Here is a 52,169-nt window from a genome sequence, read left to right as displayed (position 1 = left end):
CTCGACACCGACGCGCCGGGCGCGCACGGCCGCCAACTCGGCAATGCCCTGGGCTTTACCCGTTTCCGAGCCGCACAGGATGATGAGTTCCGGCAGCGGCTCTGTGGTGGTCGCTTCGGCCTATCCGGCATTCGCGGCGCCGCCGCCGGCGGCGGCGAGCCCGGCGAGGTAGCCGCTGATCCAGGTCAGCTGCTCGCTGTGTAGCGTCGACAGCAACTGATTGAGCTGCGCGGCCTGCTCGGCGTTCAGCGGGCTATTCGTATCCAACAGGGGCCCGGCCATGGTGCGCTCCTCTCCGCATCCCGATTCTGCGAGTGTCCGAGGATAGCGCTGCTTGACTATACACAACAATCATAAATAAGCATTTGAATATTCTTTATCGTAGTAAGTGCGCGGAGAGGGATGACAAGGCTGTGCAACTTGGCGTCGTGGCCGCTTCCCCCGTGGTTGCGTTATCAACCTCCGCTCCTCAACCATCCGCCGTCCGCAAGCATCCATGTCCGCGCCGGAGTAGCGGTAAGCTTGCCCACTGACTGGACTCGCGCATTCCTCTCAGGGCGCTTTATCCGCGCGGATGCGCAAGGCGTTGTTGCTGACTGATGCTCGCTTGCGCGGTTCGGTGTACCCTACTTTGGTAACGTGTTTGCTCACAGCCGAGTTATGAGGAATTCTTCGCAATGTATCCTTTAGCGTGCGCGTGGTTGCGCGGGCACTCCTTATATAAGGTACCTCATTGGAGCTTGCTCCTTCATCGGAGCTTGCTCCGGTGCGACACCGCGCGTCCACGGTTACGACGCGAGGCGGCTCAAGGTCGCTCCGGTGATCGCTTGCCCTTCTGGTCACAGGTCCTGGCGTCGCGGCGAGCCGTTAAACGGATCCGATCGAGCCGTGGCGCTGCCGTGGTGGGCGGCCACGGCTGAAGGACGAGTAAGAGGCGGGCTACCGGTTCCCGGTAGGCGATCTGGCATGCGCTGGTCGAAGCCAAGGCCCCATCCCATCGACATGGTTCGGCTGCGCGACGATCGGCCCAGCGGCGAAATCCCGTTCGTCAATCTCATTCTGATTGCACTGTGTTTCGGCATATTCAGCTGGCAGGTGACGCTGGATCCCCTGGCACAAGTGCATGCCGTGTACGGCTTGGGCACGATTCCGGCAACATTGATCGGCAGCGCGCATTTATCGGCCGATGTCACTCTCATTCCGCCGGTATTCACGCCGCTGACGTCAATGTTCCTGCATAAAAGCTGGATGCATTTGCTGAGCAACCTCTTTTATCTGTGGCTATTTGGCGAGAACGTTGAAGACCGTATGGGCCATCGGCGCTACTTGTTTTTCTATGTGGTGGCAGGTGTCATCGCGGCGATTGCTCAGGCGTACCCGGAGCCGTATTCGACCGAGCCAATGATAGGGGCGAGCGGCGCCATATCGGGCGTACTGGGCGCTTACGCGATGCTCTTCCCCCGCGCCAATGTACTGGCGCTGATACCCTTGGGGCGGGTGACACAGCTAATACGGTTGCCGGCCGTGCTGGTGCTCGGTCTCTGGTTCATTCTGCAACTGCTGCTCTCGGCACTGGGTGCCGACCCGGGCACCGGGTTTCGCGCCCATATCGGCGGTTTCATGGCGGGCGTCATTCTTTCGCCGTTCTTCCGCCGCAAGGGGGTGCCGCTGTGGCAGTAGAAGCCAACCGCCGGTCAGCATCGGCGCCCACCGCCATTGCGCCGGGCCGGCCAATTTCTTTTGCGTAGATGATATTCCACTTCGCGTCTGAGGTTATCTTCAAACGCGCGGGCCTCGAGTTCCCCGTCGACTTGCGCAAGTAGCGCCTCGAGTTCTTCCCGGCTCATGGACGCAAGATCGAAATCTCTCGTGATGCGATTGGGTTGCGTTATCTTCTCCATTCCTCAATCCGGATGATTCAACAAGATCTGCACTTAGGCCGGCAACGAACCCGTGCCGACATTGTTGCATTATGTTTTGTTGGCGTATTAACGGCGACTTCGCCGATTTGATAGATCATACACAATGTCGCAGTGCGCAAATTCAGCTAGATCACAAAACGCCGAATTACTTTGCGAGTCGGTATGCATTTTCTGTGATTGCCGTTTGCGTAAAAGAGTGACGAAAACGTGGGCGCATCGCAGTTTATGGAGTCTTGGCCCGGATGCATCTGGCGCATACGGCGCCGCGACCGCCTCGGAGCGAATTCGGTGGAGGTCAGTGAGATTGCCCCAATGCGGCTTGAGAGGGTGAGGGCGTTGGGTCGTTTGATTCCCCTATGCACGTCCGGCGGTTTTTTTATCCTAGCGCAATTGTTTAATCGAGCATACCGCAGAAGATCCCCGCCGGTGATTATGCCCTTGTCGTGGACGCGGCGGACGAATAGTATTGAAGGCGCATGTTCTGATAGGGTTTCGGCCGGCGCGATCAAGGTGAGGGCGTGAAACAGGACCATCGAATCGAAAAGGGGAAGCTGCTTCGGCTATTGGATGAGGTGCCGTTCGGCCATGTGACGAGCAGCGTTCATGTCATCGATACTGCGACCGCAAAGCGGCACGAGCTCGCGGGCGTTTCCCTATATTCCAATTCCCAAGGCTGGACGGCTCAGGTCAATTGGTGGGCGGTCGTGGAGACCGATGAGATTACGTTGCGCGTGGGGGACACCGCGAGCGGGGAGCGTGCTTACGAGTTGCGCGATGAATACCGGGATCCCGTTCACGTGGTCGACGAGGAGCAGGGCTCGCCCATGACGGACGATGAGGTATCCGCCATCGTGGCGCAGTCCAAGCTGGCCAAGTCCTGGGAGCAGGATGTGGTGACGGTGCTGAAGGACACCCGCGTACGGCGTGCCACCCTGCATTGATGCATGACTCGGGCTCGCGCTCTCGACTCGAGCAGAAGGCCGCCGGGGCTCGAGGCAGAGCGCGGCATAGGGTGCGCTTTTGCAACACTGGCAGCCGGCCCCGCTCGTGAGAATCGCCTTGGCCGTCCGTGCGGGATTGCCACAAGGCATCAGAGATAATTGAACAAACTGAGCCCCTGAATCTTGGCGAAGCTCTGCTGGGCCGCCTGCAAGCCAATGAGATGCTGCTGGAGCTTGCTTACTGCACTGGCATAATCGAGATCATCGATGGCGCTCTTGGCGGCTTGGAGGTTGAGCGTGGCTGCATCGTTAGCCTCCCGTCCGCTTTCCAAGGCGTTCAACCGGCCACCTACCTCGGCGCGAATCGTGAGTAGCTGATTGAGCGCCTGGTCGAGATTCTGCAGCGTCTGATTGCCGACGTTTTGAAACGCGGCGCTGCCGCGCTCCCCATCCTCGGCGCTTTCCAGCGCCGTGGCGAACCGCTCGACCGTATCGAACAGCGATTGGAAGCCGCTCGGCGTAACGCTGAATTGATCGCCTTTTGCCGGCGTTCCGTCGAACGACACGCTCAGGCCGTCGAAGCGAATCGGCTGACTGGAGTCGTACGGCTGCGTCGTCGTCGGTGTGCCATCCTGGGATAGGGTATAGGTCAAATCGCCGGAGAGGTCGGTGTCGAAGGTCAACGTGTAGGATGAGCCCGTCAGGGCGCCCGGATCGGTGATGCTGATCGGAGCGATGACGCCGCTTCCTGTATTGGCACTTGCTGCTTCACCGACGAATCGCCCGTCGCCAGTGCGCATCTGCATGAACACTTCATAGCCTGTGTGAGTGCTCGCCAATTGGCGATCGGGGGCGATCCGCGTCGTCCGCTGACCCTGATCGCCTTGATAGGTGACCTCGTTGCCGACCTGTAGAAACGGTCGCGTTTGGCTCTGCAGCCCGGAGAACAAATACTCCCCGTTGCCGTCGGTGCTGTTGGCCAACTGCACGAGTTGCTCGAAGCTTTGACGCGCTTCGGCGCCGATCTGTTTACGGTCGGCGGCCGTCTGGGTGGCGTTATTGGCCTGCACCGCGAGTTCGCGCAGGCGCTGGACAACGTTCTGCGCCTCATTCAGGACCGATTCTTCGAGCCGCATCCGCGGCTCGATCTGATCGGCGCTACGGTTGTACGCCTCAATGGAGCCGAGAGACTCGGCAAGCTCCAGCGAGAGGGCGGCGCCGGCCGGATCGTCGGCCGGAGTGAGTATGCGCTGCCCGCTCGCGATTTGCTGCTGCACTTTGGACAGTCGGCTCTGCTGATTGAGCAGGGCGTTCAGACTGAGCTGTTGGTACTGATTAGTCGAGATTCGCATCAAGGCTACCCTCTCACGGCCGCCAACAGGGAGTCGAACAGCGTATTGGCGATGGAGATCGCTTGCGCCGATGCCTGATAGGCCTGTTGATATTGGAGTAGGTTGGCGGCTTCTTCGTCTAGGTTCACGCCGGAGACCGCCTCCCGCGCGGCCTTGGCGTGATTCAGCACGCTCTCCTGGGCATCGCGATTGGTGGTGGCGCGCAAGGTCGCCGTGCCCACCTCGCTGACGAGACCGCTGTAGGTTTCCTGAAAAGTCGCGTTGCCGCCATCCAGAATGCCGGTGCTCGCCAGCTTGCCGAGTTCGAGGATATTGCTGTTATCGCCCACGGCGTTGCTGTTGTTCTCGATCGTAAATTGATCTCCATCGCTGGGCTGCCCGGAGAGCGTGAACTGCACGCCGCCGAGGCCGGGGAGGGATCGCGAGACGCCGTTGCTGTCCATGCTGGGGTTATAAGCGATGGTGGTGCTCGGGTCGCCGTTGACCAGGAAGCGATTGTTGCCGGCATCGAAGGTCAAGGTGTAGGGGGCGCTGAGCGGCAGCGAGGCAGCGCTTGATACGCGTACGTCGGCGATTTTACCACTGCCTTGGTTTTGCGGTGTCCCCGAGGCGGTTGTCGCCTCGGCCACTCGCACGGGGGCGGCCGCGGCAATCTCGCTGGCCCGGGTGATGGCCATGTCGATACCGCCAGCGCCCCCGCGGGTCGGACGAACCAGAAAGGAATCCCCGGCCACCGCGCCCGAGACCTTGGAGACGTCGATGAGCATTCCGTCGACACTCTGGGGTACGCTGCTGATCGCGGTGGCGGTATCGGTGCTCAGATTGGACAACGTCCAACCGCTGCCAGTGTAGCTCAGCCGGTAGTTTGCGCCGGTCAATGCCCCCACCGCGCTCGGATCGAGCCGAGCAAGGCCGGCATCGGGCGTTCCAACCGTGCCCTGATCGCTGAGGACCTGCGGTTGCGCGACTCGAAAAATATCACTGCCGAGCTGCCCGCTCGGCGTGTCGGCGAATTGCAACCCGAGCCGATTCTGACTGTTGACCGCCTCGGCGATGCTGGTCGCGATCAAGCCAAGGCGGTCACTGGTGGGCTCGAGGACTTCGCGTCGGAAATCCAGCAGTCCTCCGAGCGAGCCACCCTGGATGTTGGACGTTATATTGACGGGCGTGCCGTCGCTGCCGGTGATGGCGATCTCCGAAAGCGCTCGGTCGCTGCGTCCCGGCAGGCTTTGTAGACGATTGGCGCTGAACTGGCCCACCAGCGTCTGACCGTTACCCACGAAGACGTCGATGCTTCCGTTATCCGCGGCAACGGTCTTGGTCGATACCAGCGAGGAGAGCTTCGTTACCAGGGTATCGCGCTGATCGAGCAGATCATTGGCTGGCTGCCCACCCGCGCTCGCCTGTGCGCCGACGATCGACTCATTGAGCTGGGCGATCTGCTCGGCAAGGTGATTGATTTGCTCCACCTGGCCTTGCAGCTGCTGCTCGACTTCCGCACCCAACTGGCCGAGCTGGCCGTCGAGAGAGTGCAGCCGGGAGACCAGGTTCCGGCCCGCGGAAAACAGCGTCTGCCGGGCGGGCACGGACGAGGGATCGGTCGCGACGTCCTGAACTTTGTCGAAGAATGCCTGCAACGTCGGCGAAAGCCCGGCCGTCTGGTCGGCAAGCAAGTTGTCGATGCGCCCGGCGTAATCGGCGAGCGTCGCAAGACGTTGATGCTCCGAGGAGCTCGTCTGTACCGCGGTCTGCCGGCTCTGGTCGAACGCCCGGATCGTGCTTGTGACCTGCACGCCGGCACCCACGAAGCCATTGCCATAGGCATCCGGCGCACGCGCGGCGAGCTCGGCACGCTGGCGGCTATAGCCTTCCGTGTTGACGTTGGCGATATTGTGCGCGGTCGTGTTGATCGCGCGCTGAAAGGCGAGCAAGCCGGAGATGCCGCTGCTGAACACATCACCCATGGGATGAGCTCTCCCCTCGTAGCCGCCTATAGGCCGGCACAGTCCTCATTAGATATTCGTCCTGTCAGCCGTTTTCTTGAATTCCGCCTGGCCGATCTGCAGCCGCTCGCTTTCCATGATGCGCCGGATTTTCTCGGCGTAGGCGGGATCCGTCGCGTAGCCCGCGCGCTGCAAGCCGTGGAGGAAATGCAACGCGTCGCCACCGCTGTCGAGCGCATCGGCATAACGCGGCTGGCGGCGCAGGAAGTCGGCGTAGTCGGCGAAGGCCTCCTCAAGCGAGCCGTAGGCTCGAAAATCGGCGCCCTCGCGCCTTGCCACGCCATCGCGATATTCCAGCGTCGCCACCCGCACCGTATCGCCACGCCAGCCGCCATGGGCCTTGATGTTGAATAGGTTGAAGCTGGAGCGACCGTCCGGCCGCCGCAGCACGTGCTCTCCCCAGCCGGTTTCGAGCGCGGCCTGAGCGATCAGGGTCTCGGGCGGCACACCAAGGGACTCGGCGGTGCGCTGGGCCACCGGGTAGATCGAGCGCACAAAAGACTGGGGCGACTCCCACGGGGTCGCCTGGCCGCTCGCGGCGGGCGCTGCCGCCGCCTCAGCGGGGGCCGGCGCGGCGATCGCGTGGCGCCGGTAGGCCGCCAGCGGGTGCTCGCTCGGCGCTGCCGGGGCCGCTGTGCTTGAAGCGCTCCGCCCAAGGAGTTGGCGCTCCACCATCGCGGCGAGCCCCACGCCGCGCCCCTCTGAGATGTTGCTTGCGATCTGCTGGTCGAGCAGTGACTGGTATTGCTTGACCCCTTGCCCGCCAAAAAGCGAATCCCCCGGCGTGGCGGCCCGCATGCTCTTCAGCAAGGTCTGCACGAACAGCGACTCGAACTGCTTGGCCACGGCGCGCATCGACTCGGGCGTCGGATTGCGCAGTTCACGGCGCAGCTCATGCAAGCCGCGGCCGTCGAGCGCATTGCCGTATGAAGTGGAGTTCGGGACGGTCATGGCTGAGCGATACTCCTGCTCTCGCGGCGGCGATCAGATAACGATGAGCTCGGCGCGTAGCGCGCCGGCTTGCTTCAATGCTTGCAAGATTGCTACCAAGTCGCTCGGCGAGGCGCCGACGCGGTTTACCGCCTCGACGATCGCGGAGAGCTCGGTGTCGGGCGCGAACAGGAACATCGGCCTCTTGTCCTCGGTGATCTGCACGTCGGATTGCGGATTGACCACCGTCTGGCCCCGTTGTGCGAACGCCGAGGGCTGGCTCACCCGGGTGTTTTCGCTGATCGTCACCGTGAGGCTGCCGTGGGTGATGGCCGCAGGCCGCACCTGCACATGACTGCCGATAACGATGGTTCCGGTGCGGGCATTGACGATCACCCGGGCAGGGGCCGCGCCCGGGGCGACCTCCAGATTCTCCAGGTAGGAGATGAAGCTCACGCGCTGATTGGCATCGCGGGGCGCCGTTACTTTGACGGAAACCGCGTCCAAGGCTTCTGCGCTTTCCGGCCCGAGCGTGTCATTGACTCGCTTGGCGACCCGTTGCGCGGTGGTGAAATCCGGCGTGTGGAGGTTGAGAACGATCGACTCGCCCAGGGCAAAGGGTGAAGCGACGGCGCGCTCAACGGTCGCTCCGTGCGGAATACGCCCGGTGCTGAGCACATTGACGACGATCTTAGAACCGTCCCGGCCCGATGCGCCGAAGCCGCTGACGAGCAAATTTCCTTGCGCCATCGCATAGACGCTGCCGTCGACGCCCTTGAGCGGGGTCATCAGCAGATTGCCACCACGCAGGCTTTTGGCGTTGCCGAGGGAGGAGACGGTCACGTCGATCTGTTGCCCCGGCTTGGCGAAAGCCGGCAGCTCTGCAGTCACCATGACGGCGGCCACGTTCTTGAGCTGCATCCGTTGGAGCTGGGCGGCCGGCAGCTGAATGCCCTGCGATGCCAGCATGGCGCGGATGCTTTGCACGGTAAACGGTGTCTGGCTGGTTTGATCCCCGGTGCCGTCCAAGCCCGCCACCAACCCATAGCCCACGAGCTGATTGGGCCGCACCCCCGCCACCGAGGCGAGATCCTTGATGCGCTCGGCCTGGACCACGGTGGCGATCAGGAGCAACCCGAAGGCCAGCAAACGGTTGATGCGCTGTGTCATTCCCTCGACTCTCCGATCAGTTGAGTAGCGATCCTAAAAGGGCCATATAACGCTCATGAACAGGCGCGAGAGCCAGCCTACGCGGCTGCTATCGGCCAAGGCGCCGTCGCCCGTGTAGCTGATGCGGGCATTCGCGACCCGGGTCGAGGGCACGGTGTTGCCGGGGCCGATGTCGTAGGGACGCACCTCTCCGGTGAGGGTGACGTACTCGTCCCCTCGGTTGAGCGTGAGCTTTTTCTGCCCCTGTAGCACCAGATTGCCGTTGGGCTTGACGCGCACGACGGTCGCGGTGATGACCCCGGAGAGCGCGTTGCTCTGGCTCGCGCTTCCGCCGCCCTTGAAGTCCTGATCGCTGTTGACGTCAAACGAAACCGGGGTGCCGTTGTAAACGAGCGGTTTGCCCATAAGCGTCGGGGTGGGCAGAGCGTAGCTGTACTGGCGCCCGAGTTGTGTGTTCGCGTCTTTGCTGGCGTTTGTCTCTTCAGCGAGCGTGATCGTGACGATATCCCCGACGCGGCGGGCCGTGCGGTCCTCGTAGAGGCGAACGTCATAGCCGGCCTGGTAGATGGAGCCGTTGACCGCCTTGGGGGGCTGCTCCAGCGTGGGCTCGGGCAGCGCCCGCGGCGGCTGTGACGGGGTGGTGGCGCAGCCGCAGAGCACCAGCCCTGCTAGGATGACAATGACGATTCGCATGGTTTCCCTCCGCCGAATAGCCCGCAACGTCAGAGATTGTTGGTAATGAACTGCAGCATTTGATCCGCGGTCTGAATCGCGCGCGTGTTGGTCTCGAAGCCGCGCTGAGTCTCGATCATGTTCACGGGCTCCTCGGCGATGTTGACGTTGGAACTCTCCAGGGCGCCCGCCTGCACCGAGCCGAGGCCATTGAGACCCGGTGTTCCGGGCTGGGCCGAGCCGCTCGCGCCGGTCTCGACGAACAAATTGCGGCCGATGGGTTTCAGTCCGGCGGGATTGATGAAGTCGGTGAGCTGGAGGTTGCCCACCTGTGTCGGGGTCGCCGAGCCCGGAATTTGCACGCTCACCGTGCCGTCCGCCCCCACGGTTACGCTCTGGGCGTTGGCGGGAATGTTGATGGTCGGCTGCAGCGGGAGTCCGTCGTCGGTGACGACTTGTCCTTGATTGTCAATCTGAAAGGACCCGTCGCGACTGTAGGCCACGCTGCCGTCGGGCTGCAGGATCTGGAAAAAGCCCCGGCCGTTGATCGCCAGATCCAGGGCATTCCCGGTTTGCACGATATTGCCCTGCGTGAATGCCTTCTCCGTGGCGGCCACCCGCACGCCGGTGCCCAGCATCAGGCCGCTGGGAAGCCGGGTGCTCTGTGAGGACTGCCCGCCGGCTTGACGGACGGTCTGATAGACCAAATCCTCGAATTTGGCACGGTCCTTCTTGAAGCCCGTGGTGTTTACATTCGCCAGATTATTGGCGACCGTCGACATGCGCGTCTGCTGCGCGTCGAGTCCTGTTTTGGCAACCCAAAGAGCGGGATTCATGAGTGCATCCTCCTTGAAAGTGCTTGCGTTACATCTGTTAATTGCAAATTATGTGCCCTCGGCGTCACGAGGCACGCAGCAACCGCTGAGCGGCCTCGTCGTTGGATTTGGCCGTTTCCATGAGTTTGACGTATGTCTCGAAATGGCGAGCGTTGTCGATCATATTCACCAGCGCGTCCACGGTATTCACATTGCTCGCCTCTAACGCGCCGGAGGCAATGCTGACCCCGGCATCCACCTCGGCCGGCTCGCCACCGTTGAGGCGAAACAGGCCATCGTCTCCCTTGCGCAGCGCCGTAGACGGCGGGTTCACTAGGCGCAGACGATCGAGGACAACCGGCGCATTGTCCGACTGTCCGACCGGGATGATCGTAATCGTGCCGTCCTGACCGACGGTGATCTGTTTGGCCGGCGGAATCGCCACCGGTCCCGCGTTGCCCAATACCAAGTGGCCATCACCCGTTTGCAGAAGCCCACCATTGGCAATCTGCAGGTCGCCGCGGCGCGTATAGGCCTCGGTGCCGTCCCTGGCCTGCACCGCAAACCACCCCTCGCCATTGACCGCGACATCGAGCGAACGGCCGGTGCTTGTCAGATGTCCCGGCGTCATCGAGCTCCCTAATGCGGTCTCCACGGAATACACCCGGCTTGCGTATCCCGGCCCCGTCACCGATTGGCTCAACAGACCGTCCAGATCGGCGCGGAATCCCGGCGTATTGGCGTTGGCCAGGTTATGGTTGTTGACCTGCTGGGCCTTCAGCGCGTGCTTGGCCCCGGTCATAGCGATGTAGAGAAACCTGTCCATAAACTGTACTGCTCCCGGTGCGGAGCGCGGTCACCGGCTGACGACCGCGCCGTTGACTTAGCGAATATTCAGGACACTCTGGGTGATCTGATCCTGGGTGCTGATCATCTGGGAGTTCGCCTGGAAGTTGCGCTGAGCCGTGATCATGTGCACCAACTGCTCGGTCAGGTTGACGTTCGACTTCTCCAACGCCCCGCCCTGAATCGAGCCCACGCCCGAGGAGCCTGGCGCGGCGGTGACCGGCGCTCCGGACTCGAAGCTCTCCACCCAATGGGTGTCACCGACTTGGCGGAGATTTCCCGGGCTGGCGAAGCGGCTCAGGGCGATCTGGCCGAGTGCCTGGGATTGACCGTTGGTGAAACGGGCGAGGATACGGCCGTCGTCCTCTACCGCGAGGCCTGCGAATTGCCCGGCCGAATAGCCATCCTGCGACAGCGATTTGACGTCGAACACGGAGCCATACTGGGTCAGCGACGAATAATCGACGCTGATATTCGACGTGCCGGCGCCGGCGTAATTGAACGGGAAAGTCGTGGCTCCGCTTGTGGAGACGAACTGACCGGCGCTGTCGAACGTCACGGTAGTGGGGCCCTTCGTCCCAGTACCGTCGTCGCCGTCGACGTAGACGTCCCAGACGTTATCGCTTTGCTTTTGGAAATAGAGCGTCGCGAAATGGTCCTTACCCTGGGCGTCATAGACCGTCGTCGACGTGGAGAAGTTGTAAGTCGCAGGGTCCGCAGGATCGAAGGCGGTCCCGATGGCCGCGGCCCCGGAGTCGAGGTTCGCGCTCAGGCCAATGTTGGCGCTCGCCTTGGGGGCGACGTTGCCGACGTTGACCTGGAGGTCCCCCTGGGCTCCACCGATACTGCCGTTTGGCCCGGCGAGATAACCGGTCAGACGATGGCCGTGCCCATCGACGATGTAGCCATCGCGATCGAGCTCGAATGCCCCGTTGCGTGAATAGGTCGTGGCACCGTTATCGTTCAATGCGAAGAATCCGGTGCCATTTACGGCGAGATCCAGGGTGTTGCCCGTGAAATCGAACTGACCCTGGGTGAACTGCTGGGACACCGAGGCGAGCCGAGTACCCTGGCCGATGGACGTGCGCGCCATCCCAAGATTGCTCGTCGCGTAGAGATCGGCGAATTCGGCGCGCGAGAATTTGAACCCCGTCGTCGCGCTGTTCGCCACATTATTGCCGGTTACGTCCAGGTCCGCAGACGCCGCGTTGAGACCGGTCAAGGCTGTTTCAAATGACATGCGCCATTTCCTCCGTGCTTATTTGACTTGAGTAACTGCATCAAGGCTGACTGCGCCCAGGCCATCGAGATTGAGCTCGAGGCTCTGGCCCGCTCCAAGCGTCACGCTATCGACTCGCGCCGGTGCTCGCATCGGCAGCGACACACTCTGCCCATCGATCTGCGATTGCGCTTGCAGCTGATAGGCGCCGGACGGCATAGCCTTGCCTTCAGCGTTTCTACCGTCCCAATGAAGTGCCGCCTCTCCGGCGGGCTGTGGACCGAGTTCGATGCGGTGCACGACCTGCCCCGCATCGTCCAGCACGGCAACCGTCAGATTGCTGACGGCCGTGGGCAGCTGCACGCTGGCCTCCATTGTTCCGTCGGCCGGCAGATAGCCGCGATCGGAGTCGACAACGACTTGACGCCCGACCAGCGAGGCAGCTTGCAGGGCCAGATTGCCTTGCATGTTGGTCTGGAATGCCTGAAAGGAGCCGTGCAACTGGTCGATTCCCGAGGCCGAGGTGAACTGGGCGATTTGCGTCAGAAACTCGCCGTTGGACATCGGCTTCAGCGGATTCTGGTTCTGCAGCTGCGCGACCATCATCTTGAGGAAATCGTCCTGGCTCACTTGTTTGGAGGCGGGCTGGGAGGCATCCGCAGCACCGCCGACACCGTTTCCGGTCAACGCCGATAAGTCGAGCATTACTGGCCTCCGGCCCTTAGCTTCCGAGCTTCAAGGTCTGCAACAGGAGGTCGCGCGAGGTGCTCACCACCTCGACGTTGTTTTGATAGGAACGTGACGCCGAGATCATGTTCACCATCGCCTCCACCGTGTTCACATTCGATTGGTAGACATAGCCATTGCCATCGGCCAACGGATTGTTCGGCTGGTATAAGGGCTCGGCGGCGGCGGAGCTGGTGACAATGCCGCGCAGCTGCACCGGTACCGCCGGGGAATCGCCGTTGGCCGCATCCAGGGCCGCGGCAAACACCGGTTGGCGGGCCTTGTAGGCCTGCTCGGCTGTGCTCGCGACCGTCCCTGCATTTGCCAAATTACTGGCGGTGATATTCAGCCGCAGTGCCTGTGCGCTCATTGCCGAACCGGCGACGTCGAAAATATCGAAGAGGGCCATGATCAATTTCCTTTGATGGCGCCGAGTAGGTTTTGGATGCGGCCACCGAGAAACTGCAGGGCCGCCTGATACTCGAGCGTGTTCTGGGAGAAGCGCGCCTGCTCACGGTCGAGCTCGACGGTATTGCCGTCGAGTGAGGGATTGGCCGGCACGCGGTACTTGACCGTTGATTTTCCGACGCCGGGCTGTTGTGACCCGATATGGCGGGCGTCGGTCGTGCGCAACGTGCCGTTGCCGGTGTTCGCCTGTCGCATCGATTCATTGAAGTCGAGATCACGCGCCTTGTAGTTGGGAGTGTCCGCGTTGGCGATGTTGCTCGCCAGGAACTGGGTGCGCTCGGCACGCAGCTTGAGCGCCGACGCGGGCAAACCGAAGGCTTTGTCCAAAGTACCGCTCATGTCGTTTTACCTCGTTGCAAATGAGTTGGCGGTGATATAGCAATATGCGTGCCATACGTTGTGCAGTCGTTTTCCGTGATAGGCCCCGCTGGGTAGAGGTTGGCAGGAGAAATGCATATATATGCTGAGTTCATTTGCATAAGGTGTACCTCATGACCCGGCAACTGCGGATTTTGGGAGTACGACTTGCCTTCGGGCTCGTTCTCGCTCTTCTCCTGCTGGCGACCGGCCAGGGGGTCGGCGCCACGGAAGGGCGCTATCAGTCGCTCGCGGCGATCCACGAGGCCGTTTTTCAATTCGTGAAGGAGAAATTCCAAGGCCCCGGCGTGGTCGATGAAGTGATCATCGAGCATCTCGATCCGCGTCTTCGTCTCGCGGCGTGCGGTGGCGAGCTTCAACCATTCGTGCCGGAGGGGCAGCTGAACGCCAGTCGTTTGACGGTCGGCGTGCGCTGTTCCGCTCCGAAACCGTGGCGGCTGTACGTTCCCGTTAGGGTCACACGACATATCGAGGTGTTGGTCGCCTCGCGCCCGCTACCCCGGGGTGTGGCCTTGACCGAGGATGCGATCCGCTACGCGCCACGCGATCCGGCCGATTTGTCCGGCGCGTGGTATACGCAACCGAAGCAGTTGCTCGGTTTGGAGACTCGTCGGGCGATCCGTGCCGGCGAGGTGCTCTCGCCGCAACTCGTGACGTCGGCGCGCCTCATCCGTCGCGGCCAGGAGCTGATACTGTTCGCGACCACGGGCGCGATGACCGTGACGATGAAGGGAAAAGCGCTGGAGGATGGCGTCGAGGGTGATATCGTGCGGGTGCGTAACCTTTCCTCCAACCGTATCGTGGAAGGTCGGGTGATTGACGCCGACAAGGTGCAGGTCAGCCTATAGGTGGTGTGCTATCCTCCGTTGGATTAAAGTTTTCGTCGTTGCGGTCGATTGCTAAGCCAAGGGGTATCAAAGCCCCCGGGTTTCACTGCCGTAACGGCCCAGGCCAACGGAATTGAGGGAGTTTGCGCGATGACTAGCCCCATCGAGAACAGACCGCATGTCGTGCGGTCCCAGGTTGCGGGCCAGAACCGGGCCCACGACGCCAGGGCCGAATCGCTAGGCTCGTCGGCGGAGGCGCATTCTGCCAAGCGTTTGGACGCCAGCCTGCAATCCGATCGGCTACAGGCCGTGAGCGATGCGCTGGAGCGCACACCCGAGATCGATTCGAAACGAGTGGCGGACATTCGTGAGCGGATTGCCCGCGGCGAGTATCCGCTGAATGTCGAGCGAATTGCGGAACGATTCACAGCATTAGAGAAATTGCTAGATGGCTGACGGGATCAACATGGCGGCGACGGCGCGGATTCGCCATTCCATTGAGGATGCGATGGCAGCGCTTGAACAGCTCGCGCAGCTGCTGGCGGATGAATGCCGCCTGCTGGGGCACCGAGCCCCACCCGAGCAAATGGAGCGTTTGGCGAGGGACAAGCGCGACGTCGTGGCAGCGCTCGAGCAAATCGACGTCGCTCGCCAGCACACCTTGCGTGAGGCGGGGTGTGACTCGCCCATGCAGGGGATGAAGCAATTCTTGCAGCTGGCTCAGGCCCCGGAGCTGGCGGCTTTGTGGCAGGGTTTTCTGGCAAAGCTTCGCGAGGTGCGTGCGCTCAACGAAGCCAACGGGCTGGCGATCCGACGGAGCCAAGCGCTCGTGGGTGCCGAGCTCAAGGTGCTGCGGGGAGAGTCTCCGGAGGCGGGCGGGGCGCTGTACGATGCTGCCGGAGGGTGCGGCTACGCCGCTCGCGGCCGAATCATTTCGAGCGCATAGGCAACGCCATTTTACTGGCCGGCTCTTGGTGAAAGGCGCCTCGACGCGGGCGAATTTCGGCCTGATTATTACGGCTGCCGTTTACCGACGCGCGGCTTCGTCCAGCGGCAGCATGGCTTCGGCGGTAGGGGATGGTGGAGCCAGGCGGGATCGAACCGCCGACCTCTTGCATGCCATGCAAGCGCTCTCCCAGCTGAGCTATGGCCCCAAAATATAAAGCAAAAGTTTAGGGTTGCGTCGATTGTGTGTCAAGCACTGGGCCCGCGCCACCCAGGTTTCCTCGGATCCAGGCCTCGGCCGTCTCGATGCGATGCAGGGTGTTTTCACGGCCGAGCAGCGCCAAGGTTACGTCAATCGGCGGCGAGACCGGACCACCACAGACCGCTATTCGTAGCGGCTGTGCTACCGCGCCGAGCTTGAGGCCGGCGGCTTGCGCGACGGCTGTAACCGCGTCGTGCAAACGCTCTGCTGTCCAATCTTGTAGGGCGGCGAGCTCTGCACGCACCCGCGCGAACAGCCCCGGCGTCTCGGCAGTGAACACCTTGCGCACCGCCTTGGGGTCGTAGTCGGGCGGATCGCGATAGAAGAAAAGACTTTGGTCGGCCATCTCCACCAGCGTCTTGCTGCGCTGCGCCTGGCAGCTCACGATTTCCTCGATGGGTGGCCCCTCGGCTGGATCAACGCCACGCACGCCCAGATGCCAGCTCAGATGGCGTCCTACATAGGCCGGATCGGAGTTCATCAGGTAGTGTTGGTTCAGCCAGAGAAGCTTCGGCCGGTTGAGGCTGGCCGACGATTGGTTGATATCTTCGATGTCGAAGCGCTCCACCATCTCGTCGATCGTGAAGATCTCCTGATCGCCATGAGACCAGCCGAGGCGGGCCAGGTAGTTCAGCACGGCCTCTGGCAGAAACCCCTCATCGCGGTACTCCATGACGCTGGTAGCGCCGGTGCGCTTGGAGAGTTTTTTGCCGCTCTCATCGAGAATCATCGGCACGTGGGCATACACCGGTGGTGAGACGCCGAGCGCCTTGAGTATGTTGACCTGCCGGGCTGCGTTGTTGAGGTGGTCGTCGCCGCGGATGACATGGGTGATGGCCATATCCATATCATCGATCACCACGACGAAGTTGTATGTGGGAGTGCCGTCGGCGCGGGCGATGATCAGATCATCGAGCTCGCGATTGCGGAATACGACCCGTCCACGGATACGGTCATCGACGATCGTGTCCCCCTCCTCTGGGGTCTTGAAACGGACGACCGGGGGTTCGCTGGCCTTGGCCGGGGGGGCGTCAAGCATCCGACAGCGTCTGTCGTAGCGCGGTTTTTCTTTGCGTGCCAACTGCTCGGCACGTAATAGTTCGAGGCGCTCGCGCGAGCAGTAGCAGCGATAGGCGCTGTCCTGCTCAAGCAAGGTCTCGACCATCTCGCGATACCGCTCGAAGCGCTCGGTCTGATAAAACGGCCCCTCGTCGTAGTCCAGTCCCAGCCACGCCATGCCTTCGAGAATGGTGTTGATCGCCTCGCGTGTTGATCGTTCCCGATCGGTGTCCTCGATACGGAGAACGAAACGTCCGCCGTGGCGGCGAGCGTATAGCCAGCTAAATAACGCTGTGCGCGCACCGCCGATATGCAGGTACCCGGTGGGGCTCGGGGCAAAGCGGGTCTTCACGATCATTTCGGGTCCTTCGAGGACAGGGTTTGCCAAGCGCGGCCAGGGAGACCGTGAGTATTTCAAAACATATTAGTTTATCAGTTCGCCCGAACAGTGCGGAAGCAACTGGGCGCGGCGCGTTTGACAAGTGTCGCGAGGCCGCCATAGACTGCGATTGCTCATGGGCGGCTAGCTCAGCGGGAGAGCACTGCCTTCACACGGCAGGGGTCGCTGGTTCAATCCCAGCGCCGCCCACCAGAAAAACAAGGGGTTAGGCCAAAAGCCTAGCCCTTTTTTATTGTCGGGTAGCGCCATGTCCGGCGCAGGAGCTCCAGCATGACCGGCAGATCTCGGTTTGAGCGGGGCATTGCCGTTGCCCCTCGCAATAGTCATGGGTGCCGACGCGCATTTGCTGCGGATCTGATGAGGTCTAGGAGTTGGTAGGCGTTACCATTATGGCAACGCCGCCTGGAGCGGGGTAAGCTATCTGCCGTGCATGCGCCGAGCCATAGGGTTTGCCGCTTTGCCCGCTAGCACGACCCTTGTCGCGTGTTTCAGACCCAAGCTCAACTCAGCTCGCGCCGCGCGTACAATCGCTGGCGAACGGCGCGGCGGCCATCGGGCAGTGACACCTCGCCGTGCTCATAGGCATAGACGGTCAATACGCCACATACGGTTTCGAGGAGTTCGCCCGGTTCGAGCAGAAAGGCCGGATTGGTCGGCTTGCCGAGGCGTTCCTGCCCACGCGCGAAAGTGTCATAGAGCAGCACGCCGCCGGCCTCGAGGGAGGTGAGGATGTGAGGCAGGATGGGGCGCCAGAGATAGTTGGTCACCACGACACCGCTGAAGCGCCGGTCGGCTAACGGCCACGGATCATGTTCGAGATCGGCTTCGAGCGCTTCGAGTCGCGAATGCTCATGCAGATCGGCAATGCCGCTGAGATCGATATCGATCGCCGTGACAGGATGACCCCGCTCGAGAAAGAGGCGAGTATGCCGACCGCCGCCACAAGCGAGATCGAGCACGCGCCCCTGTGGCGGTATTTGTGAAGCGAAGCGCGCTATCCACGGCTCCGGTGTGGCGGTATGGCCAATTGGCTTGTGCACAGGCACCTCTTGGTCGACATTCGGAATGTTACGGCCGCTATGTCATCGCAAAACCGGCGAGGACTCAACTTTACTGCCGCGCGCCTTTGGCTGTCAGCCTCGACGCATGCGTCGGTCTCGAGAATATGGGTATCGACCGGTCACGCTCTCGGCTCAGACAATCATGGTTAGTGTCAGCGGCGGACTCGACAATCCTACCGTCTCAGAGATCCCCTTCGAAGATTGGGTACGAGGTCTTCCGCGCGAGTTCGATCAGCGGGAAATAAACCGACTTCGCCTTGCCTGGGATTGCCTTCGAACAGCCTGTACGGCGCAGCCCGAGGACTCGGCGCAGGTTTGTTTTCAGCAGGCCGTGGCGAGCGCCTCGGTACTCGTCGGGCTGGATCTCGATACTGACACGGTCATCGCCGGGCTACTCAATGATCTGCCCCGGCTCGGCGCGGAGTGCGCAGCCCTGGTGTCCGAGTTTGGTGAAACGGTTCCGAGCCTGATCGACGGCGCTGCGCAGGTCGGCGGTATCACTGACCTGCACCGGCCGGCCGAGAAGAAAAGCGCTGGCCAGATCGAGGCGTTGCGCCAGATGATTCTGGCCATGGCCCGAGACATGCGCGTGGTGTTCATCGCGCTTGCGCGACGCTTGGTCGCCCTCCGCACGCTGCAACAATGGCCGCTGAGTGTCCAAAAACAGGTGGCACGGCAGACGCTCGCGCTGCATGCCCCGCTGGCCAATCGCCTCGGTATCCTGCAGCTCAAGTGGGAGTTGGAGGATTTGAGCTTACGGGTGCTGGAGCCCGATAGCTACCAGCGTATTGCGCGCCTGCTCGTCGACAGACGTGAGGATCGCGAGCGCGCCCTCGGCGCGCTACAACGAGGCGTTTCCGAGGCACTGCAGCGGGGCGGCATCGATGCGCAGGTGACCGGCCGGGCAAAGCATATCTACAGCATCTACCAGAAGATGCGCCGAAAAGGCCTCGATTTTCACGAGTTGCTCGATATCCGCGCCATTCGCGTGCTGGTTGATACGGTTCCGGAGTGTTATGCGGCGCTCGCCGTGATTCACAGCCTTTGGCAACCCATTCCTCACGAGTACGACGATTACATCGTTACCCCCAAGGCGAACGATTATCAGTCCCTGCATACGGCCGTGGTGGGGCCGGAAGGCAAGAATCTCGAGGTCCAGATCCGGACTTGGGAAATGCACCGCCGCGCGGAGCTTGGGGCGGCCGCGCATTGGCGCTATAAAGAGGGCGGCCGTCGGGATGCGGAATTCGATGATCGGGTGGCCTGGCTGCGAGAGCTGCTCCGGTGGGCGCGCGAAGAGGTGCGCGAATATGCCCCGATGGAGCGCTACCAGGCCGAGTTGTTCGAGCATCGTATTTATGTCCTCACGCCGCGCGGAGATGTTCTCGATCTCGCGCGAGGCGTAACGCCACTGGATTTCGCCTACCGTATCCATACGCAGGTCGGCCATCGCTGCCGCGGCGCGAAGGTCAACGGCAAGATGGTGCCACTGACTTATACGTTGCAGACCGGCGATCGGGTGGAGATATTGACCGCTCGCCGGGCGCAGCCCAGTCGCGACTGGCTTAATCCCAAATTGGGTTATCTAAAGAGCGCGCATGCCCGGCATCGCGTTCGGCGGTGGTTGCGGCTTCGTGATTACGACCGCAACGTTGCTGACGGCCGCGTCCTGTTGGAGCGCGAACTGCGCCGCCTCGGCGGCGCGCGCTCGGTGAGTCTGGAGAGTTTGGCGCAGCGCTCGCGTTTTCTCGGAGCAGAAGAGTTCCTGGCGGCTGTCGGCCGTGGCGATGTCACGGGCGGGCAGATCGCGGGGCTGTTGCATGAGCACGGTCAAGGCGAGCAGGCGAAGCGTCGTCCGGAGTCCGCGTCGCAGAAGATCAGTCGATCAGGCCGGGAAGGGTCCGAGGCGATCCTCATTGATGGCGTGGGGAACCTGCTTACCCGACTGGCGAGATGCTGCCGGCCCGCCGCGGGCGATGCGATCGTAGGCTACATCACCGGCAACCGCGGTATCTCGGTGCATCGGCGGAATTGCGCCAACCTGTCGCGTCTCGATACGCCGGGGAAGGAGCGGCTCATTGAGGCGGTCTGGGGCACGTTAACTCGACCAGCGTAAGCCACCGCCTATGGCGGTGTGACTAACAGAGGCTCTGCCGTTCCGTCGTGCGTTGAGGTAGATGACCTCCTTCCAAGCGAGAGAAGCGGAAGGAGGTCATCATGCGAGACTGGACGAGCCAGTCCCACGTGAGATGGTACTGCAAATACCACGTAGTGTTTGTGCCGAAGTATCGGAGAAAGGCGCTCTACGGGAGTCTGCGCCGGGAGATTGGACGGGTGTTCCGGGAGCTCTGCGAGCGGCAAGGAGTGGAGCTGGTTGAGGGCCATGCGATGGCGGATCACATCCATCTGTGCTTGAGCATTCCGCCGAAGTACAGCGTGGCGAACACGGTGGGGTTTCTGAAGGGCAAGTCGGCGATCCGGATTCACCGCGCGTATTTGGGGCGGCGAAAGGGGTTCACGGGAATGCACTTTTGGGCGCGCGGTTACTGTGTGAGCACGGTGGGACTGGATGAGCAGGTGATCAGGGCATACATCCGCAATCAGGAAGCCGAGGAGAAGCGGCAAGAGGAGTTGCGGCTGGAGGGCCTTTAGGCCCTTTCATCGGAGTACAGGCCCCCTCCGGGGGCCTTCACCAAACCACCCGCTCTGCGGGTGGTACCTGATTTGCGTCCCGGATTTAGCGGTTCAGCGTCGGGTAGCCCTCGACGTATACCCAGTCCGAGTCCTTGGCGGGAACGTGGCAGCCCTTGCAGGTCTGGGAGAAGCTCTCGGAAACGTTGGTCGTCGTGTCCTCTGGCTTGAACAAGGCCCAACCCCAGCCTTTGCCCCAGTGCGGACCATCGAAGCGGTTCCGGGTGTCTTTGACCATCATGAACCAGACCGCGGGCTCGGTCGCCCATTGGGCCTGGCCGGTCGTCATCTTGGCGGCGCCGACTTTACGAATCTCCTTTATCAGCACCGTTCCGTCCGGAAATTTGCCGCTCTCGCGATAGCCCTCGGCCGCCTGCGGCTGCGTATACACATCGTGGAATCCATGGCCCGGGGCTTTCGGGTCGGCGACGACCCAGGAGCCGAGATGGGTCCACGAAAGACGGAAGCCTTCGGGCAGACGGATCTTGCCGTTCGCGTCCACGTACTGCCCAAAGGTTTGCTCGGCAAGGTTCGCTGCCTGAGTCGTGGTGATTACCGTGAACGCGAGGCCGGCGCTGAGCAGGAAAGTCAATAGCCTGTTCATGGTGTCTCCTTTCATTCTTTGTACGAGTCGAGGCGGTCGGCATCCGGCAGTTTCATGCTCGATGCGTTCCTCCTCGGGCAGTCAGCCGCTAGCGGCTGGGAGGCTTATTGGCCTGCTGCGCATAGTGGACGATAAGCCAATACGTTTGGTATCTTTAAGTACATAATTATATTCCTATCGTATCGTTATGGTAGATCGGCTTGCCTCGCTATTACGGCGCTTCGAGTTGCGCGCCAGGGTATTCAACAGTGGACCGCTGTGTTCCTCTCATACCTTCGATGCCGTGGACGGTGTCGGGCATATACATGTGTTGTTGCGAGGGGCAATGCACGTGGAGACGGTGGGTGAGCCGTCCTTCGACATAGACGCGCCGTCGCTGCTTTTCTACATGCGGCCCATCACCCACAGACTCGTGCCTTCCCGGTCCCACGGTGCCGAGACGGTCTGCGGTTCCATCGATTTCGGTGCAGGCGCGGAGAACCCGCTTGCCCAGGCACTGCCGCGCCTGCTGGTTATTCCGCTTGCCGAGCTGGAGATGCTCTCGCGCACGATCGAGCTGCTCTTCGAGGAGGCTTTCGCGAGTCGCTGCGGGCGCCAAGCCGTCCTCGATCGGCTGTGTGAGCTTATGGCGATCCAATTGCTGCGTTACCTCATGGACCGCGAGCAAGTGGACGTCGGCCTGCTCTCAGGACTCGCCGACCGGCGCTTGGCCAAGGCGCTGAACGCGATACACGACGATCCGGCAAGCCATTGGACACTCGAGCGGATGGCCGAACGGGCCGGGATGTCACGGGCGCGCTTTGCGGCACGTTTTCGCACCACCGTTGGTATGACGCCGGGAGACTATCTTGCCCGTTGGCGGCTTGGGTTGGCGCAGGCGCTGTTGAGGGGCGGCAAACCGGTAACGGTGGTCGCGCACGAGGTCGGCTACAGCGGCCCCGCGGCCCTGGCTCGTGCGTTCAAGGCCCGCTTTGATGCCTCGCCGCTGGATTGGCTGCAGCAAGCCCGGGCGGTGGCCTCGCGGGACGACGCCCGGGAGCCGTCCCGCGCTTAGCGCAAGGCTCGCCCTCGCCGCAGGCCGCGGTTCCCCAGGGCATCCCCGAGCCTCGCCATACGCCCGCTCCGCGCCACGCGGCAATGCCCCTATATCACTCTCGCAACGGTTGGGGTCGTAAATCTTAAAACGCGACTCAAGTCTCATTCCGTGAAGACGCTAAATACCTGTAATGCTTTTTCTCCACGAGGCAGCGCGGCAGCGCTTATCTCCACGACACCAACAATCAGAAAGCGTTTTGGTCTTTATCCACGGAATGGGGAACAGGGATGAAAGGGGAGAGGATCGGGCATCACCGTCTCAGGCACGACGGCACCGGAGGTGAGCTTTTCGTCATTGTTATCGTCAACGTGCTGTTGAAGATAATTACCTTGGGTCTCTATCACTTCTGGGCCAAGACCCGCGTGCGACGCTACCTTTGGACGCAGACCGGACTCGATGGCGAGCGCTTCGAGTACACCGGGACCGGCGGTGAGCTGCTGGTGGGTTTGCTCAAAGCGATCGGGTTGTACGTCCTCGCGCTGATCGTATTCATGGCCGTCAGTGCCGTGGCGACGACGTTGCTGGGGCCGTCAGGCAGCGCGCTCGCCACGGCCACATTCGCGCTAGCCATCGCCTTTGCCGCCGGTGCCGCGCGTTACGCGAGCCGCCGCTACCTTCTGTCACGCACCCGCTACCGCGGTATCCGCCTTGGCCTGCAAGGCTCGGCCTGGTGTTATGGTGCGCTCGCTTTCGGCTACATGCTGCTTGCCGCCGTGACACTGGGGCTTGCCACGCCCTGGGCGCGCATGGCTTTAAAGCGCTATGTCTATCGCCATCAGCGTTTCGGCAGCCTGGCCTTTGAGTTCGACGGCCACGGCGACGATCTTTTCAAGGTCTTTGCGCTGTGTTTGCTATTTGCCATTCCCACCCTGGGACTGAGCTTGCTTTGGTATGCCGCGGCGGAGGCGCGCTACGTCGCCTCCCGGCTGCGGCTCGGTCCGGTGCGTTTTGTGCTCAACGTCTCCGGCGTTGAGCTGATCGGCCTCGTGCTGGTGAACCTGCTGCTGCTCGTGGTGACGCTGGGAGTGGCGCTGCCGTGGGTAACGGTGCGCACCGTGCGGTTTTTCACCACACGCGCGCAGGTGGTCGGCGAGCCGAACTACGAGGCCGTCGTGCAGGCCGAGTCGGCGGCGGACGCTACCGGAGAAGGCTTCGCGGACGCCTTCAACCTCGGCATGGCATGAATCGCGACATCGAGGGCTGGTGGTGCGATGGCCGCAGCGGCGCCCGCCGGCGTGTGCGTCTGGCACGCGGCGGCGGGCAGTTGCGGCTGCTGGGGTTGGAATCCGCAGCGGAAATCGCTCGTCTCGGGTTCGCGGGTCTGCGTCTCACCGAGGAGGTTTATCGCGGCCAACCCATCCGGCTTGCGCACCCTGACTGGCCGGACGCCATCCTGACGGTTGAGGACCATCGGCTCGTCGAATGGCTCGATGCCGACGCGCCCCGCGTTCGGCGGCGCTATCTTGCTCGCCACGCCACCGGCCGGCGAATTGCCTTATGGGGCGGGGCGCTGCTGATCGTGATCGCCGTGCTTACACTGGTGGTGCCTCGGCTCATGGGTCTGCTCGCGCCCGCCGTGCCGGTGACCTGGGCGGAACGCCTGGGGCGGGCGACCGTTGCAGAGCTTGCCGGCACCCGGAGGAGCTGCCGCGATCCGCGGGCGCAAGCCGCCTTGGACGACCTTGTCGGGCGGCTCTCGGCAGGGGCCGACTCGCCTTACCGATTCACCGTGCGGGTTTTGCACTCGCCGGTCGTTAATGCGGCTGCGACGGCCGGCGGTCATATCATCATCTTCTCCGGAATTCTCGAGGCGATGCAGACGCCCGAGGAACTGGCCGCGGTTCTCGCTCACGAAATCGCTCATGGAATCGAGCGTCACCCCCTGAAGGCGATGCTCCGCCACATGGGCTATCGGCTGATGCTCGGGCGCTTGAGCGGGGATGCCGGCATCGGTGCGGATCTGGTCTCCGAAGCCGCACAGCTTACGCTCGAGAGGCGCCACAGTCGGGAGGCTGAAGCGGCAGCGGATTATGGTGCCATGGTGCTGCTGGAACGCGCGGGCATCGATTCGCGGGGCGCCGCGCCGCTGTTGCGGCGCCTGGCGGAGCGAACGCAACGCACCGCCGCCGCGCCGCTCGCAACTCATCCCGCTTGGAGCGAGCGCATCGCCGCGGCCGAGGCCAGGCAGCTTCCAGGGGCACCCGCGCTCACGGGCTCTGCCTGGCAGGCGGTCAAGGGGGTGTGCGGAGACTGAATCAAACCACTCGTCATCGGCGTCATTTCTCACTGCGTTGCCTTGGGGTTCATTGCACGTATTGTCTCGCCATGAAACAATGCGAATAATTATCAATCATAATGCTTTTATCGATACGCCGGCCGAGAGACAGCTTCGTGACGAACGCGGAATCGGACCAATTGGACGTTGTGCGGGCGCTTTACGAAGAGCACCACAGTTGGCTGTTCGGCTGGTTGCGCAGGAAGCTCGATTGCCCCGAAAATGCCGCCGACCTCGCGCAGGATACGTTTACGCGCGTCCTGATGAAGCGGGAGTCGCTTCATTTCAGACAAGCCAAGGCGCTCCTGATCACCATCGGCAGAGGCCTGGTGGTGGATCATTTCCGCCGGGCGCGGCTGGAGCAGGCCTACCGTGAGGCTCTGGCGAGTCTACCCGAGCCGGAAGTGCCCTCGCCCGAGACCCGCGTGCTGTTGCTGGAGATGCTCGCGGAAGTGGATCGCCTGCTCCACGCGCTGCCCATCAAAGTGCGGCGCGCCTTTTTGCTCTCGCAGATCGACGGTTTGAGCTATGCTCAGATCGCCGCCGAACTGGGGGTTTCCGTGAGCTCCGTTCAGCAATACATGATCCGCGCCTTCCGCAGCTGCTATGCCGCGCGCTACGCCCCATAAATCGATGTCAGGCGATGCGACGGCGCCGGATGGCATAACGCCTGGCGCCGCGGCGGTCGAGCAGGCCATTGCCTGGATGGTCCGGCTGCAATCGGGCGCCGCCGAGGCGGCCGATGTGGAGGCCTGGCAGCGCTGGCGGGCCGAGCACCCCGATCATCAGCGCGCCTGGGCGAGACTCAAGGCATTGAGCGAGGGACTGCAATCGCTGCCATCCGGCCTGGCTCATGCAACTTTGGAGGCCGAGGTCGAGCGGGCGGGCGGCATTAGCCGTCGCAGCGTCTGTAAATCCATCGCCTTTCTCGTCGCTACCGGAACGTTGGGTTTTGCCGGCCGTAAAACGCCATTGTGGCAGCGGCTCGTGGCCGACTACAGCACGGGCGTCGGCGAGCGGCGCCAGGCGCGGCTCGCCGATGGCAGCCGCGTGCATCTCAATACCGATACCGCCTTCGATGCAGCGTTCGGTGCCAGCGAGCGTCTCCTGCATCTGCGCCGGGGGGAGGTCCTTATCACCACCGCCCCTGACCCGCGGCTGACGGCGCGGCCGTTCATCGCGCATACCGCCCACGGTCGCATGCGGGCGCTCGGTACGCGCTTTCTGGTCCATGAGCAGGGCGAGCACACCTTGGTGAGCGTCTACCGTGGTGCCGTGGAGGTGAATGCGCAAGACTCGAGTCTCAAGGTGCGGGTGCCCGCGGGGCACCGGGTCCGTTTCGACCGCGAGCGGATTGGCCGGCTGCAGGCCGCCGATCCCGATCGGGCCGCCTGGACCGAGGGTGTTCTCATCGCCAAGCGTATGACCTTGGCTGTACTGTGTCGGGAGTTGCGGCGGTATCGGTTCGGCTTTCTCGGCTGCGACGAACGCGCCGCCGCGCTCAAGATATCCGGCGTCTTTCCTCTCGAAGACACCGACCGCATCCTGGCGGCGCTGGAGCAGAGTCTGCCGGTGAGGGTGCAATGGCATACGCGCTATTGGGTCACGGTGCATCATCGGTGATACGAAAGCTCGAATATTGAGCTCGGCCTGCAGGTTTTCGCGCCTCGTTCGGTTTGAAAGGTAGGCATCGACCCTTCATCCCGAAAATCGAGGACTCAAAAATGGCTGAGCGTCCGAGCGCACCCCCTGGCCGGACCGAATCCCGGCGCCGCAATGCCATAGCGCGGCTTCGTTGCACCACCCTCTTACCGTTGCCCATGACGCTGTACGCTGCCTTGTTTGCGCTCACGCCGCTTGCCGGGCTCGCCACCGCGCCGGTGGCGCAAGCGCAGAAGGGAGGGCTCGCAGAGACGCGCCAGAGCTATCACATTCCCCCCGGACGCCTCGGCGATGCGCTCAACCAATTTGCCCGCGAAGCCGGGCTCCTGCTCTCCTTCGCGCCGGAGCTGGTGGAGGGGAAGTCGACGGCCGGGCTGGCGGGAACCTATTCGGTACGGGAGGGCCTTACCCGGCTGCTCGCGGGCAGTGGACTGAACTACCGTTTCACCGCGGCCGATTCGGTGGCGCTGGAGCGCACGCCGATGCGCCAAGGGAAAGGACCGGCTCGGCTGGGACCGATCACCGTCACCGGCGAGAAGACCGTGCGGAGACTGCAGGATACTGCTTCCAGCGTCAGTGTCATGACCGACGAGGACATCGAGGAAACGCCGGGAGCCACAACATTCCGGGATATCGCGCGGCAGCTTCCCAACGTTCAGGAGCTGGGAACGGGCAATTTTGCACCCACCATCCGCGGCGTGGACAGCACGGGCCCGGCGAACGGCGTGTTCGCCTTCCTCGCGGGCAGCCGTCCCCGGGTGACGATACAGCAGGACGGTCGGCCGCTTACCTTCAACGAGCTCATTTACGGCCGCAGCGGCCTATGGGATGTCGACCGGGTCGAGGTTTTCCGTGGGCCGCAGACCACGCTGCAGGGACGCAACTCGATCGCCGGGGCCATCGTGATCGATACCAAGGATCCGACCTTCGAGTACGAGCTGGGTGGCCGGGCGTTTCTTGCCAATTACGATACCCGCCAGTTCTCCGGTGTTCTCTCCGGGCCGCTTATCGAGGACCAGCTCGCCTTCCGTTTGTCCGTCGACCGGCGTGATCATGAATCTTTCGTCGACCTCACGCAGTCTTCCTTCGTCAACAACCCGAAAGAAGAGGAGGGCACCAATGTCCGCGCAAAATTGCTGTTACTGCCCAATGCGCTGCCCAAACTGACCGCGAAGCTGACCTTCAACCACACGGCCACGCGGCGGCCCCAGACGGAACTCGTTAGCCGGCCTTTCCGCAACAGGGAGCTCGACAATTCTACCCCGGGTTTTTTTCCGATCTTCGAGAACAAGGCCAACAGCGGCATCCTGAACCTGGACTATGCGCTTACCCCCGATATCGAAGTGCGCAATACGACAACTTATAGCAAGATCGCTGTCGCGCGTCTCACGGATCCGGGCAGTGGGATCGTCGACATCGATGCGGACCAGTTCACCAACGAGCTTCTTCTCGAGTACGGCGCGCCCGGCCAGCGACTGCACGGCATCCTCGGCTCGTATTACTTTACCGCGGACAGTGACGAGGAGATCGACATCGGCGGGGGCGTCTTCGATGACCAGACCGAGACCATTGCGTTTTTCGGCGAGGGGACGATCACGTTCTTTGACAAACTGGACCTCACCTTCGGCGCCCGCTACGAGCGGGAATCGCGCGAGCGTTTCGGCAGCGCGGGGGCCTTCAATGTCAATTTGGACAAGACATTCAGTGCGTTTCTGCCCAAGTTCAGCCTCGCGTATCGCCCAGATGACTGGCTTACCTACGGCGTGAGCGTACAGCGTGGCTGGAACGCCGGGGGCGCCGGTATTGCCTTCGTTCCGCCCTTTCCCTCGTTTACTTATGACGATGAGTCGGTGTGGAACTACGAGTTGTTCTTTCGCTCGAGCTGGCTTGATGATCGACTCACGATCAATGGCAACCTCTTCTACGCGGACTACGAGGATCAGCAACGCCTTGGCTTTCTCATTCCGGACAACCCGAACAGCGGAGTCATCCGCAACGCTGACTCGACCGAGAGCTACGGCGCGGAGCTGACCGCGACCTTTCTGCCGGTCCGCAGCCTGGAGCTTTTCGGCTCGCTTGGCCTGCTTCAGACGGAAATCAAGAAGTTTTCGGCCTCGGTTGAGGATTTGACCGGCAAGGAATTCGCCCGCGCACCGGATATGACATTGTCCTTCGGCGCTCGCTACCACCATGCCAGCGGGCTGTCCGCCGGCTTCAACGGCCGTTATGTAGGCGGTTACTTTTCCCGGGACACGAACGACCGCCCGGGCAAAGTCGATCCCTATTTTCTGTTGAACGCGCAAGTCGGCTATGAGATCAGAAATGTCCGGTTTTTTGCGTTCGCCACCAATCTGCTGAACAACAACTACAAGCTGTTGCAGTTTTCCGAGAACGCCCAGTTGGTCGATCCGAGAGAATTCGGCGGCGGTTTGGAGGTCAAGTTCTGATGGCCGCGCCCAGACGAATACGCAGCGCACTGCGTTGGATTCACCGCTGGCTCGGTCTGACTGTGGGTCTGATACTCGTGGCCATTGCCTTGAGCGGGAGTCTGCTGCTGTTTCAGCCGCAATACTTCGAGTGGGCGCACGGTCACATGATTCCGGATGATCTCGCTGAGCAGCCGGGCTCCATCGATGCCTGGGTCGAGAAGGCGCGTGCCGCGGCGCCCGGGCTGGGTGAGCCGGTCGCCATCTGGCGCCCGCACGTCAGCCATAACGTCAGCGATGCCGGGATGTTGATTTTCGCCGGGCTCGAACCCGGCGGCCTCGGCAACATGGGCCTCCTCGGGGTGTTGGTCGCGCCAGCCACGGGCGATGTGCTGGGTACGTTCGAGGTCGATCACTCGCCCGCCTATGCGCCCATCTTCTTCCATCGCGACCTTTGGGCCGGCGCGACGGGGCGCGCATTGACCGGGGTGGTGGCGCTGACCAGCCTGATCGCGCTTTCGCTGGGTCTTTATTTATGGTGGCCGCGGCGCACTCGACTCTGGCGCAAGCTCTCGCCCTCGCCATGGCGGGCGACCTTTTTTCATGCCGTGCGGCTGCATGACTGGCTTGGCATCTGGACATTGCTGGCGTTGTTGGTGTTGATCGTGAGCGGCCTGTACCTGGCTCAACCGGGTTGGGTCGAGCCGGCGCTGGCGCTGCTGCCCGATACGCCTGAGGAGCGCGCGATCCGCGACGGGCCCTGCGGTCCGGCGATCGGCTTCGATGCCGCCCTCGCGCGCGCCCGCGAACTCGTGCCGAACAGCACCTGGACGGCGATTTATTCGCACGAGGAAGCGGGGCGAGGTTGGGAGATCGCGCTGAAAGCCGGTGACGGGCAAGGCGATGTGCGGGTTCTCGCCGATCTACGATGCGCGAGGCTCACCCTGTTCGAGACCGACGAAAGCCGCTCAGTCCGCGAAACCACCGAGCTGTGGCTTGTCGGCCTTCACGAAGGAACCGCGTTTGGCCGGACGGGCGTGATCGTCGTAACGCTGCTCGGTTGCGCGCCCGTGGTGCTGTATGTCACGGGCACGATCGCCTGGTGGCGTAAACGCAAGGCGCGTCGCTCCGGTTGACGTGTGGCCGCGCTGCAAAAGCGCAAAGCGCCGGCCGGACGCTTGCCTGTGCCGCGACGCTTCACACCGAGCAGGCCAAATCCCGCGGGGATGCTAATATTGATTTGGCCTAGCCCCGGCTGCGGGCGCTTTTTTGAGGTTGGTTAAGGGAAATGCACGTGCAATCGGTTTTACCCCTGACCGCGCTGCTCACGGTTGCCCTGATCGTGGGGTACGGTCCGCTCGGCGTCGCCGCTTCGAGCACCTATACGTCCGTGAGCAGCTCGATGAGCTCGGTCTCCGGTAGCGGCTCGACCGCAGAAGCCACGATCAGTGGTCAAAACGGTCAAATCGTCGTCAACGGCGACCGGATCGAGGTCAAGGACGGTAAGCTCACATGGAACGGCGTGCCTTATGGGAAGGTGAATGAACGGGCGGTCGTCAAATACACGGTGAACGGCGGGGAGAAGAAATTGTTCGTCGATGGGGTTGAACGCAAGGCGCGTTGACGAGATGTGTTCGGCGCGTGGCGTTGACATGCACCGTTGATGGCAGCCCCTTGATCCCTTAGACTTCCTCCGCGCACGCGTTGTGCTGCGCTTCGGACACGGCATGCTGCACTCGTGCGCGGGTGGGGGCCGGTCGTGGCGGGAGGCGCGGAGCGCGGCGCACCCGGCTCGTATTTCGAGGCGCCCCGGCCGCAATCCGCAGAGGCGAATGAGCGATTGCGTGCTTTTGTTTCCGTCCGGATGGGGGATCGGCTGATCGGAAGGTCGGAACGGTGGAGGTTTCTCCCGGGCCGGTCGTTGGCAGGCCGCCTTTGTGTCGGGATGTTCAGCTCGCTGCTGTTCGGCAAGGAGGTTAGCTCGTGAGCGCGGAATCGGCCCGCGGCTCGTGGTCCAATCGCCTGGGGTTCGTTCTCGCCGCCGCGGGATCGGCGATCGGCCTCGGCAACATCTGGAAGTTCCCCTACGTCGCCGGGGAGAACGGCGGCGCGGCGTTCATTCTCATTTATCTCGTTTCTGTTTTTGCGATCTGCCTGCCCATCCTGGTGGCCGAACTGATGATCGGCCGGTCGAGTCGACGCAATCCTATCGGCGCTTTTCAGAGCCTTCGCCCGCGCAGTTTCTGGGTGCTCGGCGGCTGGCTCGGTGTGCTGTCAGGCTTCCTGATTTTGAGCTTTTACGGCGTCGTCGCGGGCTGGACGCTCGACTTCATGTTCCTGAGCGCCTCCGGGCGTTTTTCAGACGTCGGCGGCGACGGAATACGTGCCCTCTTCGATGGCCTCATCGGCAACGCCCCACGGCAGATTATCTGGCAGGCGGTGTTCATGGTCGCGACGACCATTATCGTGGCGGGCGGCATCGCCTCCGGCATCGAGCGCGGTTCGCGTATCATGCTGCCGGCGCTGCTGGTCATGTTGATCGGGCTTGGCGGTTTTTCACTGACGCTGTCGGGAGCGGACGAAGCGGCGGCGTTCCTGCTGACGCCGCGCTGGGGGGAATTCTCGGGCGCGAGCCTGCTGGCGGCGCTGGGGCAGGCGTTCTTCTCTCTCAGCCTCGGCATGGGAGCGATGATCACCTACGGGAGCTATCTGGGGCCACGTGAATCGCTGTCACTTTCCGCCCTCTATGTGGCGTTGGCCGACACCGCCGTCGCGCTTCTCGCGGGGGCGGCGATCTTTCCCATCGTTTTCACCTTCGGGTTCGAGCCGGCGGCCGGGCCGGGTCTCACCTTCCAGACCCTCCCGGTCGCCTTCGCGCAATTGCCGTGGACGGGGGTGCTTGCGTTCACGTTTTTTCTGCTGCTCAGCCTCGCCGCGCTCACCTCGTCGATTTCCCTGCTCGAGGTGGTGGTTGCCTATTTTGTCGATGAGTGGCGCTGGCGGCGCATGACCGCCGCCTGGGTCTGCGGTGGCATGACGTTTCTCGCCGGTATCCCGTGCGCGCTCGATAGCGTCTGGATCGAGCGGCTCGACGGCCTGACCTCGAACTACTTCCTGCCCATCGGCGGCCTGCTGATCGCCTGCTTTGCGGGCTGGGTACTGGTTCATACCGAGCACGAAAGCGAGCTTGGCGCGAATGGCGTAACGCGGGCGTGGCGCTTCATGATTCGCTGGGTGAGCCCCGTGGCGGTGCTCGCCGTCTTCCTCTCACTCGTTTTTGGATGATGACGGCTCGCTGACGCTGCGTTCATCGACGCAGGGCTCGAGAGAGGCTGCGCGAGAATCCTGGCCTGCCGATCGCCTTGGAGTCCCGATCCGCGGGAGCAGGGGGTTCTAGTATCCCGCGGGGTAGATTTTTTCTAGACCGCGGCCAATGCCTTGCGCAACACTTCTTGTTGCGCAGCCGCGAGCGGAATGGTTGCGGCCAGCGTTTGCCCCCGCGGCGACATTTTGTCCCAGGTTTTGCGCACGATGCGCAGTAGCTTATCCTCGCTTTGCGCCGCCGCGAACTCCGAGAAATAATGCTCCAGGAAGACCAGGCAGGCGGTATCCTCCAGGGCCTGCGCATCCGGGTCCGTGAGTCGGCCTTCCTTGCGGATTAACCGGGCGACGTGCTGACAGGTCGCCTCATCGTAGCCCACCTCGCTCAGCAGTTGTGACGCCCGCTCGGCCTGGCGGCGCCCAAGCTCACGGCGCCACGCGAGATAGCCGCGGCGGTCCCTGGGATAATCGTCGCGCGGGATCTGCCAGCGCTGCAGATGCTGGGCACGCGCCGCCAGTTGCAGCGCCTCCGAGGCCTGCGGTGCGACGCGCTCGAGCCACTCGCTCATACGCTCGGCATAAAGCAGCTCATAAGCGATTTCCTTACCGAAGACGCGCTCTCGCCGTGGGTCTTTGGCATGCAGGGTATCGAAACGCTCGATCGCTGTTCGATAACGCGCGCTTGGTTGCGCCACCAGTGCATTCTCCACGTCCATTCGTGTTGGGTCGCCGATGCTTGCTCGCTTTAGGCCCTCGCGTTCAAGAGGCGACTTCTTCCTTGACCCGCCTCTGAAATTCCCCGAGCGCTGCACTTACCTCGACGGGGTAGGCGCGCTCGACGCTTGCTACGGCGCGGAGCGCCTCCGGCAGGCGGCTGATCTGCTCTTGCGCGTAACGGCGCGTGGCCTCGAGCCCGGTGTTTGCTTCGGGCAGGCGTTTGCCCTCACGCATCACGGGGGCGAGCAGGGCTCGACCGGGGAGCGTTTCGCCGCGCCGGGCGATCACATCGCCTCCATCCTGCTTGCCCTCGCTCATGCGGAACACCTGCTTGCGACCGGGCAGCACGGGTTTGCCGGTGGAGAGCTTCAAACGTCCCTTGCCGGCATATTCACAAAGCTTATAGGCGATATCCATATCGGGGGCATCACTCGATACCCCCATGCTGGTGCCCACACCGAAGCCGTCGATGGGCGCGCCTGCCGAGACGAGCGCCTCGACTGCATCTTCGTCGAGGCCGCCGCTGACGAATATCTCTACCTGTTCGAGACCTGCGGCGTCGAGCAGCTGCCGCGCCTGGCGAGAGAGCGCTCCGAGATCGCCGGAATCGAGGCGCACCGCCTTGACCTTGAATTCCTCGCCAAGCTCTTTTGCGAGCTCGATGACCTTGCGCACGCCCGTCAGGGTGTCGTAGGTATCCACCAGCAGCACGGTCTCGGGATAGGTCTGGGTAAAAGCCCGAAAAGCGTGCGCTTCATCCTCATGGGCCTGAATATAGCTGTGGGCCATGGTGCCGGCGACCGGGACGCCGTAGCGCCGTCCGGCCAAAACGTTCGAGGTCGCGGCTACACCACCGATGTAGAACGCCCGCGCGGCCTTGACGGCCGCGTCGATGCCATGCATTCGGCGAGGGCCGAAGTCAACCACGGGTCGCCCCGCCGCGGCGCTCACGACACGCTGCGCCTTGGAGGCAAGCACGGTTTGCATGTGGACCTGATTCATGATGAAGGTCTCGACGACCTGTGCTTGCGGCAGCGGCGCCACGACTTCCAGGATGGGCTCGTTGGCGAAGACGGGCGTGCCTTCCGGAACGGCGTCGACCTCGCCGGTGAAACGGAAATCGCTCAGCCAGTTGAGGAAACGCTCGGAAAATCGGCCGAGCGAGGCGAGATAGGCGATATCCGCGTCCCTGAAGCGCAGGTTCTCCAGGTAATCCAGCACGGTATCGAGCCCGCAGGCCAGCAGGAAATTGCGCCGCTTCGGCAGCCGGCGGACGAAGAGGCTGAAGACCGCGTCCTCAGTCATGCCCTCTTCGATGTATGCCTGCAGCATGGTGAGTTCGTAGAGATCGGTGAAAAGCGCGAACGTCTCCTGACCGATACCCTCGGACGAGTCTTGCATGCGATGACTCGTGCTGTTCGGCGTCATGGGATTTTTTGCCCAGTGGCGGCCACAGAATGAAGCATAGCGCGTAAGTGCCTCGTCGGCTCATTTGCCGCGCCCGCCCTCCGCAGCCTTCGCGTGCCGTATAGCGGGGATGGTGTCATGAATCGCGACCGATGGGCACCACCGTCGAGCCGATACGCGCGCGCAAGCGGCGGCCCGCCCGCCCGTCGCCTTAATTGCAGCGCGGCTCATCAAACAGTTAGCGATGCCCAGCGTATCATCCGCATGCGGCGGATACGAAGCCGATGAAACCATTCACTTTTTGATGAATGTAGCCGCTGAGGGCGATAATTTGTAATTTGAAATGAAATCGCCGTTACCGCGTTCGCGCGGTAACGGCGATCTACGCAACGTATTTTCGCGGCGCTCAAGCCATGCGTTGGTCAGCGTATGTTCCTGAAACACTCATTCGTCCGTTGCGCTGCGTCGCAGGAGGCGCGTGCACTCACCTCGGCGTATGCGACGCTCCCGAGGTAGGCTGCGAAACGCGCCGCAGGAGATCGCCCGTTCCTTGCTCGGGCGCATGACGGGCAATATCGGCCTGGGATACCATGCCGCAGCAGGCGCCGTTTTGGTCCACGACCGGGATGCGGCGGATCTGGTGCTCTGCGAGCACTTTGCAGCAGTCCTCCAGGCTCGCCTCCGCCGTCGTGGTGAAAACGGGGCTCGATATCATGTCGCTCACCGCGGTCTGCGCGTCCTTGCCTTGCGCGACACCCCGGCAGGTTATGTCCCGATCGGTTACGATGCCGATCGGTCGTCGTTGCTCATCGAGCACGGGGATCTCGCCGCAATCATTATCGGCCATGAGCTTGGCCGCTTCCTGCATCGAGGTGCTCGGTGTGCAGCACACCGGGTTTCGGGTCATGATCTCTTGTATCTGCATGGTCCACCCTTCCCTAGTTGCGGCTAGACGATGAATCTCAGCTCTAACGGCCCCCCTTCGACAGCTCGTGAGCCGCCGACTCCCTCGGCGTTGCCGTTCTCGGTTTAACGTATGGACAGATCCCCGCCAGCGGGGTTCCGACTTCCCCGAGCCGCGTGCTCCTTCTATCAGCGGGTCTTGTCCTCGCCTCTTGTGAAGGCATCCGCCCCGGCAGGCGGCCACGGTTCCGGCGCGAACGCCCCGAGCCAGGGAAACAGAGGTGCGGGCCGGTGCCTCAGATCGACGACGTAAGGCGCGAGAGGGTCTCGCAGTGGGTTTGGTAGGCCTGATCGCCCGTCAGCACCAGGCGAACAAGGTGCACATGGCGCAAACCGTGGGCTTCCTCGGTGAGGGTGCGCAGCGCCACCTCCGCGGCGGATCCCATGGGATAGCCGAAAGCCCCGGTCGAGATCGCCGGGAAGGCGACGCGGCCAAGCTCATGCTCCTCGGCGCGCCGCAGCGCGTTGCGATAACATTCGGCAAGCAGCGCATCCGAGGGTTCGTCCCGCCCGTAGACCGGTCCCAGGCAGTGGATAACATGGGCATTGGGCAGGCGTTGCGCGGAGGTGATGACCGCCTCGCCCGGTTGGATCGGTGCCAGCGGGCGGCATTCCTCGGCCAGATCCGGGCCGGCGGCCTTGTGAATCGCTCCGGCGACGCCGCCGCCGGAGCGCAGCTCGGCATTCGCGGCGTTGACGATGGCATCGACATCCGGCTGTGCCGTAATATCGCCCACAATGCACTCGATGGTAACGTTGCCGATCATCGCTTGCATGGATACCTCCGTTGCCGCGCGTTGTCCGATCTTCAATGAGAGTAGCCACCGAGCGTCCTTTCTGCACGGAGTTGATGAAGGATGAGCAGCGGCACCAGGCAATAGCGACGGCCCCGGCGTGACTGGTCCGAAGCGGGCGGCGGCGGATGGGCCGGTAGCGCGCGGAGAACGCCCTATATTCCCTGATCGTTTCAGCGACGCACGAAGGAGCGAGCCGATGGGCGGAAAGAAGATTCTGATGATCGTCGGTGATTTCGGCGAGGATTACGAGATCATGGTTCCATTCCAAGCGCTGCGTGCCCTTGGCCATACCGTCGATGCCGTGTGTCCGGGAAAAGCGGCGGGCGAGAGTGTCCGCACGGCCATCCATGATTTCGAAGGCGATCAGACCTACACAGAAAAGCCGGGCCACAACTTCTCGCTCAATGCCGCGTTCACCGAGGTGCGCGCGGCTCAGTATGATGCGCTCGTGTTACCAGGCGGGCGGGCACCGGAGTATTTGCGCCTGGACGCCCGGGTGCTCGACCTGGTGCGCGACTTCGATCGGGCAAGAAAGCCGATGGCGGTGATCTGTCATGGCGCGCAGATTCTCGCGGCCGCCGGAATCATCACGGGCAAGCGCGTCTCGGCTTATCCCGCCTGCGCACCCGAAGTGGCCCTGGCGGGCGGCGAATACGCCGAGATTCCGGTCACCGAGGCCGTGACTGAGGGGCATCTGGTGACCGCCCCGGCATGGCCGGCCCATCCGGCCTGGATTGCACAATTCCTGGAGCTTCTCGGCACGCGCATCCGCCACGAGTGATGGTGTCGCGGGGCGCGCGGCGGGCCGAGGCTGACGACGCCGGACGAGGCGGCTGGCCCGAGGCGGCCGGCCTGCTGCCGAAGCAAGCCGCAGTCCGCCGCTCGGCACGGCATACTTTGCCGCAGTGCACGTGTTCCGTTGAAATGCCCCCTGTGGTTGTTGAAATCGCTCGACGGGCGTACGGAGTGCCGTCGTTTGTGCTCCAGGGTGTCGCAAATGAAAATAAAGCTGACGCGTCGTGAATTGTTATCCGCGATCGCGGGACTGGCGGTCGTTTCACCGCTGGAAATCAGGTGGGCGCTGGCCGCTTCCGGCCCGCCGCTCGCCGGCCCGGTACCATTCAGTTTCGAGCAACTCCGCGAGCGGGCCCGCGGGCTTGCCAGTCGGGCGTTTCGACCGGCGCCCGCAAGCCACCCGAAATTTCTCGAGTCCATCGACTACGACACCTACCAGAAGATTCGCTTTCGACGCGAGCAAGCACTCTGGGCGAATGATCCCGCTGCCATGCCGGTGGAGCTCTTTCATCTCGGGCGGTACGCCAAACAGCCGGTTGCGATCCACCTCGTCGAGGACGGCCGCGCGCGTCGGGTGCATTACGCTCCGAGCCTCTTCGACTACAGCGCGACGGATTTGGCCGGCGAGGTGCCCACGGATCTGGGCTTTGCGGGGTTCCGGGTTCTCAATCCCGGCGAGGCCTCGGGCGATTGGCTCGCTTTCATGGGAGCGAGCTATTTCCGCAGCGCCGGGGAGAACAGCCAATACGGGCTCTCGGCGCGGGGTATCGCAGTCGATACCGGCGTGCCCGAACGCCAGGAGGAGTTTCCGCGCTTCATCGCGATTTGGCTCGAGCAGACACAGCAAAGCGACAACAGCATCACGGTGTACGCGCTGCTCGAAGGGCAGAGCCTTACCGGCGCCTACCGAATCGACTGCCACAAGGAAGCGGCGGTGACGATGGATATCCATGCGGAGCTCTTTCAGCGCGAGGATATTGCGCAGCTCGGAATCGCCCCGCTGACCAGCATGTACTGGTACAGCGAAACCAACCACCGCCGGGGCACGGACTGGCGGCCCGAAATCCATGACAGCGATGGGCTCGCGCTATGGACGGGGCAGGGCGAGCGTATTTGGCGGCCGCTGAACGCGCCGCCGCATATTCAGACCAACACGTTCCTGGACCATAATCCCAAGGGATTCGGGCTGCTGCAGCGCGACCGCGACTTCGATCATTTCCAGGACGATGGGGTATTCTACGACCGTCGCCCCAGCGTCTGGGTGGAACCCAAAGGCGAGTGGGGCGATGGCGCGGTGCATCTGCTGGAGATGCCGACCGACGACGAGATTCACGACAACGTGGCCGCCTTTTGGGTGCCGAAGCAACCCGCGCGCAAGGACACGCGCTGGAACCTGGATTACCGGTTGTATTGGGTCGCCACGGAGCCGTATCTACCCTCGGCCGGGCGGGTGGTGGCCACGCGCATCGGCCGTTCCGGCATTCCCGGTCAGCATGCGCAACGTCCGGTGAACGGGCGCAAGTTCGTCATCGACTTCACCGGCGGCTCTCTCGACGAGCTCGAGGCACGCTACGATGTTGCGGTGATCGTTCGGGCCTCCCGCGGTGCCATAGAAAACCCTTACGCCCTCAAGGTGGTCGATACCGGGCGATGGCGCGCCGCGTTCGATCTGCTGGCCGACGGCACGGAGCCCGTCGATCTCTCCTGCCACCTGCGCCTGGGTGAGCAGGCCCTCACGGAAACGTGGGTATATCAATATTTCCCGGGCAATCATGGGCTTCCCCTCGCGGCGAGCGATTGATGATCCGTCTTGATCGGCCTTCGGCGCAGTCGCGAATGGGGCCCCGCCTGGGCGGGAAACCGGCGCTTGGCTCCCCAGGGGAGGCGCGTGGGCGAGGAATGGGGCGGCACGGCGCTCAGCGCAACGCCTCCCGGATTTTGGCCGCCAAGAGCCGGCGGAAGCCTTCGCCGGCAGGAAAGCGTCCGGCACCACCGGCCTTATAAGCCACGGCAAGGCGGCTGCCGCCGTGCTTCTTGGGCTCGATATCGATCCGTAGCACGCCGGCGTGGCCGCCGATGGTCCGCTGCGCCTGCATGCGATATTCACCGTCAGCCGTCCCGTGAGGCGCGCCGGCCTCGTCCCCGGGCTCGTGGGCGGCGGGCTCTTCGCTCGACGCGCGCTTAGTATCGCCGGGCGATCCGAACTCCCGCTTTAGCCGCGCGTAGGCCGCCTCAACGGTTTGCTCGGACGTGAGCGTGAAACGCACCTCTTCGGTATCTTCGCTTGTCCCGGCCGCGCAGGGTGTCGCGCAAGGGTCGCCGTAGTCGGCTTCGAGCTCCTCGATGCCGCTCTGAGGGATACGGTAGGGTTCGACCCGCGCGTTCGAGGTCATGCACCCGCTGGCCAAGGCCAGAAGGCCGGCCACGAGGGCCGGCGAGATGATTCTTGAAGTCGGGTAACTCACCGCGGGCAGTCCTTGTTGGTCTCGTCGTGCCGGGGGCGGGGTTCGTCAGGTGCCGCGCTTTTCACAACACTAGGCCTTATCGGCTGAAAGCCACCCCAGCGTAGCGCCTGCGCTAGATTAGCGGGACACAGCGTAGCGCAGAAGGGGATCCAACGTGCGCGTTTGGACCATTGGTCATTCGAACCACCCATTGGATACGTTTCTCGAGCTGCTGCGCGCATACCGGCTCGACGCCCTTGTCGACGTGCGCCGCTTCCCCGGTTCCCGGAGACAGCCACAGTACGGCAGAGAGCGCCTTTGTGCCGCGCTTGCGGAGCACGGCGTTGCCTATTACTGGCTAGCGGCGCTCGGTGGGCGTCGCCGCCCCGTGCCGGATTCGCCGAATACCGCCTGGCGCAACGCGTCCTTTCGCGGCTACGCGGATTACATGGGCAGCGAGGCGTTCGCCGGCGGATTGCGCGAGCTGATCGAGCGCTCGCGGATCGAGCGCACCACGCTGATGTGTGCCGAGGCGGTATGGTGGCGTTGCCACCGGGCACTCATTGCCGATGCACTGCGCGTTCGCGGCATGGAAGTGGTGCATATACTTGGAGCGCATAAAGCGGTTACACATCCGTACACGGCGCCCGCGCGAATCCTCGAGGGCCGGCTGTGCTATGCGCCGGTCGACAAAGACAGGTGAGCGCGCACTGGGCGCGGGCAGTGCCGAACGTGGCCGCCGCGGCGCGAGTGGCTGATTGAACCGCGGAGCGCTGCCGCGCACCGTCTCGCCTCGACGCTTCGCCATGCCGTCATCCCGACCGGGTTTGCCCGCCTTGCACGAAGGTGACGAAGCCATGAACGAACGCTCGCAGCTGTTCGCGTACCTGATCGTTCGTGATCGTGCCCGCGTCATCGAACGCATCGCCAGCGCGCGGGAGCTGCAGGCGGCCGCCGAACCAGGGGCGCATGCGCAGCGTCCTCAGCACGGGCAGCCAAGCGCTTTGGGCCAAGGCGGTGCCGAGGCCGCCCGGCGTGGCGCCCATGAGCGCCACGGGGCGGTCCCCGAAGACGGCCGGAATGTCCTCCGGAGGCCGTGACAGCCAGTCGATGGCGTTTTTGAGCACGCCCGGGACGGAGTTGTTGTACTCCGGCGAGGCGAGCAGCAAGCCGTCGGAGGCGATGAGGCGCGACTTGAGCTCGGAGACAGGCTCCGGAAGCCCCTCGGCCTCCAAGTCGCCGTCGTAGGGCGGGAAGCCTCGGATGGAGGCGATTTCAAGCGTCGCCCCGGACGGCAGCAAGTCCGTGGCGGCGTGCAGCAGCGCGGCGTTGTAGGAGCCCTTGCGCAAGCTGCCGGCGATACCGATGATCCTGGTCATACCGTGCGTCTCCTCTGCTGAGGCCGGTCAGTATAAGTCTACCCGGTGGCGCGCAGGCGGACGCCAGCGGGATCCGACCCGCCGCCGCGAAAGCAACGCAGTCGCGCGCGGATAAGCAAGCGCTGCGCGTCGTGCCGCGCGTGCGCAGACATATCAGCGGCTTGAGAGGGGCTGGGAACATGGACCCGTCGCTATTCATCCGGTGTGACGAGCTCACCTGGGAGATCGCGCCTCGGGGCGGCATGCACGTACCGGCGATCATTTATGCCGACGAGGCACTGCTGCGCGCCATGGACGAGACAGTCTACGCGCAGGCCACCAATGTGGCGATGCTACCGGGCATTGTAAAGGCATGCTATGCGATGCCCGACGCGCACGGTGGCTATGGCTTTCCGATCGGCGGCGTGGCGGCTTTCGATCCGGCCCATGGCGGCGTGATCTCGGCCGGAGGGTCGGTTTCGACATCTCCTGCGGCGTGCGCTGTCTGCACACCAACGTGCGCAAGGCGGAGCTCGAGCCGCTCAAGAGCGGTTGGCCGAGGCGCTCTTTGCAGAGATCCCGTGCGGCATGGGACGGCCAGGAACGATGCGCCTGGACCGTGTCGAGTTGGACGCCATGCTTGCCGGTGGTGCCGAATGGGCGGTTTCCTGCGGGTACGGCGCGCCCGCGGATCTGCAGCGGATCGAGGAGTACGGGTGCATGCCGGGCGCGCGACCGGCGGAGGTCTCGGACCAGGCCAAAGACCGCCAGCGGGATCAGATGGGCACGCTTGGCTCCGGCAATCATTACCTGGAGGTGCAGTACGTCGCCGAAGTCTACGATCCGGCGATCGGCTCGGCGTTCGGGCTCAGCCTGGGCGACATCGTTGTGAGCATTCATTGCGGCTCACGCGCGCTCGGCCACCAAATCGGTAGCGACTTTATGGAAAGGATGCTGGCGGCCGTAGGCGAGCACGGCATCAAGCTGCCGGACCGCGAGCTCGCCTGCGCGCCGTTCGCCTCACCGCTCGGCCAATCCTATCTCGGCGCCATGCGGGCCGGGATCAACTGCCCCCTTACCAATCGCCAGATCATCACGCATCTCACGCGCCAAGTGTTTGCCGAGGTCCTTCCCAAGGCGGAGCTCACTATACTCTATGATGTCTCGCACAATACCTGTAAAGAGGAGGAACACGAGCTGGAAGGCAAGCGGACGCCGCTTTATGTGCACCGCAAGGGTGCCACGCGGGCATTGGGTCCGGGCGATCCCGCTTTGCCGGCGATGCTCCGTCCGATCGGGCAGCCGGTGTTGATCGGCGGGACGATGGGGACGGTGTCTTACGTTGCGGTGGGCACCAAGGAGAGCGCGGCGCTGAGCTTCGCTTCCGCCTGTCATGGCGCCGGCCGGGCCATGAGCCGCCGCCAGGCCGTGCGTCGGTGGCACGGCCGGGAACTGCGCGAGGAGTTGGCGGCCCGGGGAATCCTCGTGCGCAGCCCGTCGATGCGCACGCTGGCCGAGGAGGCGCCGCTCGCCTACAAGGACGTCAGCGCCGTGGTCGACACCGCCTCCCGGGCGGGCCTGACACGCACGGTGGCCAAACTCGAGCCGATGGTGTGCATCAAGGGTTGATTCCTCGCCACTTCGCATCGCTGCAAGTCAGGAGCGGCAGGCACATTCGTGTACACGACGGGGTCGATCCGTAAGAGCGCGGTTACCCGCGGGGGCTGCTACAACCGAAAGGTGAACGTCATGACGGTGGGTGAGTACTGCAATCGCAACGTGATCGTTATCGCGGCCGACGAGTCGATCAAGTCCGCCGCCCGGCTCATGCGCAAGCACCACGTGGGCGACCTCGTGCTGATCGAAACGCGCAACGGCCGGCGGGTGCCGGTCGGTATCGTTACCGACCGCGATCTGGTCGTCGAGGTCTTGGCGCCGGGCCTGGAGCCGGAGGAATTGACGGTGCGCGACATCGTGGTCGACTCCCCGTTCCTCGTGCGCGAGGAGGACAGCCTCTTCGACGCGCTGGAGATGATGCGCGGGCGTCGCGTGCGCCGGGTTCCGGTGATTGACGACGATGGCGCTCTGGTCGGGATTGTTACCGTGGACGACTTGGTCGGGCTGCTCGCCGAGATGCTGGATGATCTGGCAGCCGTCGTCGGGCGCCAGCGCGAGCGCGAGATCGAGCAGCGCCCCTGAGCGCGCTCCGTGCCGAGCATTTCTGCCACCGCCGGCGGCCGAGCCGAGGCTGCGAAAAATGCCGGATTCGGATAACGCCTCGCATTCCGTTAAACTCTCACGCCAAAAGCCAACTCTCGCCTATCGGGTTCGTGATCGTGAAACGACTGCTCGCTTTCAGCCTGCTTTTTCTGCCGGTCTGGCTTGGGGCCGAGGAAATCGGCCATGTCGATACGGCCTTCAAGCTCCTCGGTCCGGATCATAAGATCGTGGTCGAGGCCTTCGACGACCCCGACGTGGCCGGCGTGGTCTGCTATCTCTCCCGCGCGAAGACCGGCGGCTTGAAAGGCGCCGTTGGCCTTGCCGAAGATCCCGCACGCTTCTCCGTGGCCTGTCGTCAGGTGGGGGAAATCCATTTCAGCAAGCCTTTACCGCTGCGCGAGGAAGTGTTCAGAAAGGGCGCCTCGGTGATTTTCAAGCATGTGCGGGTGGTCCGCATGGTCGATGTCAAGCGCAATGCGCTCGTTTATCTCACCTATTCCGATCGTTTGATCGAGGGGCATCCGGACAACGCCATCACGGCCGTGGCCCGACCCGGCGAGGAGATTCCGGTGGAAGGTGACTAAGCGAGCCGTCTGCTTCCCGGTCAATCACGGACGGCAGGAACCGACTCGGCCTAAAGCTCCCCACCGCAATATTTACAGAAATTCGCATCGAGGTCGTGGCCGCTGCGCCCGCAACTGGGACAGGCACGCGTGTTGACCGAGATGCGGGTCGCATTGGCGAGCTCCACCGTAACGATTCCGGTCGGCACGGCGATGATTCCGTAGCCTAGCACCATCACCAGGGAAGCGAGCAACTTGCCGACAGAGGTGTGTGGCACCACGTCGCCATAGCCAACGGTCGTCAGCGTGACGATTGCCCAGTAGACCGCCTGCGGGATGCTGTGAAATCCGTGCGCACCGCCTTCGATCAAATACATCATGGCCCCGATGATGAGCACCAGCGTCAGCACCGTGCCCAGGAAGACCAGAATTTTCCGGCTGCTCGCCATTAGCGCGCGTTTGAGCTGCGCGGCCTCGCCCACGAACTGCACCAGCTTGAGAATGCGGAACGCCCGCAACAGCCGCAGCGCCCGAATCACGATCAGTGATTGTCCGCCCGCCAGGACCAAGCTCAGATAAGTTGGAAGTATCGCGAGCAAATCCACGATGCCGTAGAAGCTCACCGCATAGGCGCGCGGGTTACGTACCGAGTAGAGGCGGAGCGCATACTCGAGGGTGAACAACAGCGTGAAGGTCCATTCGGCCGTATGCAGGATATGCGCATGACGCGCGTTGATCTGCGGTACGCTGTCGAGCAAAACGGCGCCGATGCTCAGTACGATCGCCAGCAGCAGGGCAACGTCGAAGGCTTTGCCGGCCGGAGTCTCGGCCTCGAAGATGATTTCGTAGAGCCGCTCGCGTAGTGAGGGTGTATCGTTCATTGTTCGTCCCTACGCTGGGTCGCTGGCGTTCGATGCAGCCGAGCAAGGCCCGCGCCCTCACAAGCCATCCTCCTGTCGCGCGATGTGCGCGCCGCGATGTCAGCGGCAAGCACTGCGGGATGAGGAAACGGCCTTGATGACGCCGAGCGCGGCCTGTCCGAGCACTAGGGGAATCAGGCTGGCGCCGAGAACAACCGCCCACTGTGCGGCGGTGAGGGGCTCGAGCTTGAGAATGGAGGCGACAAACGGCTCGTACACGGCACCTATCAGCAGTATGGCGCACAGCGCAATGGCTCCCCACACGTGAGGATTGCAGCTGATGTCGTTGCGGATCAGTCCGGTATCCACCGAGCGCATGTTGAAGCTGTGCCAGAGGCGCGCGAAACCATAGGCTAAAAACGCCATCGTCACCGCACGGGTGGTATCCAACTTCAATACCAGCAGCGCGTAGGCAAATGCCAGCAACAACGCCACGGCCATCAGCACTCCGAAGCCGGTGATCGCCCACCAGTGGCCGCGGGTTAGAATCGGCTCTTTGGGATCCCGGGGTGGATGGTGCATAACGGTACCGCTACCTCTTCCCGCACCGAGCGCCAGGGCCGGGAATACATCCAGGAGCAGGTTGAGGAACAAGATCTGCAACGGTAGCAACGGCAACGGCGCCTGGCCAATTGCCGCAGCCGAGACACCGAGGATTTGGCCCAGGTTGCCGGACAACAGATAGATCACGAACTTGCGAATATTGGTGAAAATGATGCGGCCCTGCTCCACGGCGACGACGATGCTCTCAAAGGCATCGTCCGTCAGTACGATGTCGCTGGTCTCCCGGGCCACATCAGTGCCGCGCCTGCCCATGGCGATGCCGATGTCGGCCTTTTTCAGCGCCGGCCCGTCGTTGACGCCATCGCCGGTCATCGCCACTATGTCGCCGCGTTTCTGAAATGCCTCCACCAAGTGCAGCTTCTGCTCCGGCGCCACGCGGGCGAACACGGTCACCTCTCGGATGTTCTCGTCCGTAGGCGTTGCGTGCTGCAGGTCCCGACCTGCCAGTACCCGCGGTGCCTGCGAATCGGCGATGCCGACAGCGTGGGCGACATTGCCTGCGGTCGCCGCTTGATCACCGGTGACCATGACCACGCGAATGCCGGCCTTGCGGCAACTGGCAATGGCGTCCTTGACCGCCTCGCGGGGCGGGTCATAAAGACCCATCAAGCCCAGCAGAATTAGGCCTTGATACGCGGGCTCATCGACGCCCGACACCTTTTTCTCCGCCACCGCCAGCACGCGCAGGCCGTCGGCCGCCAGGACCCGGTTGCGCTCTCGCCACCGATCACGGGCTTGGTCGTTCAGCTCAATCGAATCGCCTGTTTCTGTGCGCACCCGAGTGCACGCATCGAGAACCGCCTCGGGCGCGCCCTTCACAAGCACCAGTGTCTGCCCGCCGCTGGCATGATATGTGGCCATCTTCTTCGTTGCGGTATCGAAACTTTCTTCCCCTTGTTCAGGAAGCTCCTCCAAAAGCGCGGTGCGATCCAGCCCGGCGGCCAGCCCGCCTTCGAGCAACGCCACCTCCGTGGGATCACCCTTGATTCCGGCAGCGTCCTGGGCTGCATTCGAGCACAGCACGCCCACCCGCAACGCGACGAACAGGTCATCGCGGGCCTTCGGGGCCACCGACTCGCCTTCGCTGCGGAATTCGGTCCGACCATGCTCGCGCACGAGTTCCATGTCTCCGGCCGGAAGTGCGATCCGGCGCAGGACCATACGGTTTTCCGTCAAAGTGCCGGTCTTGTCCGAGAAGATCACCGTAGTGGCACCCAGGGTCTCCACGGCCGAGAGATGCTTGACCAGCGCGTTGCGCTGGGCCATGCGCCACATGCCGCGGGCGAGAGCGACCGTGGTGACGATTGGCAGCCCTTCCGGAACCGCGGCGATGGCGAGCACAATCGCCGTTTCGATCATCAGGAACAGTTCCTGGCCTGCAGCGATGCCCGAAGCGGCAACGGCGAATCCGACCGCTACGACAAGATAGATCAGGCGCTTGCTTAGCCGCTCAAGGCGGCGTTCCAGAGGCGCCTCGCCCTCCTGAGCCTCCTCCACCAACTCTGAGATGCGCCCAATTTCGGTCTGCATTCCGGTCGCCACTGCGACACCATCGGCTCGGCCCCGCGTCACGGCGGTGCCACTGAACACCATGTTTCTGCGCTCCGCCAATGGGGTCTCGCTGTCCTCCAGCTTGTCGGTATCCTTCGTAACCGGCACGGACTCGCCGGTCAGCGCCGCCTCATTGCACTGCAGATTCTCCGTATCGATAAGCCGCAGATCGGCAGGCACCATCCCGCCTTCCTGCAGCAACACGATGTCGCCCGGAACGACTTCCTCCGAGGTGATCTCGCGGGCCTTGCCGTTGCGCCGTACCGTTGCCTTCATCTGGCCCATACGCCGCAGCGACTCCATCGACTGGCGTGCACGCCACTCTGTAATGAAGCCGATTGCAGCATTGATAAACAACGCCGCAGCGATTGCGATGGCCTCAACGAACTGCGCGAAAAGCGCCGCGGTGAGCACTGCGAGCAGAAGCAGTACGACCACCGGACTGGTGAACTGATCGAGTAAGATGCGCCACGCTGGTTTCTGCCGCTTCGCGCGCAGCCGGTTCAGCCCGATTTCCCGGAGCCGTTCGGCCGCTTGCTGGTTGGTCAGTCCATACGAAGGGTCTACACCGAACCGCCTTAGGACTGCCTCGGTGTCTTGGGTATAGGCCGGCGAGCGATAAGCAGTCGATTGATCGTTCATAGGACGCCCCGGATTAGTAGAGCCTCAACAGAATAAAACCTCTCCGCCTGATGGTGGCATCCCACAGCCTCGATCGACCGGCCACGAGTGGCAGTAAGGGTGTGGGTTCGGCCATTCAGCAATCGACACCGCTCGCGTTGCTCCCGTCAAGGCTCTTTCGATCATGGATCGGTTTGCGTATCTGTCCAGCCAGGGCACGCGCCGGGAGTGGGCCTATTAGTACTCAAAACCCTGGTGGAAGACCGTGCGATTGATCGAGCGCACGCCGCGGGCATCATTAAACAAGTCCCATCCCGAGCATTAAACTCACGGTTTGTGGAACTCTATACCTATTTTGTGGACAACTTCGTCAGGAGCTTGTGCTGGCGGCACGGATCCATCTTTGGGTAATGGGGGAGACCCATCCAAGGGGGGTGCTAAGAAAGTGGTCGCTCCCGCTGTTGTGCCGAAAATTGCCCAGCCCTTGGGGTTCGCCCATCACGCCCAGGCGGAGAGAATGGTGGCGTCGTGTTGAGCGAAATGGCATTGGCCGTCCTATACGCTTCCCTCGCCGGCGCGGCAATCCCGCTCGGCGGTATGACGGCTCGTTTCGAGCACATCCAGCCCGAGTGGCTCGAGACGGAATTTCGCCATTCCGTCATCGCTTTCGGAGGCGGGGCTTTGCTGGCAGCCGTCGCGCTCGTGCTCGTGCCCGAGGGCATGCGCCACCTGCCGACGTGGAAAGCTCTGGCGGCCTTTGGCGGCGGGGGCTCGCATTCTTCATGTTCGATCGGCTGATCGAGAGAGGGGGCGGCAGCAGCGCACAGCTCATGGCTATGCTGCTCGACTTCGTACCGGAAGCGATGGCCATGGGTGCGACGCTCGCGACCGAGCCCGCGGTTGGTCTGCTGCTGGCCATTCTTATCGCGCTGCAAAACTACCCGGAAGGCTTCAACGCCTACCGCGAGCTTCGGCTAACGACGAAAATTCGCGCCACCACCGTGCTTGTGGCCTTTTGCGCTCTTGTGCCCCTTGGCCCCGCTGCAGCGTGGTTCGGCCTGGTCTATCTGCGCTCGGCGCCCGATGTGCTCGGCGCCGTCATGCTTTTCGCAGCGGGCGGCATACTTTACCTCACCTTTGAGGATCTCGCCCCTCAGGCTTACCTCGAGCAGCACTGGGCGCCGCCACTCGGAGCTGTCTCCGGTTTCATGGTGGGAATGCTCGGACATGCACTGGTCGCCTAGGCACCGCCCCGCGCGGGAACCAACGGCCGCGGGAGCGCCTTGCCGGCAGCGCTCATCGGGCGCAGCAAGAGCCCGGCCGTTGCGGCATCCGGCGCAAAACCATTTTGTCTCGCGTTCATAATTTCTTAGCACGTGAACGCGTTTCAGGGTCCAGTGCTAGCGTGATCGGCTGGAACAGGCGCCGGTACTGGCGCGGACTCAATCCCGTCCGGCGTTTGAACAGGCGGCGAAAAAAGGAGGTGTCTTCATAGCCGACGCGAGCGCTGATTTCATCGACCGGGGCGTGGGTGCTCTCCAGAAGCCGCTTTGCCTCGTCGATGCGCAGGTTCTGCACATAGTCGATCAGCGTGGTGCCGGTTGCCGCTTTGAACCGCCGCTTCAAGGTCCGCTCGGGAAGGCCGGAGCGTTGCACCGTGCGCTGCAAGGCGTCTCCTTCCCAGTAGTGCTCGGCAAGCCACTGCTCGCAGGCATTGACCACCGCGTCAGCGTGCGGCGCGTGACGCACCAGCGGGGCATAGGGCAACTCACCCTCGGCATGCCATTTGAGCAGATACACTTTGGCGATGCGCATGGCTTCGCCGGGACTGCCATAGCGCGCAATGATGTGCAGCGCGAGATCGTGCCACGACGTGGTGCCGCCCGCTGTCACGATCCGGCCCGCCGGGTCGGCAAACACCAGGTTGGGCTCGGGTCGGAAACGCACCCTGGGGTAGTGTTGACGGAACAGCTCCTGGTAGCCCCAGTGCGAGGTGGCCTCGCAGCCGTCAAGCAAACCCGTTTCCGCCAGCATGATCGCGCCGGAGCACGCGGAGTAAATGGCGGCGCCTTTGCGGTACTGCCGTGGAATCCAGTCCATCAGTTCTGGATAGCGCCCGTGAATCCCTTCGTCCGGGCCGAGCCAAAGCTCCGGCAGAATCACAATCGGCGCACTTGGATCGTCCACCACGGCGAAATCGGGCCTAACCGGAATCCCGTTGCCGCAATTAAAAGGTTGGCGCTGCGGTGAGAGGATGCGCACCGCAAACAGCGGCTGCTCGGAGGGGAGGCGCACCAGTTGGTGCCATAGCGTGCCGGCGGCCATTAGCACATCGACCATGCCGTACAAGGCCGAGCCCGCGGTCTCGGGTACCGCGACGATCAGCACATCGATCGGCTTTGCTCGAGCTTGACTCATAAGAATTTGCCATGTAATGGCACAAAAAGCCTGTTTTCGTCAAAAATCCATCTTATTGCGGGTAGTGTCAAGGCCTATCGTATCTCTCACGGGGCGCGCTCAGAGCGCGGGACGCCAAGCGATTCCGGCCCCCGAATCGGGCAGTCGCCCATGAGATGGATACACGAGACTGGCAGCGAAGGAGATCATGACCATGAGCACTTCATCCAACGATACCCGCAATGGCCTTAACCTCGAGCAAATGAGCCAGACCGTCGAGGCGCTTCGCCAAGACCCCTCGCTCGCGCAATTCGAGTTCCGCGCGCGCAATCAATGGATCAGCGGAGGCGAGAATCGTTCCACCATTCAGTCCTTCTACGGGGCCGGACGCGAGGACGACTCTCGGGAGGAGCCATTCGTCTTCACCAACGGCGAGCCGCCTGTGCTGCTGGGCAACAACGAGGGCGGCAATCCGGTGGAGTTTCTGCTGCACGCGCTGGCCGGCTGTGTTACGACGACGACGGTGCTGCACGCCACCGCCCGCGGCATACGGGTCAAGGCGTTGTCCACCGAGCTGACGGGCACCATGGACCTTCAGGGGTTGCTCGCGCTGGATGACGCGGCGCCGATTGGTTACAAGCACATCCAGATCGACATGCGGATCGAGGCCGACTGCAGTGAGCAGGAACTCGAGGATTTGCTGGCGTTCGCCAAGGATCACTCGCCCGTATGCAATACGGTCTGCCAACCCGTGCCGGTGACGCTGAATTGGAGGAAAGCCGAGCCGGCGGCCGCCTGAACCAGGGCACCGACAGGATCGGATCGCCGACCCCGGGATCCGATCCTGTTCGATCGTGGCGAGGCGCGCGCGGCGATCGTTCTCGCAGCTCGCCGGTGGGTCGGGTCTGCCGCGGTAGTTCGCAATCCTGCCCTTCGCTGTCTGCACCAGGTCACCGTTGCAGCTTTTCCACGTTTGGCCCGGCGGGAGGCTTTCGGCCTCCCGCCCACTTACCGTTACGTCTCAGCGTGGCGCGTGCTGTCGTAGCGCAATCCGAGCGTGAGGCGCGGCGCGGCGATATCGAGCACCGCGTGAAAGGGACGGCGGGCGGCGTCCGCAAACGCGGGGGCGCGCATCAGCACCAACGTTCCGGCCGGCGCCGGTAACTCGTAAGCGTCGCGCCCGGCGCGATCGGCGCAGAGCACGAAACGCCCTCGGCCCGCGAGAACGACAACAGCTGCCAGATAGCGATAGCGCCGGTGGTCGCGATGCGGCGTAATGCCGTAGGCGCCCGTCGCGTAGCGCTGAAGGGTGTGCTCATTGAAGGCGAATGGCGGACAGGGCGGCGGATGCAGCAGGCGAAGACCGTCGTTGACGAGCCCGCCGATCCGGACGGCAAGCGCGTGCAACTCCGGCGGCAGGGCGGTGCTCAGCTGAAAGGACTGCCATACCCGGCGCGACGCCGGGCCTACCGTTGGTTTTGCGCTGTGATAACGCGCCGTTTCGGCCAAGCGGGCATAGGCGGCGCAGGCTCGCGTTTCAAGCAGAGCCATACCGGCGGCATCGCGGCCATTGACCAGCGCCGTCAGCACGCCCTGGAGGTCGGTCGGCAATCCGCGCCGTTCGTGCTCCGGCCTCGCCACGCAAGGGAGGAAGTTTGTTGTCATGGCTGCGCGCGCTTTATCGACCGCCGGAGCTCAAAACCGCGACGCCGTCAACACGACATCCGCGTGCCGCCAGGCTTCGCGGAAGCGGCGTTGGACCGCTCGGGCCGCATTCGTCTTACCTTGCTCACGCAGGGCTTGGAGCAGGCCGAAGAGCGACCAGCCGTTTTCCGGGAACCGGCTGAGATCGGCCCGATAGACGCTTTCGGCACGTTCCGGCTGCCCGGCCTCCAGCAGTACCGCCCCCAGCGACTGCCGGGTGGGGAAGTGCCAGGTCGGCGGTTCGTCGTAGCGCAGCGCATCCTCCTGCTTTACGGCCTGCTGCAGCGACTCGATCGCCTGCTCGAAGTCTCCCTCGGCCGCGGCAAGTTCGCCGGCGAGCGCATGGAAGGCGATGTCGAGGATGTGTTGGCTCTTGTTGATGTCCCACACCGTCACCCACTGCAGGCCAGGATCGTCGCGCAGCGCCTTGAGCCTGTTCAGCTCCCGGTGCGCGGCCTCCCTGTCGCCCTAGCGGGTAAAGGCCATGCCGCGCGCGTAATGCCACACGCCGCGGGGGTAGACCAGATCCTCCGCCGGCTCCGGCCAGGCCAGGATCTCACGCCAATGGCCGAAACGAACCAAAGCGTACAGCGGGGTGATCCAGTAGTGCTGCAGGGTCGTCAGGGGGCGCTTGCGCATTGCCTGCTCGTCGACCATCTCCGCCATCTCGTGCGCGAGCCGGATCGCAAGCTTGCTTCACCCTTCGAGCGTGGCCGTGGCCCACCCGAAATGATAGTTGTGCGGCACGTAGCCGAGCCGGTACACGCCCGAGCGGCTCACCTCATCGAGATAGCGTCGATCCGCCTTGATGGCGCGCAGATTCGCCGCCGTTGCCTCGTGGTAATGGCCGAGCCGAATGTAGATGTGCGCCGGCATGTGAACGAGGTGGCCGGCTCCGGGCACAAGATCCTCAAGGCGCTTGGCTTCCTCGAGGACCGGTCATGGATGGGCGGCCTCGACCGTGTGGTAGATGAGTAGATTGGCAATCGGATGATCGGATGAGCGCAGCAGACCTTCTTGCAGAGAGGACAGACACAGTAGGGTGAGCTGCTTGAGGATCAGTGAGTCATTCGAGAA

Annotated in this window: 52 protein-coding genes, 2 tRNA genes and 1 pseudogene; 26 read left to right on the top strand and 29 right to left on the bottom strand. The window is 63.2% G+C overall.

Going from position 1 to position 52,169, the window contains the following annotated elements; genetic code table 11:
* Positions 1-120: 120 nt before the first annotated feature.
* On the bottom strand, positions 121-282 hold the full coding sequence (locus tag AC52Q4_RS05415; protein WP_495535784.1) for a hypothetical protein: 162 nt from the start codon (positions 280-282) through the stop codon (positions 121-123).
* A 684-nt stretch (positions 283-966) separates the two neighbouring features.
* Between AC52Q4_RS05415 and AC52Q4_RS05410 the strand changes: the two genes are divergently transcribed.
* Together AC52Q4_RS05410 and AC52Q4_RS05405 are read left to right on the top strand one after the other, a co-directional pair.
* Positions 967-1,680, top strand: coding sequence for a rhomboid family intramembrane serine protease (locus AC52Q4_RS05410; RefSeq protein WP_495535783.1), 714 nt, complete (start codon positions 967-969; stop codon positions 1,678-1,680).
* A 760-nt stretch (positions 1,681-2,440) separates the two neighbouring features.
* Entirely contained in the window at positions 2,441-2,863 is a 423-nt protein-coding gene (locus tag AC52Q4_RS05405) for a hypothetical protein (protein ID WP_495535782.1), read from the top strand.
* 149 nt (positions 2,864-3,012) lie between these two features.
* Here the strand turns inward: AC52Q4_RS05405 and flgL are convergent, their stop codons facing one another.
* From flgL to flgB, 11 genes are all read right to left on the bottom strand, one after another.
* Positions 3,013-4,215, bottom strand: coding sequence for a flagellar hook-associated protein FlgL (flgL, locus tag AC52Q4_RS05400; protein WP_495535781.1), 1,203 nt, complete (start codon positions 4,213-4,215; stop codon positions 3,013-3,015).
* Between the two features lie 5 nt (positions 4,216-4,220).
* Positions 4,221-6,179: a flagellar hook-associated protein FlgK gene (flgK, locus tag AC52Q4_RS05395; RefSeq protein ID WP_495535780.1), complete on the bottom strand. Its 1,959-nt coding sequence runs from the start codon at positions 6,177-6,179 to the stop codon at positions 4,221-4,223.
* Positions 6,180-6,227: 48 nt separating this feature from the next.
* Positions 6,228-7,169, bottom strand: a complete 942-nt coding sequence (gene flgJ / locus AC52Q4_RS05390) for a flagellar assembly peptidoglycan hydrolase FlgJ (protein ID WP_495535779.1) — start codon at positions 7,167-7,169, stop codon at positions 6,228-6,230.
* A gap of 33 nt (positions 7,170-7,202) precedes the next feature.
* Positions 7,203-8,318 (bottom strand): flagellar basal body P-ring protein FlgI, encoded by a 1,116-nt coding sequence (locus tag AC52Q4_RS05385; RefSeq protein WP_495535778.1) that lies wholly within the window; start codon positions 8,316-8,318, stop codon positions 7,203-7,205.
* 33 nt (positions 8,319-8,351) lie between these two features.
* Positions 8,352-9,011, bottom strand: a complete 660-nt coding sequence (flgH, locus tag AC52Q4_RS05380; protein ID WP_495535777.1) for a flagellar basal body L-ring protein FlgH — start codon at positions 9,009-9,011, stop codon at positions 8,352-8,354.
* 29 nt (positions 9,012-9,040) lie between these two features.
* Complete coding sequence (gene flgG / locus AC52Q4_RS05375) at positions 9,041-9,826, bottom strand: flagellar basal-body rod protein FlgG (protein WP_495535776.1); 786 nt, start codon at positions 9,824-9,826, stop codon at positions 9,041-9,043.
* Positions 9,827-9,890: 64 nt separating this feature from the next.
* Positions 9,891-10,631, bottom strand: coding sequence for a flagellar basal body rod protein FlgF (locus tag AC52Q4_RS05370; protein ID WP_495535775.1), 741 nt, complete (start codon positions 10,629-10,631; stop codon positions 9,891-9,893).
* A 57-nt stretch (positions 10,632-10,688) separates the two neighbouring features.
* Positions 10,689-11,891 (bottom strand): flagellar hook protein FlgE, encoded by a 1,203-nt coding sequence (gene flgE, locus AC52Q4_RS05365; protein ID WP_495535774.1) that lies wholly within the window; start codon positions 11,889-11,891, stop codon positions 10,689-10,691.
* Positions 11,892-11,909: 18 nt separating this feature from the next.
* Positions 11,910-12,575 (bottom strand): flagellar hook assembly protein FlgD, encoded by a 666-nt coding sequence (locus AC52Q4_RS05360; protein ID WP_495535773.1) that lies wholly within the window; start codon positions 12,573-12,575, stop codon positions 11,910-11,912.
* A 16-nt stretch (positions 12,576-12,591) separates the two neighbouring features.
* Positions 12,592-13,005: a flagellar basal body rod protein FlgC gene (gene flgC / locus AC52Q4_RS05355; RefSeq protein WP_495535772.1), complete on the bottom strand. Its 414-nt coding sequence runs from the start codon at positions 13,003-13,005 to the stop codon at positions 12,592-12,594.
* A 2-nt stretch (positions 13,006-13,007) separates the two neighbouring features.
* Positions 13,008-13,403 carry a flagellar basal body rod protein FlgB gene (gene flgB / locus AC52Q4_RS05350; protein ID WP_495535771.1) on the bottom strand — a complete coding sequence of 132 codons (396 nt, stop codon included), beginning with the start codon at positions 13,401-13,403 and terminating at the stop codon, positions 13,008-13,010.
* Between the two features lie 152 nt (positions 13,404-13,555).
* Here flgB and flgA point away from each other — a divergent pair, with 152 nt between their 5' ends.
* The 3 genes from flgA to AC52Q4_RS05335 all read left to right on the top strand — a co-directional run bounded on the left by flgA (position 13,556) and on the right by AC52Q4_RS05335 (position 15,215).
* The gene (flgA, locus tag AC52Q4_RS05345) at positions 13,556-14,290 is read left to right on the top strand and encodes a flagellar basal body P-ring formation chaperone FlgA (RefSeq protein WP_495535770.1); all 735 of its coding nucleotides are present in this window, start codon (positions 13,556-13,558) and stop codon (positions 14,288-14,290) included.
* Between the two features lie 129 nt (positions 14,291-14,419).
* Positions 14,420-14,725 carry a flagellar biosynthesis anti-sigma factor FlgM gene (gene flgM / locus AC52Q4_RS05340; RefSeq protein ID WP_495535769.1) on the top strand — a complete coding sequence of 102 codons (306 nt, stop codon included), beginning with the start codon at positions 14,420-14,422 and terminating at the stop codon, positions 14,723-14,725.
* Positions 14,718-15,215, top strand: coding sequence for a flagella synthesis protein FlgN (locus AC52Q4_RS05335; protein ID WP_495535768.1), 498 nt, complete (start codon positions 14,718-14,720; stop codon positions 15,213-15,215). The genes flgM and AC52Q4_RS05335 overlap by 8 nt, the downstream gene beginning before the upstream one ends.
* Positions 15,216-15,347: 132 nt before the next feature.
* Here the strand turns inward: AC52Q4_RS05335 and AC52Q4_RS05330 are convergent.
* Together AC52Q4_RS05330 and gltX are read right to left on the bottom strand one after the other, a co-directional pair.
* Positions 15,348-15,423, bottom strand: a tRNA-Ala gene (locus tag AC52Q4_RS05330).
* A gap of 18 nt (positions 15,424-15,441) precedes the next feature.
* The gene (gene gltX, locus AC52Q4_RS05325; RefSeq protein WP_495535767.1) at positions 15,442-16,893 is read right to left on the bottom strand and encodes a glutamate--tRNA ligase; all 1,452 of its coding nucleotides are present in this window, start codon (positions 16,891-16,893) and stop codon (positions 15,442-15,444) included.
* Positions 16,894-17,052: 159 nt separating this feature from the next.
* Between gltX and AC52Q4_RS05320 the strand changes: the two genes are divergently transcribed.
* Positions 17,053-17,127: transfer RNA gene (locus AC52Q4_RS05320), tRNA-Val, on the top strand.
* Positions 17,128-17,435: 308 nt separating this feature from the next.
* Here AC52Q4_RS05320 and AC52Q4_RS05315 read toward each other — a convergent pair.
* Positions 17,436-17,975, bottom strand: a complete 540-nt coding sequence (locus AC52Q4_RS05315; RefSeq protein ID WP_495535766.1) for a class I SAM-dependent methyltransferase — start codon at positions 17,973-17,975, stop codon at positions 17,436-17,438.
* A gap of 163 nt (positions 17,976-18,138) precedes the next feature.
* Between AC52Q4_RS05315 and AC52Q4_RS05310 the strand changes: the two genes are divergently transcribed.
* On the top strand, positions 18,139-20,112 hold the full coding sequence (locus tag AC52Q4_RS05310; RefSeq protein WP_495535765.1) for a RelA/SpoT family protein: 1,974 nt from the start codon (positions 18,139-18,141) through the stop codon (positions 20,110-20,112).
* A 101-nt stretch (positions 20,113-20,213) separates the two neighbouring features.
* Positions 20,214-20,648 carry an IS200/IS605 family transposase gene (tnpA, locus tag AC52Q4_RS05305; protein WP_495535764.1) on the top strand — a complete coding sequence of 145 codons (435 nt, stop codon included), beginning with the start codon at positions 20,214-20,216 and terminating at the stop codon, positions 20,646-20,648.
* Between the two features lie 85 nt (positions 20,649-20,733).
* On the opposite strand, the gene AC52Q4_RS05300 is transcribed toward tnpA, so the two are convergent.
* Complete coding sequence (locus AC52Q4_RS05300; protein ID WP_495535763.1) at positions 20,734-21,291, bottom strand: cytochrome P460 family protein; 558 nt, start codon at positions 21,289-21,291, stop codon at positions 20,734-20,736.
* A 187-nt stretch (positions 21,292-21,478) separates the two neighbouring features.
* Between AC52Q4_RS05300 and AC52Q4_RS05295 the strand changes: the two genes are divergently transcribed.
* From AC52Q4_RS05295 to AC52Q4_RS05255, 9 genes are all read left to right on the top strand, one after another.
* On the top strand, positions 21,479-22,345 hold the full coding sequence (locus tag AC52Q4_RS05295) for a cupin domain-containing protein (protein ID WP_495535762.1): 867 nt from the start codon (positions 21,479-21,481) through the stop codon (positions 22,343-22,345).
* Between the two features lie 269 nt (positions 22,346-22,614).
* A complete protein-coding gene (locus AC52Q4_RS05290) occupies positions 22,615-23,571 on the top strand; it encodes a YjgN family protein (protein WP_495535761.1) in 957 nt (318 codons plus the stop codon).
* The gene (locus AC52Q4_RS05285) at positions 23,568-24,641 is read left to right on the top strand and encodes a M48 family metallopeptidase (protein WP_495535760.1); all 1,074 of its coding nucleotides are present in this window, start codon (positions 23,568-23,570) and stop codon (positions 24,639-24,641) included. Before AC52Q4_RS05290 ends, AC52Q4_RS05285 begins: the two co-directional genes overlap by 4 nt.
* Positions 24,642-24,742: 101 nt before the next feature.
* Positions 24,743-25,291 carry a sigma-70 family RNA polymerase sigma factor gene (locus tag AC52Q4_RS05280; RefSeq protein ID WP_495535759.1) on the top strand — a complete coding sequence of 183 codons (549 nt, stop codon included), beginning with the start codon at positions 24,743-24,745 and terminating at the stop codon, positions 25,289-25,291.
* Between the two features lie 4 nt (positions 25,292-25,295).
* Entirely contained in the window at positions 25,296-26,285 is a 990-nt protein-coding gene (locus AC52Q4_RS05275) for a FecR domain-containing protein (RefSeq protein ID WP_495535758.1), read from the top strand.
* Positions 26,286-26,482: 197 nt separating this feature from the next.
* Positions 26,483-28,771, top strand: coding sequence for a TonB-dependent receptor (locus AC52Q4_RS05270; protein ID WP_495535757.1), 2,289 nt, complete (start codon positions 26,483-26,485; stop codon positions 28,769-28,771).
* Positions 28,771-29,886: a PepSY-associated TM helix domain-containing protein gene (locus AC52Q4_RS05265; RefSeq protein ID WP_495535756.1), complete on the top strand. Its 1,116-nt coding sequence runs from the start codon at positions 28,771-28,773 to the stop codon at positions 29,884-29,886. The genes AC52Q4_RS05270 and AC52Q4_RS05265 overlap by 1 nt, the downstream gene beginning before the upstream one ends.
* Positions 29,887-30,044: 158 nt before the next feature.
* Positions 30,045-30,374 carry a hypothetical protein gene (locus tag AC52Q4_RS05260; RefSeq protein ID WP_495535755.1) on the top strand — a complete coding sequence of 110 codons (330 nt, stop codon included), beginning with the start codon at positions 30,045-30,047 and terminating at the stop codon, positions 30,372-30,374.
* Between the two features lie 359 nt (positions 30,375-30,733).
* A complete protein-coding gene (locus AC52Q4_RS05255) occupies positions 30,734-32,035 on the top strand; it encodes a sodium-dependent transporter (protein ID WP_495535754.1) in 1,302 nt (433 codons plus the stop codon).
* 134 nt (positions 32,036-32,169) lie between these two features.
* Here the strand turns inward: AC52Q4_RS05255 and AC52Q4_RS05250 are convergent, their stop codons facing one another.
* From AC52Q4_RS05250 to AC52Q4_RS05235, 4 genes are all read right to left on the bottom strand, one after another.
* Positions 32,170-32,787, bottom strand: coding sequence for a DUF4202 domain-containing protein (locus AC52Q4_RS05250; RefSeq protein WP_495535753.1), 618 nt, complete (start codon positions 32,785-32,787; stop codon positions 32,170-32,172).
* Between the two features lie 43 nt (positions 32,788-32,830).
* Complete coding sequence (locus tag AC52Q4_RS05245) at positions 32,831-34,189, bottom strand: nicotinate phosphoribosyltransferase (protein ID WP_495535752.1); 1,359 nt, start codon at positions 34,187-34,189, stop codon at positions 32,831-32,833.
* A 490-nt stretch (positions 34,190-34,679) separates the two neighbouring features.
* The gene (locus AC52Q4_RS05240) at positions 34,680-35,120 is read right to left on the bottom strand and encodes a CBS domain-containing protein (RefSeq protein ID WP_495535751.1); all 441 of its coding nucleotides are present in this window, start codon (positions 35,118-35,120) and stop codon (positions 34,680-34,682) included.
* A 274-nt stretch (positions 35,121-35,394) separates the two neighbouring features.
* The gene (locus AC52Q4_RS05235; RefSeq protein WP_495535750.1) at positions 35,395-35,934 is read right to left on the bottom strand and encodes a macro domain-containing protein; all 540 of its coding nucleotides are present in this window, start codon (positions 35,932-35,934) and stop codon (positions 35,395-35,397) included.
* Positions 35,935-36,151: 217 nt separating this feature from the next.
* On the opposite strand from AC52Q4_RS05235, the gene AC52Q4_RS05230 reads away from it, so the two are divergent.
* Both AC52Q4_RS05230 and AC52Q4_RS05225 read left to right on the top strand, forming a co-directional pair.
* The gene (locus AC52Q4_RS05230; RefSeq protein WP_495535749.1) at positions 36,152-36,736 is read left to right on the top strand and encodes a DJ-1/PfpI family protein; all 585 of its coding nucleotides are present in this window, start codon (positions 36,152-36,154) and stop codon (positions 36,734-36,736) included.
* A gap of 216 nt (positions 36,737-36,952) precedes the next feature.
* Positions 36,953-38,551 (top strand): OpgD/OpgG family glucan biosynthesis protein, encoded by a 1,599-nt coding sequence (locus AC52Q4_RS05225; protein ID WP_495535748.1) that lies wholly within the window; start codon positions 36,953-36,955, stop codon positions 38,549-38,551.
* 115 nt (positions 38,552-38,666) lie between these two features.
* Here the strand turns inward: AC52Q4_RS05225 and AC52Q4_RS05220 are convergent, their stop codons facing one another.
* Positions 38,667-39,215 carry a hypothetical protein gene (locus tag AC52Q4_RS05220; protein WP_495535747.1) on the bottom strand — a complete coding sequence of 183 codons (549 nt, stop codon included), beginning with the start codon at positions 39,213-39,215 and terminating at the stop codon, positions 38,667-38,669.
* A gap of 154 nt (positions 39,216-39,369) precedes the next feature.
* Here AC52Q4_RS05220 and AC52Q4_RS05215 point away from each other — a divergent pair, with 154 nt between their 5' ends.
* Complete coding sequence (locus AC52Q4_RS05215) at positions 39,370-39,897, top strand: DUF488 domain-containing protein (protein ID WP_495535746.1); 528 nt, start codon at positions 39,370-39,372, stop codon at positions 39,895-39,897.
* Positions 39,898-40,006: 109 nt separating this feature from the next.
* Here the strand turns inward: AC52Q4_RS05215 and AC52Q4_RS05210 are convergent, their stop codons facing one another.
* The gene (locus AC52Q4_RS05210; protein WP_495535745.1) at positions 40,007-40,573 is read right to left on the bottom strand and encodes an NADPH-dependent FMN reductase; all 567 of its coding nucleotides are present in this window, start codon (positions 40,571-40,573) and stop codon (positions 40,007-40,009) included.
* 179 nt (positions 40,574-40,752) lie between these two features.
* Between AC52Q4_RS05210 and AC52Q4_RS05205 the strand changes: the two are divergent.
* The 3 genes and pseudogenes from AC52Q4_RS05205 to AC52Q4_RS05195 all read left to right on the top strand — a co-directional run bounded on the left by AC52Q4_RS05205 (position 40,753) and on the right by AC52Q4_RS05195 (position 43,356).
* A pseudogene (locus tag AC52Q4_RS05205) lies at positions 40,753-42,181 on the top strand (RtcB family protein).
* A 48-nt stretch (positions 42,182-42,229) separates the two neighbouring features.
* Entirely contained in the window at positions 42,230-42,751 is a 522-nt protein-coding gene (locus AC52Q4_RS05200; RefSeq protein ID WP_495535744.1) for a CBS domain-containing protein, read from the top strand.
* Positions 42,752-42,888: 137 nt separating this feature from the next.
* Positions 42,889-43,356, top strand: coding sequence for a CreA family protein (locus AC52Q4_RS05195; protein WP_495535743.1), 468 nt, complete (start codon positions 42,889-42,891; stop codon positions 43,354-43,356).
* Between the two features lie 50 nt (positions 43,357-43,406).
* Here AC52Q4_RS05195 and AC52Q4_RS05190 read toward each other — a convergent pair whose 3' ends face one another.
* Positions 43,407-44,216 carry an ion transporter gene (locus tag AC52Q4_RS05190; RefSeq protein WP_495535742.1) on the bottom strand — a complete coding sequence of 270 codons (810 nt, stop codon included), beginning with the start codon at positions 44,214-44,216 and terminating at the stop codon, positions 43,407-43,409.
* A gap of 99 nt (positions 44,217-44,315) precedes the next feature.
* The gene (locus AC52Q4_RS05185) at positions 44,316-47,012 is read right to left on the bottom strand and encodes a cation-translocating P-type ATPase (protein ID WP_495535741.1); all 2,697 of its coding nucleotides are present in this window, start codon (positions 47,010-47,012) and stop codon (positions 44,316-44,318) included.
* A 507-nt stretch (positions 47,013-47,519) separates the two neighbouring features.
* Between AC52Q4_RS05185 and AC52Q4_RS05180 the strand changes: the two genes are divergently transcribed.
* On the top strand, positions 47,520-47,789 hold the full coding sequence (locus AC52Q4_RS05180; protein ID WP_495535740.1) for a hypothetical protein: 270 nt from the start codon (positions 47,520-47,522) through the stop codon (positions 47,787-47,789).
* A complete protein-coding gene (locus AC52Q4_RS05175; protein ID WP_495535739.1) occupies positions 47,774-48,235 on the top strand; it encodes a ZIP family metal transporter in 462 nt (153 codons plus the stop codon). The genes AC52Q4_RS05180 and AC52Q4_RS05175 overlap by 16 nt, the downstream gene beginning before the upstream one ends.
* A gap of 115 nt (positions 48,236-48,350) precedes the next feature.
* Here AC52Q4_RS05175 and AC52Q4_RS05170 read toward each other — a convergent pair whose 3' ends face one another.
* Complete coding sequence (locus AC52Q4_RS05170; protein WP_495535738.1) at positions 48,351-49,409, bottom strand: GlxA family transcriptional regulator; 1,059 nt, start codon at positions 49,407-49,409, stop codon at positions 48,351-48,353.
* A gap of 193 nt (positions 49,410-49,602) precedes the next feature.
* On the opposite strand from AC52Q4_RS05170, the gene AC52Q4_RS05165 reads away from it, so the two are divergent.
* Positions 49,603-50,187: an OsmC family protein gene (locus tag AC52Q4_RS05165; RefSeq protein ID WP_495535737.1), complete on the top strand. Its 585-nt coding sequence runs from the start codon at positions 49,603-49,605 to the stop codon at positions 50,185-50,187.
* Positions 50,188-50,402: 215 nt separating this feature from the next.
* On the opposite strand, the gene AC52Q4_RS05160 is transcribed toward AC52Q4_RS05165, so the two are convergent.
* The 4 genes from AC52Q4_RS05160 to AC52Q4_RS05145 all read right to left on the bottom strand — a co-directional run bounded on the left by AC52Q4_RS05160 (position 50,403) and on the right by AC52Q4_RS05145 (position 51,968).
* A complete protein-coding gene (locus tag AC52Q4_RS05160; RefSeq protein WP_495535736.1) occupies positions 50,403-51,053 on the bottom strand; it encodes a hypothetical protein in 651 nt (216 codons plus the stop codon).
* 30 nt (positions 51,054-51,083) lie between these two features.
* On the bottom strand, positions 51,084-51,482 hold the full coding sequence (locus tag AC52Q4_RS05155) for a tetratricopeptide repeat protein (RefSeq protein WP_495535735.1): 399 nt from the start codon (positions 51,480-51,482) through the stop codon (positions 51,084-51,086).
* 78 nt (positions 51,483-51,560) lie between these two features.
* Positions 51,561-51,749 (bottom strand): hypothetical protein, encoded by a 189-nt coding sequence (locus tag AC52Q4_RS05150; protein ID WP_495535734.1) that lies wholly within the window; start codon positions 51,747-51,749, stop codon positions 51,561-51,563.
* Positions 51,750-51,788: 39 nt separating this feature from the next.
* Positions 51,789-51,968 (bottom strand): hypothetical protein, encoded by a 180-nt coding sequence (locus AC52Q4_RS05145; protein ID WP_495535733.1) that lies wholly within the window; start codon positions 51,966-51,968, stop codon positions 51,789-51,791.
* Positions 51,969-52,169 lie beyond the last annotated feature (201 nt).

It is taken from the genome of Nitrococcus sp. (assembly GCF_059432795.1).
Note: the sequence above shows the minus strand (reverse complement) of the source record. Positions and strands in the feature narration are given on the sequence as shown.

What these genes read in the sequence shown, in the direction of transcription:
- AC52Q4_RS05415 (WP_495535784.1), bottom strand. Translation starts at nt 282, where the DNA reads ATGGCCGGGCCCCTGTTGGATACGAATAGCCCGCTGAACGCCGAGCAG.
- AC52Q4_RS05410 (WP_495535783.1), top strand. Translation starts at nt 967, where the DNA reads ATGCGCTGGTCGAAGCCAAGGCCCCATCCCATCGACATGGTTCGGCTG.
- flgL (WP_495535781.1), bottom strand. Translation starts at nt 4,215, where the DNA reads ATGCGAATCTCGACTAATCAGTACCAACAGCTCAGTCTGAACGCCCTG.
- flgK (WP_495535780.1), bottom strand. Translation starts at nt 6,179, where the DNA reads ATGGGTGATGTGTTCAGCAGCGGCATCTCCGGCTTGCTCGCCTTTCAG.
- flgJ (WP_495535779.1), bottom strand. Translation starts at nt 7,169, where the DNA reads ATGACCGTCCCGAACTCCACTTCATACGGCAATGCGCTCGACGGCCGC.
- AC52Q4_RS05385 (WP_495535778.1), bottom strand. Translation starts at nt 8,318, where the DNA reads ATGACACAGCGCATCAACCGTTTGCTGGCCTTCGGGTTGCTCCTGATC.
- flgH (WP_495535777.1), bottom strand. Translation starts at nt 9,011, where the DNA reads ATGCGAATCGTCATTGTCATCCTAGCAGGGCTGGTGCTCTGCGGCTGC.
- flgG (WP_495535776.1), bottom strand. Translation starts at nt 9,826, where the DNA reads ATGAATCCCGCTCTTTGGGTTGCCAAAACAGGACTCGACGCGCAGCAG.
- AC52Q4_RS05370 (WP_495535775.1), bottom strand. Translation starts at nt 10,631, where the DNA reads ATGGACAGGTTTCTCTACATCGCTATGACCGGGGCCAAGCACGCGCTG.
- flgE (WP_495535774.1), bottom strand. Translation starts at nt 11,891, where the DNA reads ATGTCATTTGAAACAGCCTTGACCGGTCTCAACGCGGCGTCTGCGGAC.
- AC52Q4_RS05360 (WP_495535773.1), bottom strand. Translation starts at nt 12,575, where the DNA reads ATGCTCGACTTATCGGCGTTGACCGGAAACGGTGTCGGCGGTGCTGCG.
- flgC (WP_495535772.1), bottom strand. Translation starts at nt 13,005, where the DNA reads ATGGCCCTCTTCGATATTTTCGACGTCGCCGGTTCGGCAATGAGCGCA.
- flgB (WP_495535771.1), bottom strand. Translation starts at nt 13,403, where the DNA reads ATGAGCGGTACTTTGGACAAAGCCTTCGGTTTGCCCGCGTCGGCGCTC.
- flgA (WP_495535770.1), top strand. Translation starts at nt 13,556, where the DNA reads ATGACCCGGCAACTGCGGATTTTGGGAGTACGACTTGCCTTCGGGCTC.
- flgM (WP_495535769.1), top strand. Translation starts at nt 14,420, where the DNA reads ATGACTAGCCCCATCGAGAACAGACCGCATGTCGTGCGGTCCCAGGTT.
- AC52Q4_RS05335 (WP_495535768.1), top strand. Translation starts at nt 14,718, where the DNA reads ATGGCTGACGGGATCAACATGGCGGCGACGGCGCGGATTCGCCATTCC.
- gltX (WP_495535767.1), bottom strand. Translation starts at nt 16,893, where the DNA reads ATGATCGTGAAGACCCGCTTTGCCCCGAGCCCCACCGGGTACCTGCAT.
- AC52Q4_RS05310 (WP_495535765.1), top strand. Translation starts at nt 18,139, where the DNA reads ATGGTTAGTGTCAGCGGCGGACTCGACAATCCTACCGTCTCAGAGATC.
- tnpA (WP_495535764.1), top strand. Translation starts at nt 20,214, where the DNA reads ATGCGAGACTGGACGAGCCAGTCCCACGTGAGATGGTACTGCAAATAC.
- AC52Q4_RS05300 (WP_495535763.1), bottom strand. Translation starts at nt 21,291, where the DNA reads ATGAACAGGCTATTGACTTTCCTGCTCAGCGCCGGCCTCGCGTTCACG.
- AC52Q4_RS05295 (WP_495535762.1), top strand. Translation starts at nt 21,479, where the DNA reads ATGGTAGATCGGCTTGCCTCGCTATTACGGCGCTTCGAGTTGCGCGCC.
- AC52Q4_RS05290 (WP_495535761.1), top strand. Translation starts at nt 22,615, where the DNA reads ATGAAAGGGGAGAGGATCGGGCATCACCGTCTCAGGCACGACGGCACC.
- AC52Q4_RS05285 (WP_495535760.1), top strand. Translation starts at nt 23,568, where the DNA reads ATGAATCGCGACATCGAGGGCTGGTGGTGCGATGGCCGCAGCGGCGCC.
- AC52Q4_RS05280 (WP_495535759.1), top strand. Translation starts at nt 24,743, where the DNA reads ATGCTTTTATCGATACGCCGGCCGAGAGACAGCTTCGTGACGAACGCG.
- AC52Q4_RS05275 (WP_495535758.1), top strand. Translation starts at nt 25,296, where the DNA reads ATGTCAGGCGATGCGACGGCGCCGGATGGCATAACGCCTGGCGCCGCG.
- AC52Q4_RS05270 (WP_495535757.1), top strand. Translation starts at nt 26,483, where the DNA reads ATGACGCTGTACGCTGCCTTGTTTGCGCTCACGCCGCTTGCCGGGCTC.
- AC52Q4_RS05265 (WP_495535756.1), top strand. Translation starts at nt 28,771, where the DNA reads ATGGCCGCGCCCAGACGAATACGCAGCGCACTGCGTTGGATTCACCGC.
- AC52Q4_RS05250 (WP_495535753.1), bottom strand. Translation starts at nt 32,787, where the DNA reads ATGGACGTGGAGAATGCACTGGTGGCGCAACCAAGCGCGCGTTATCGA.
- AC52Q4_RS05245 (WP_495535752.1), bottom strand. Translation starts at nt 34,189, where the DNA reads ATGCAAGACTCGTCCGAGGGTATCGGTCAGGAGACGTTCGCGCTTTTC.
- AC52Q4_RS05240 (WP_495535751.1), bottom strand. Translation starts at nt 35,120, where the DNA reads ATGCAGATACAAGAGATCATGACCCGAAACCCGGTGTGCTGCACACCG.
- AC52Q4_RS05235 (WP_495535750.1), bottom strand. Translation starts at nt 35,934, where the DNA reads ATGCAAGCGATGATCGGCAACGTTACCATCGAGTGCATTGTGGGCGAT.
- AC52Q4_RS05230 (WP_495535749.1), top strand. Translation starts at nt 36,152, where the DNA reads ATGGGCGGAAAGAAGATTCTGATGATCGTCGGTGATTTCGGCGAGGAT.
- AC52Q4_RS05225 (WP_495535748.1), top strand. Translation starts at nt 36,953, where the DNA reads ATGAAAATAAAGCTGACGCGTCGTGAATTGTTATCCGCGATCGCGGGA.
- AC52Q4_RS05210 (WP_495535745.1), bottom strand. Translation starts at nt 40,573, where the DNA reads ATGACCAGGATCATCGGTATCGCCGGCAGCTTGCGCAAGGGCTCCTAC.
- AC52Q4_RS05190 (WP_495535742.1), bottom strand. Translation starts at nt 44,216, where the DNA reads ATGAACGATACACCCTCACTACGCGAGCGGCTCTACGAAATCATCTTC.
- AC52Q4_RS05185 (WP_495535741.1), bottom strand. Translation starts at nt 47,012, where the DNA reads ATGAACGATCAATCGACTGCTTATCGCTCGCCGGCCTATACCCAAGAC.
- AC52Q4_RS05175 (WP_495535739.1), top strand. Translation starts at nt 47,774, where the DNA reads ATGTTCGATCGGCTGATCGAGAGAGGGGGCGGCAGCAGCGCACAGCTC.
- AC52Q4_RS05170 (WP_495535738.1), bottom strand. Translation starts at nt 49,409, where the DNA reads ATGAGTCAAGCTCGAGCAAAGCCGATCGATGTGCTGATCGTCGCGGTA.
- AC52Q4_RS05165 (WP_495535737.1), top strand. Translation starts at nt 49,603, where the DNA reads ATGAGCACTTCATCCAACGATACCCGCAATGGCCTTAACCTCGAGCAA.
- AC52Q4_RS05160 (WP_495535736.1), bottom strand. Translation starts at nt 51,053, where the DNA reads ATGACAACAAACTTCCTCCCTTGCGTGGCGAGGCCGGAGCACGAACGG.
- AC52Q4_RS05150 (WP_495535734.1), bottom strand. Translation starts at nt 51,749, where the DNA reads ATGGTCGACGAGCAGGCAATGCGCAAGCGCCCCCTGACGACCCTGCAG.
- AC52Q4_RS05145 (WP_495535733.1), bottom strand. Translation starts at nt 51,968, where the DNA reads ATGCCGGCGCACATCTACATTCGGCTCGGCCATTACCACGAGGCAACG.